Raw genomic sequence first — 55830 nt, forward strand, 5'->3', positions numbered from 1 at the left:
CGCTCAATGAGTATCCTGGCAGCCTGTGTATTTCCTAATAATACTTTTTTTATTAATTGTTCTTCCTGAACCAATGCCTCCCTCCTTTCCTAATGACGCATCGATTTATAGACGCTTTCCTTCCTTGCACCCCCTACAAACGGGCAAAAAAAAATGAAGCGAAATCACTCCATTTCAGTCAAAGGTCTTATACAGTCTTTACTTTCATTTTTTGCAGAGTTTACAAGCGTACTGACAGGATAAGACTCTAAATCTTCCATTGTCAGTTGTTCAAGAAACTGATGGACTTCTCCCGGATCACGCTTTACAGGTTTAATCCACTCTTCTTCCATAGATTTAGGAAGGATGACAGGCATCCGTTCATGAATCCTGCCCATGAACTCATTCGCTTCCTTCGTCAAAATTGTACAAGTAAAGCGTTCTTCTTCCTCCTGTTTCCACTTTTCCCATAAACCCGCAAAAGCGAACAATTTACGGTCCTGCGGGAAAATCCTAACTGGCTGCTTCTTTTCTTTCTCCTTTTTCCATTCATAAAAGCTGTCAGCTATAATTAAGCACCGCTTTTTGCTCATTGAATGTTTAAAAGAAGGCTTCTCATGTGCTGTTTCACTTCGGGCATTGATCATCTTGTAACCGATCTTAGGATCTTTAGCCCATGGCGGTATAAGACCCCATTGCAGCAGACCGGCCCTTTTACGCTCACCGTCATGAATAATCGACCAAATGTTCTGACCCGGTGCTATATTGAACCTGGGCATATAATCTACAGGAAGGTCATGTAAACCAAACTCAAAAAGAATTTCTTTTTCAGGGGCTGTCAGCGTAAATCTTCCGCACATTAAAATTCCCTCCTTTAAAACCCGAATTTTTTGCTGATTGTCCCGCCATATTGTCGATAGGCTGCTGAATTCTGCATTTTCCTTTTTTCCATCAGCATATTATAACGAATTTTCTTTTCTGTTAATGCTTTTCGTTTGGTGGGATCAGGATTCTCCTGCTGTTCCAGTAATTCCTCCAGCTGGACAATTTCTTTCTTTAACTGCATTTCTTCTGGCAGCATGTTGGCATTTTTTAGTATTCGATAGCTATTCCTCAATTCACTCGGCACATAGGACAGCTCGTCTTTCGGCAGCGGTTTTCCTTTTCCGGGAAGATTGTCAAAATCCCCCTGTTCAATGGACTTCTTAATCTTTTCTTCAATGAGATGGCCAAAATCCATTCCGCATAACCCCTTTCACTTTTATCTGAGTCGTTTTTTCAAAGATTGTTTATCTTTCTCAGGATAAGCTTCTACTTCCAATAACCGTTTAATTTTTAAAATGTTATGAGGATCATTAAATATCACATCATTCACATCGGCTACCGTCACACCTTGAGAATCAGGTTGTTTAAGCCTCATGTCATCTCCCGCTTGAACATATCCCTCTTTTAGAACTTTTAAATAAAACCCCGTACAGCCCGACTGCTGGACCTTTTTTGGAAAATCATCGATTCCGTGAGTACGGGCGATAATATAACAGGGCTTCCTAGGTTTAGTCACCTGTACTTCAGCTTCTCCAATTGTAAAGATATCTCCAATATTTGTATTGTGTTCATCAATACCTTCAACCGTAATATTCTCTCCAAAAGCTGGGAAAGCAAAGTTTCTATTATACTCTTTTTCAAAGTAGCGATAGTGCTGGGCAGGGTATAAACAAACAGCCTGATCAACGCCTCCATGATTCTTCTTATCTGCTTGTTCATCACCTGTAAAATTTAAAAATCCCAGAAAAACAGGTTCTTCTACCGGTTTTTTTCGATAGGCACTTTCCAGTTCTCCTTTACTTGTCACATATCGCTCTGGTCGTCCAACATTAAGAGAGATCAGTTTAAAGTTCATTCCATGTCTCCTTTCTCCATTTTTCAATCCATCCAGGAAGAAAATGATAGCTCCAGGCGTCGCTAGGATAGTCTACATTCAATTCCTCCCCGTTTTCATAAAGAGCCTGAAGAAGTTCATTTAAAGAACTGAAATAATAATTGTAAAGAAACTCATAACTAAACGGCTCTTTGGGCAGGTGGTTTTTAGCGCATACTTCAGGATCACTATAATTTAAATAAGTCCGGCATGGGATAGGACGAATCTCATAGGCCATGCACGCCTGCGTCTTCGGATCGAGCATCGGACAAGGTAAGTTGAGCTTTTTATACTCAAACTTTGTACCTTCATCTGTGTGATCTAAAGACATTGCGTGATTTAGCTTTTCTTCATACTCTTTATAGTAGCTTTCCCAATGAGCATAAATTTCTTTCCTGCGCTCTTCCGGAAACTTCTCAATGGAGCGGAACATAATCTTCGCTTCCATTTTACTTATTATAATTGGAAAATAGCAGCAGAAAGCACACCCCTTAAAACAGCTCGGTTTCATATCGGCGAAAGTTTCCATCCGCTCAATCTCACTATCAACTTCTGAAAGCAGACGCTGAAATCCCTGAAGAATGACCTCTTCTGTGTCTAATTCACTATGAAGCAAGGAATCTACCACATCATCAAATAATTCGTCATCTAGTTCATAATGCTCATTTATTGTTTTTGATTTATTGATAATCTCTTGATGTTTTAAATATTTTTGCATAAGAAAACCCCTTTATTTCCTGCTATACTCTATTATACACGGGCAGAGGCCTAAAATCCTAGACGCCAATACCCTATTTAATTCCACTTGAAAAGACCCCCATAAAATTCTACTATTAGAGAAGAATTATAAAATAATCTGTCATTTATTTGGAGGTACGCGTACATGTTTTCAACTGCTGAGATTGGAATAGATTTAGGTACTGCTAATATTTTAATATATTCTAAATCAAAAGGAATTCTTTTAAATGAGCCATCAGTCGTAGCTTATAATACGGAAACGAGAAATGTTGTAGCTGTAGGAAAAGAAGCTAAAGAAATGGTAGGAAAAACTCCCCGTAATATTATTCCTGTCCGCCCGCTGCGTGACGGAGTAATTGCCGATTATGATATGACGGCTCAAATGCTTAAGGAACTAATGAAAAAGGTAGCCCGCAAATCAGGAGTATCTATGCGTAAGCCAACAGTCGTCATTTGTACACCATCTGGCTCTACATCTGTTGAACGCCGCGCAATTCACAACGCTGTAAAAAGCTATGGAGCTAAACAAGTTCACCTGATTGAAGAACCAATTGCAGCAGCCATTGGAGCTGACCTTCCCGTTGATGAACCTGTCGCGAATGTTATCGTCGATATCGGCGGAGGAACAAGCGAGGTTGCAATTATCTCTTTTGGTGGTGTAGTTTCCTGCCGCTCTATCCGCATGGGTGGAGATGTTATGGATGAGGAGATCATCCAGTATGTTCGTAAAGCCTATAATATTCTAATTGGTGAACGTACAGCTGAAAATATCAAAATGGAAATCGGATATGCCCTTGTCGATCATCCTGAAGAGAAAATGGATGTACGAGGAAGAGACATGGTAACAGGCCTTCCAAAAACGATCGAATTATCTTCACATGAAATCCAATCTGCTCTAAAAGAATCCCTGGAACAGCTTTTGGAAACGATCCGAGCGACTTTAGAAGACTGCCCTCCAGAACTCAGCGGTGATATCGTTGATCACGGAATCATTCTCTCAGGCGGCGGCTCCTTGCTGAAAGGAATGCAGGAATGGCTTTCCAATGAAATCATCGTACCGGTTCATATGGCTCCAAGCCCGCTTGAATCCGTAGCGATTGGAACAGGCCGTTCCTTAAAAATGATTCAGAAACTGCAAAAAGCAGCTAAATAATCCCAACTGCAGCGAAAAGACCTCAAGAACTGGTGGTCTTTTCGTTTTTTTTGTAGAATAAAAGGGAAAGCATTTATTAACGCATATTCTCATTTAAGAACCTAATAATAAAAGGAGCTATTCCATGAATCGAACGACAATTTTAAAATGGATCACAGGAATCTGTGAAGGTCTTTTAGCCATTCCATTGGCTGGCGGAACATTTATCGTAAGCATGACATGGACACCTCTACTGTTTATGTTTGTCTTTCATACAGTTACCCTCATCCTTTCAATTAAGGATTCACGCTTCAGTTCAGGGAGCATCTTAGGAATGATCACAAGCTTCCTCGGGGCCATTCCTTTTGTCGGCTGGGTCATGCATACCATAACAGCAATTGTGTTATTAATTGATGCAGCTATTGAAACAAAAAAATAAAAGAAAGGATGATTTCCCTGTGTATACAATTATTTGCTTTTTTCGTGTCAAAGAAAAAAATATTGAGGAATTTTTAAAAACAGCAAAGAAGACAGGAAATATCCTCATGTCACATGGTGCCTTAGATCATAAAGTATACTCATCAAGTGAATTGACGGGCCAGCAGGGGTCAATGGGGCTGCTTAATCTGTTTGAACTGGATGATGATGAGGATCTCATTATGGGACAAAGCATTTTCAACAGTGAAGATCACTATTACGAAGTGATGAAAAATACAGGCAATGATGACATCATTCAGTACTTAAACAATCATTTGGAAAACCTTGTAGAAATGGAAAAAACAATAAGCTCAAAATTTCACTCGGCTTAAGGGAGGATATAGAGAATGAAAATTGTGATATTAGGAGCAGGAGCTCTCGGTGCATATTATGGAGCAAGATGGCAGGAGGCTGGTCACGACGTCATTAACCTTGTCAGAGAGGGACGAGCAGGTCAGCTTCGGGAAAACGGACTGAAGGTGCACAGTACTATGGGAGATTATGAAGTTTCAGAGCTGAATATAGCTGAAAGTCCTGATGAAATTGAAGAAGCAGATCTTGTCTTTTTATCTGTAAAAGGCTATCATCTCCACGGTACTATACAGTGGCTGAAGTCTCTCGTTCAAAAAGGTGCCAAAGTCCTGCCTGTCCTGAATGGAGTAGAACATCTGCCTATCCTGCAGAAAGAACTTGGGGAAGAAGCAATTATCGGCGGACTAGCTTATATTATTGCGACACTAGACCAAAAAGGCCATGTCGTTCATACAAGCCCATTTCATGACATCGTGTTCGGTCCTCTTCACTCTTCTCAGCAACAGATTTGCGAAGAACTAAACCTTGCCTGTAATCAAGCCAACATGAATGGCGGGCAAAGTCCTAACATCCTAGAAGACATTTGGAATAAATACATGTTTATCACCGCTTTTTCAGGGATTACTACTGCTACAAATCTTCCTATCGGTGAAATAAAAAGCATTCCAGAAACTTTTGTGATTGCAAGAAAACTTCTTGAAGAGATGAAAGAGCTCGCTAATGCCCATGGCATTCATTTAACAGAAGAGCATGTACATAAGGCTTTTGAAAACTTAAAGGGGCTGGATCATGAGATGACTTCATCTATGCACCAGGACCGGCGTAAAGGCCTGCCGCTTGAAGTAGAACATCTTCATGGAGGCGCATTACGACTTGCAGAAGATCACAATTTGGCCCTCCCTTATATTCAAACGATTTATGCGATGATCAAGCCGTATGAAGCGTATCAGGAATAAAAAAGGAAGATCCTTTCTTTAAGGATCTTCCTTTTTTAGAGAGAATTTAACTTATAGTTATGAACTCAATGAGGTAATCATTACTTTTTCGTTTACCTTTTGAGGCAAAAAGTGGCTGGGAAATCACTCGCTTTCCGCGGGGAGCCGGTGAGCTAGCTCGTTATACTCGCGGCTCTCACCATGGCTCTATCTCCCTTCTGGAGTCTCGCAATTTCCCATCCTCTTTGCCGTTGATGGTGAAAACGGAACATTATGCTTCGACTCTACCCTATTCCTCTTAAGTTAAGGTTCCGTTACTCTAAAATACTTAAAGGGCCGGGGGAAACGGCGAGACTCCTATGGGAGAAGAGAACAGGGTGAGATCCCGAAAGGCTTTAGCCTGAGGAAGCTCACCGTTCGCCCATGGAAAGCGAGTCTTTCCCCAGGCCCGGTTCTCGATATTAAAGCAAACGGAACAGGGGTCTCTTTTTTGAGGGGGAGAAAACAGGGGAAAATCCTGAAATGCTTTAGCCTTAGGAAGTTCACCGTTGGCCCATGGAAAGCGAGCTATTTCCCCAGGCCCGCTTCTCTATTAAAATAAACGGAACAGTCTTTGGGTAAGGAAGCTGACTAATGACTTTAAGGATTTACTCCCGGCCGCTTACCGTTTTGAAGCTGGCGGATGCTGAGACCAAAGTCCATTTGTAAATGAGGATAATCTTTAAATGAACTCCAATCTCCTCCCCACTCAAACCCTAAATCTTTCGCAATTTCCGCCGCCTCTACCCAGTCCGCTTCTCCGTTCCCATTATCATCTCGTTCCAAATCCCAGACGACATTCCCCTCATCTGTTCTTAACGCATAATCAATAGCAAGCCCATAATTATGATAGGATTCCCCGCCTCTGGCGTAGGAGACTATATCCCCTTCTCTTAAACGCCCTTGTTCATAGATACGTTCCTGCTCTTCTATTGTGCGAAAGCCATCCGTAATGACTACATCTATTCCTCTTTCAGCAGCAAGCTCAATCAGTTCATCTTTCTTCTTTTCAACCGTTGGATGAAGCTCTGAAGGGTAGCTGCCTTCTTCTACTTCATATATATTTGAACGACGATCCATCGTTTCAACTAGTGAATATAAAAATAAGCCTCCCGCAGAAGCAAGGAACACAAACCAGGACATCCGACTAAATGCTGCTCTCAAAGAAGTTCGTTCCTTTCCTCTTAAAACTTTTCTCCTATTCTATCATACTCTTTGTCTACTCTACATTTATCGACACTTGTCATGCGTGATATAATGGTCCTAACGAATTTGAGACCAGGAGGCCATCATGGGAAATGGAAGAGGAAAAGTGCAGACCACATATGAGATTTTTATGATTGGTCTTGCTGCTCTATCTGTTGCTACTATATGGCAGCAGTCTAATTTTGACAGCTACATTGTCTGGGGAACATGGGGGATCTTTTTTATAGATTTCATTTACAGGTTCTCTAAAAGTTCCAATAAATGGGATTTCCTTAAAGAAAACCCGTTCATAGTGATTGCGGCTATCCCGCTGGACGCTGTCTTTCAGTTTGCAAGATTTGCGCGGATCCTTCATCTTCTCCGTTTAAAATCTATTACTAAATATTACACCGCCCCTTTTATCCGCTTTCTAAGAAAACACCACTTTTCATATACAGCAGGACTTACAATGGTTGTAGTTTTTATTCTTATCATTCCCTTAAAGAGTATTGAACCCTCGTTAAACAGCTACTTTGAAGCCTTACTCAGCTCACTCAGGGGGCTGATCTTTTTCGGACGAACCGGGTATGAGCCTGAAACAGCTGGCGGGCAGGTCATTTTTGTCATAATTACTATCCTTGGAGTTATTCTTCATGGATTAATTATAAGTACGGCTATCGATTATGTATGGAACAACTCTTTCGTCAAATCCATTAGAACAAAATGGAAGATGAAAAATAAAGAATCTGAAAACCGCTGACCTGCAGCGGTTTTTTCAATTTTAATTTCCTCATTTTTGAAATTATTCGATGGATTCTGTTTAGACACCCTTTCAAAAAGGAACATTTACAGTGGAGGTGATCCTAATGAACAGTAAATCAAATAACGATAAAATTAAACCGTCACAAGAAGAGATTGAGAAGGAATTTGAAAAAGACCGCTTTACCGAAGACCCTATTCCAACAGAGGATGTAAAGCAGGAAGAAAAGGAAATCGATAAAGGTGATCATTCTAAGGACAACTCGTCAACTTCCGAGAAGTATGATGAGGATTTGAAAAATAAAAAAAATAACCGAACAGAGGGGGACGATTAAGTGTCAACCTTTGCAGCCTATCAGATCAGCCGGTTAGACAATGGCGAATTTAAGGCAGGGATTGAAGATTTTCAAAAAGACGATCTTTCTAAAGGCGATGTTCTTATAAAAGTCCACTACTCCAGCGTTAATTATAAAGATGGCATGGTATCCACACCGGATAATCCGCTCGTTAAAGATTATCCGATCATACCAGGCATTGATTTAGCTGGAGTAGTAGAAAAATCAAATGATCCGCAGTTTAAGGAAGGCGACGAAGTAATCGCGACAAGCTATGAAATAGGAGTTAACCATCACGGCGGCTATAGCGAATATGCCAATATTCCATCCGAGTGGATCGTTCCTCTTCCGGAAGGAATTTCCTTGGAACAAGCGATGATTTACGGAACGGCTGGCTTTACTGCTGCTCTTTCTATCCACCGTCTGGAAGCCGGCGGCCTCACCCCTGAAGATGGTCCAGTTCTTGTAACAGGTGCTTCAGGTGGTGTGGGAAGCATGGCTGTGGCTATGCTTGCCAAAAGAGGATACACCGTTGAAGCCAGTACAGGCAGCCAGGAGCATGAAGAATACTTAAAACGTCTTGGTGCTCAAAAAGTAATTTCACGCGAAGATGTATATGATGGAAAGTTAAAACCAGTTCAAAGCGAGAGGTGGGCCGCTGCCGTTGATCCTGTTGGCGGTGAACAGCTGGCTTCCCTTTTAGGACAGCTTAAATATCAGGGCGCCGCTGCCGTTAGTGGATTAACAGGTGGAACAAAAGTTCCTGCACAGGTTTACCCATTCATTTTAAGGGGTATCAGCCTGATAGGTATTGATTCAGTAAACTGTCCAATGCCGCTTCGAAAGAAAATCTGGAATCGACTGGCTGAAGATTTAAAAACAACAGATGCTTTTGAAGATATTAAATCTGTTATTCGATTGGAAGACTTAACAGATACACTGCAAAGTATCCTTCAAGGAAACACCCGCGGCCGAGTTATTGTAGAGCTCAAGTAATGGTAGTTAAACATGCAGAAAGATTCACAGTTTGACAATAGGCAAAATATATAGTATATTATTTCATTAGTACCTTCGCTGTAAAGAAGGTAACTTCGGAACAATGAAAGAGTGATGTGAATGAGACTGGCTTCTGCTACGTTTTATCACAACTTAATCACACTGGATCAGCTACGGAGCTGTAAGGATGCAATAGAGGTAGGGATTGCGTCGTTTAAGTTGATAAAAACTACCATGTAGAATTTATCCGCGGCAAGACAGGGATGGAACTAACCTGTTAGATAAACGAAACACAAAAAAATAAATTCATTATCCGAACAACAACGAGCGAGTCAGACTTCTGTCTGACTCGCTTTTCGAATTTAAAAAGGCTTATTTTTAAATAACAAAAAAGCGAAAGGACTCACCTTCCGCTTAATTATTAATATGTTTTACTCTTCCTACCTGACCATCTTCTAATCTCACCTTTATTCCGTGAGGGTGAAAAGATGAATTAGTCAGAATGTCTTTTACGATCCCTTTTGTTAAACGACCGCTTCTTTGATCTTTTTTTAATACAATTTCAACTTCCGCACCGGGAGTTATGTCTTTTCTGTTCTGTCCATTCAAAGCAACTGTCCCCTTCCTTACCTTCATTGTAGCATTATTTCAAAATAAAAAGCACCTCAATGGGTGCTATGTCCGGATTATTCGTTAAAAGATTTCTGTTTTTGTACACTGCCGTCTTTTTTATGGATAATCACCTTGGTTCCCTTGTTCTTAGCGATTTCCTCTGCACGTTCCACAGCATCCTGCTTGTTATCATAAACGTTAGACGGCCTTTTAGCATCCTCTGTCTGCACTGCCCATCCATCTTCATGACTGACAACATGTTCCCCTTTATCCATAAGTTCAGGGCGGCTTGAGTCTTCTTCTTCTTTATCTCTTTTCTTCAGCTGCTTATCTGACATATTCCTAACTTGATCAATCTCACTTTTGCTTGCGTTGTCATACCATTCCTTGGCCTGTTCGGTTGCAATTGGAATAGCTCTTCCTTCGTCATATCCTTCGTCAATCATGGCATTAGCAATATCTATCGCTTTCTTTCTGACTGTCGTATCGAGATTCTTTAAAGAGCTCGGATAATCGTTTGTATCCCAAGGCATATATAATACACTCCTTTTTCCAAAGTTTCTCATTCTATTCCTCTTTTAGCATTTTTTAAAACAAAAATCTGTAATCAAAAAGTAAAAGTATCACAATTTTAATTTTTTTTGATTTTTTGCATCTAAATGTTAGAAAAACATTACGTAATGTGTTACTATTTCTAACATAAGATATTTCGAGAGATAATCTCAATATATAAAAAGGTGAGGAGAAAAGTATGACTTACACGAAACAATCAATTTTAGACGCTGTAAAAGAAAAACAAGTGGAATTTATCCGCTTGGAATTCACAGACATGATGGGAGATACGAAAAACGTAGAACTTCCAATTGAGGAAATTGAAATGGTTCTCGACAACGAAGCAATGTTCGACAGTTCATCGATTTCCGGTTTTTCAGATATTCAGGAAAGTGATATGTATTTATACCCTGATTTAGATACTTTCCTGATCCTGCCTCAAGAGATGGATGAAGATCCCATCGCCCGTTTCATCTGTGATATCTATACTCCTGATGGAGAACCCTTCGAAGGAGATCCTCGTTACATTTTGAAAAGAGCTATGGAACAAGCCCATGAAATGGGATATACAGTAAATGTAGGACCTGAGCCTGAATTCTTTCTTTTTAAACTAAATGAGGAAGGCTATCCTATCCGTAAAATGAATGACCGTGCCGGTTACTTCGATGCTTCTCCAAAAGATAAAGGAGATAATGTTCGCCGGGATATCGTTCGCACACTTAAAAAGATTGGTTTTGAAATGGAGGCTTCCCACCACGAAGTGGCTAAAGGCCAACATGAAATTAACTTCCGTTTTGATAAGTTAATTAAAACGGCTGATAACATCCAGACATTTAAAAATGTAGTTAAAGACGTAGCTACTAATCATAATTACCACGCGACCTTTATGCCGAAACCAGTTTATGCAGAAAACGGCTCCGGTATGCACTGCCACCTTTCCCTGTTTAAGGATGGAGACAGCGCTTTTTATGACAACGGTTCAGATGATGAGATTTCACAGACTATGAAGTATTTCATGGGTGGTATCTTGAAACATGCGAACGGAATCGCTGCAATTACGAATCCAAATGTTAATTCATATAAGCGCCTAGTCCCTGGCTATGAAGCCCCTGTAAGTGTCGCATGGTCTCACTCTAACCGAAGCTGTATGATCCGGGTACCGACTACACGTGGACTTGGAACCCGTTTTGAAGTGCGAAATCCAGATCCGACAGCAAACCCTTATTTAGCATTAGCCGTTCTTATTCAGGCTGGTCTTGAAGGGATTCAGGAAAAAATTGATCCAGGTGAAGCTGAAGCACGTAACCTGTATGAAGTTGAGGATGAAAGCATTCCTACACTTCCCACAAACTTAAAAGAAGCACTTGAGTCTCTTAAGAAAGACAACCTGCTTCTTGAAGCCCTTGGCGATCATACCTCCAAAATATTTATTGAGGAAAAAGAATCCGAGTGGACAGAGTATTCCCTGCAGGTAAGCAGCTGGGAGCTTGAACATTATATGAGTAAGTAATCGAAAAAACCCTGCTGAACATTCAGCAGGGTTTTTAATTAATCTTTACCTTCTATGAAGTTCTGTTTCTTTATGTCTTTTTCCATTTCGTTAATCTCTTCTGTAATTTCATCTAGTTTCTCTTCAATGACGTTCATAAACAACAGCCGGGAATCCAGGTCTTCTTCTTCAAATTCCAACGACTGCCCGAGAATCTCCTTCACCTGCTTCTCCAGCTCTTCAACAAGCTCTAACGTCTGTTGATCCTCTCCTCCCAATTGATCAATTTCCTTATTCAGTTCTTTTATTCTGTTATTTAAGTTAGTGTTTTCTGCCTGAAGGTCTTTCTTGTCTTTCGATAGCTTCGTAATTTTTTGTTTTAATGATTTTTCGTTATCTTTCGCTTTCTGCACAGATTCTTTATACTCGTTTATCGTTTCATTCTTTTGTGCAGTTTCTGTAGAATAAGCCTCTTCTTTTTCTTTTAATTTCAACTGCAGCTCTTCTAAACTGCTTTCATATTCTTTCTCTTTTTCCTTCGCCTTTGAAACACTCAGTTTCAGCGCCTGAATTTCCCTCTTCTTTTCTTCATGGTCCTTTTGCAGATTTACGTAGCTCGCCTGCAGCAATGCCATATCATGCTGCTGCTGGGAAAGGCGCTGACGATTTGTCTTAAGATCACCTTCTAATGTTTTAACTTCATTAGCCAGCGACTGCTTTTGTTGGAGAAGACTCGAATTTTTACCTCGCAAGGCTGAAGCTTCTTCAGACAGTGTTTGATATTTGTTCTTAGAATCTGCCAGTTCACTTTCAGAAAGACGGAGTTTCTCGCCAAATTCTCCTTTAACGGTCTGGACTTGTGAATTTAAGTCCTGCCGTTCATCGAGCAGACGTTCATTATCTTTCTTTAGTTTCTCAAGCAAAGAATAATGGTAGTTATCCTGGTAGTCCTTCACTTTCTCTTTATATTTGTCTAACTCGGCTTTAAAATAAATTAATTTTTGCTGTAATTGAATAGGGTCACTTCTCAACTTCAATAACCTCCTATTAACCTTAAAGGTGTTTTTCACCATTTTATTTGCATTCTATTTTTTAAGAAGTGAAATTACTTCATCAAAATTCTTTTGATCCTCAGCTAGTAAATTGTCTAATTCCGTAAGCAGTGGTTCAGCATGAATGGTTTCCTTGTGTTCTTTTTCATCTGCCATGTATTTCTCCCAGTGCATAAGAAAATAAAGCATAAGCATGTTTAAAAGCTGATTATCAAGGAAGGCAAAGCTTTTTCCCTTCGACCTTTTTTCGTCTTGTACTTCATCCGTTAATAGGTCCCTCATAAATTGTCTAAGAAGCTGTTTCCCTAAGAGATCTTCCTCATGATTCCTCTTCATTTTTTTCCCCCTGTTCAGGCACAGTGCCGCTTAAACTGATTGTATTAAGCGCTGCCATTCCTTCATTAAATTCGTCGCAATAACCAAACCCATTTACCTGCCCTGAATAGGACTCCTTGGGCAGCCACTTTAGCTGAAAACTTGGGAAAGTAAGCTTTTGATTAGGCTCCACGGTCTGTTGTTTTAAAGGCTTTAACCATATTTCTTCTTTATTAGATGGCTCGTTTATCCTTTCCCAGTCGACAGAAAGGTTTTTTGAAACCGTCATGCCTTTATTCACGTACTTGCCAGAGAATTCAAATGGTGCTTCTTTGGACAGCTGAATACATATGCAGGGATTCGTAATAGGAGCAGTGCCACTGTTTAAAAGATGAAAAGAACCAATGCACAGATTTTCACTTTTAAGACCGTGAGCGAGGTTCAGGGAATATGTAAAATAACAGATAAATTGGCTGGATTTTTCCGTTTTTTCAGATGAAATGAGTTCTTTTAAAGTATTACAATAGGACTGATTCTGCTGTTTAATTTCCAATATTTTCGCCCGTAGTACCTGAATCTCACTGTTTGCCATAATCCCACCCCTTTGCAGAGCATTTCTACCTTCATCTTATGATTGACACTTTAGCAATATCACCCACTTCTTTATCCTCTCTTACTCTTAACTTATATTTTCACAAAACAAGCATATGGTGTTACTAACCAATAAATTTGCGACGTGACTTATTTAAGGAGGACATAATAATATGAACAAAAAGAAACCTAACAACGTTGATGAAATGGATCGTCTCAAACAGCGTATTGATGCTTATAAAGAATTGATAGATAAAACAAAAACGGAGCATATGGCAGCCTCCTCTATTAAAGAGGACATGCAGGCATTCAAATTAAAATTTGGAGAAATGGAACAAAATATGGCTCATGTCGAACATGCAGTTTCTCAATTGAGAGAGGATATCTACGAAGTAATGAAGAATATAACACAGCCTCAGCATCAGGAGGTTTTAGACAAGATCAATAAGTTAATGGAATTGCAGCAGGAAGTATCGATAAAGAACCTGAACCAAGCCTCCTTGCCTTCCCAGGAAAGCCCGCCGGAAGAGCAGCCGAAGAAAGCCGTGCCAAGTCAGACGAACTTTAGACAAATTCAAAATATGATGAAAACGTCTAATAACATCACCAGTCAGGATTTTTCAGGGGGGACCATGCCGTCTTCTCGTTCTTTTCCAAAAGCAGGTGATTCATCAAGAACCCATCACAGCCAATACCCAAACATGCCACAAAAAAACAGTGGAAGTATGCCTTTTAGAAATCAACTGAACTCTTCTATTCATAATCAATCACCTTATTCCAGCCATCATTCAAAACAACAAAATTTTGAACTTAACCAATTTAACAAGCAAAAATTCAATCAATCACCCATTCAAAAGAAACATCAGATCGACCGCCGGAAACCACAACCAAAGAAGGAAAACGAAACGAGAATGAATAACCCGGAGAGTGATGAAAATGAAACCGAGAGGCCGGCAAAGTCGGCAACATCTATGTTCCTGTCCTTTTTTCAGAAGAAAAATCGAAGAGTAAGAAGACGGACATGAATCAACTGGTCATGTCTCCTGACCTGTATAACAGACTTATTGAATATGGAAGCCAAGAGCTTCCCTATGAATCATGTGGGCTTTTGTGCGGGAATGGTAATAAAGTCAGCAGTATTTTCCATTTAGGCAATGAGATCAAATCTACACACCGTTTTTACATTAGTCCATCCACTCTTGAATCTTCACTTGCTCAAATCGGCAAACGCGATGAAACCGTCCTGGCCATTTATCACACTCATCCTACTTCATCTCCTACCCCTTCCCGTGAAGATGTAAAGAGCCATGTGGATCCTGAGATTAAAATGGTCATTATCTCTTTTAAGAAAGAACCACCTGAGGTCAGCTGCTTTCAGATTTATGAACACGGGTATATATCTTTTCCACTTGATATTAAAACACTTTAGCCCGCTCATTTTGCAAGAAAGGGACTATAATATACCAATAAGTGAAAGGAGTTGGTTGTCCTGAAAGCAAGAAGAGTTGCTCGAAAATCTGTTCATAATGTTCAAAAACAGCCTTCAGAACCACCTAGGGTTATTAATACATCCTCTTCAAAAAAAGCGAAGTTAACCGGTTATAAAATAGGCGGTTGCTGTGGGAAGAAAAAACCTCTTAAACCTTAAATAAAATATAAAAACCGCCTATTCGGCGGTTTTTTTATATGAAGTAATCTGTAACTCCCCTCAGGCAAAAAGCACGGATTTATTTAAAACATTTCGCACTCTAAGGCTTCAAAATTATTTTTCCTTTCGTCTTCCTGCCCTGGAGAAGCTCATGTACCAGTGCCGCATCTTCCAGTGGATATGTTCCACCAAGTGTTAATTTTAGTTTATTTTCCATAACTAGCTGGAGAATTTCCTTTAAACTTTGTTGAAAAAGCTCTTGCTTTTTCATAATTTGCGGAAGGAAAAAGCCGATGACAGACAAATTACGATTCATCAATCCAGACGGGTGCATTACAGCTTGCTCACCGCTTGCGGCTCCATATACGACTACTCTCCCGAATGACCGCATACATTTTACTGTCTCCGTAAATATGTCTCCACCTGCCATCTCTAAAGCCACATCAACACCTTTTCCGCCGGTTTCTTCCATTACTTCTTCCCGCCAGTTTGGTTTTGTATAATTTACGAGTACATCTGCTCCTAACTCCTGGGCCATCGAGAGTTTTTCTTCTGTACTCGCTGTTGCAATTACTTTGCCTGCATGAAAATGTTTAGCCAGTTGAACAGCTAATGAACCCACCCCGCCAGCAGCAGCGTGAACAAGTACGGTCTCTCCTTCAGAAAGCCTGCCCATAGTTTTTAAAATATGATAGGCCGTCAGTCCCTGTAGAGGAAGTGCTGCGGCATGTTCATCACTTACACCTTCAGGAATGGGAATGAGGCTCCTTGAATCCGCTGCTGCATATTCCGCATAGCCTCCTGAGGAGATTAGCGTAACGACACGGTCCCCTTTTGCAAATCCTTTTACTTTTTCTCCTATGTTTTCAATTACACCGGCCACCTCTGCGCCAGGTATAAAGGGAAGCGGGGTCGGAATGACATATGCTCCTTCTCTCCTTGCTGTATCTGCATAGTTCACCCCAATGGCCGTAACCCGCAGCAAAACTTCATGACCGTCAGGGGCCGGCTGCTCCATATCGGTGTATTCTAAAACTTCAGGGGCTCCAAATTTCTTAAATTGAACAGCTTTCATAAAGAACTACCTCCCAATAAATTCCGGTTTACGCTTATCTTTAAAAGCTTGAACTCCTTCTTTATGATCCTCTGTAGATACCATAATCGCCTGTGTGAGACGTTCCTGTTCGAGAATATCTTCCAGGGAAGATCGTTCCGAAAGATCAACGAGCTTTTTCATCATTCCTATGGCACGCCCCGGTCCATTTGCCAGCCTTAACGCATAATCCATAGCGTCAGACTCCAGGTTCTCAAGAGGAATCACGCGGTTCACAATTCCCCATTCCGCTGCGGTTTCAACTGGAATAGGTTCTGCTGTAAATAGCAGCTCTTTTGTACGATAAGGACCAATCAGCTTAGACAAGAAATAGTGTCCGCCGCCATCTGACACAAGCCCTACTTGAGCAAAGCTTAATACAAACTTACTCTCTTCAGCTGCAAGGATTTGATCACAGGCTAGCGCTAAATTAAAACCGGCTCCGGCTGCGTAACCATGAACAACAGCTATGACTGGCTTTTCTACTTGTTTGATCTTCAAAATCAGCTTGTTTAACTTTCCGACATGATCATATAAGTGGCTGGCATCTGCTTCTCCCATCGTTTTTACGTCGCCGCCAGCTGAGAATGAGCGCCCGGCACCGCTTAAAACTACCACTTTCACCTCAGGGTTTTTTTCAGCTTCTAATAGCGCTTCCATAAGTCCGCTGATCATATCATCAGAAAAAGCGTTCAACCGGTCCGGCTGATTTAAGACACATGAAAGAATCGGGCCTTCGTGACTTACAAGTAAATGACTGTTTCCTAGTTTCATACTGTTCATTCCTCCTTAAAGTTAAAAGCTTTGTCATACCCTGCGATGAGTATTCCCGCGTCTCCTCTGCTTATATTATGCAAGCATATTTCCCGGGGAATATATTGTCGAACATCGTCCAATGATATTTTCACTTGTGAACTATTTTCCTCTAGTAAAAGACAGTATCTAAGGAAATTCCTTAAAAGATTAAATCCCCCTTCTTAGGTTAGGAATACTTCATCGTTCAACCTCCCTTATCTGGCCAGTAGAAGAATCATACTTGCTGATAACATGAAACAATCCTTCCTGAGCCACAAATTTTATTTCCTGTTCATCCATCCCAAAACCGAGTAATATCTGCCCAATTTTAGTAGCTCGAAGGAGCTGAAACGGGGACTGAGGAATTCCACTATAAAACAAAAGGGCGGTCTGAGCCGAATCTGATAATTCAAACTCGCCCATTTCTACAAGATAAGAAATGAGACTCCCAGCACCATAGAAATCTTCCATCGTAAAATGCCCGCTCGTTCCTGAACAAACAAGAACAATAGTTTCCTCCGCATGATGTTCAATAAGATGCTTCGCCATCTCCCTGTTATTCAGCAAAGAAGATGTATATAAATGATCAGCCTGTGCAGATCTGTTCACAGCTACTGTCCCATTTGTTGTAGATAAAATAAGATGCCTTCCCTTTACAATGGGATTGAGAAATGTCCTTAGAGGATGATGGAACCCTTCAATAGTACGCCCCTGTTCTTCTCCAGCAAGGACATAAGCTTCTTCAAAGGTTTTAGCTTTTTCCCGGGCTTGGGCCTTATCATAAACAGGGATAACAGATGTGGCCCCATCTGCTAATGCAGCTGTAATGGTTGAGGTTGCAAATAGCACATCAAAGACGACTGCGATTTTTCCCTTCATTTGATCTGGCTGAATATCTTCCTTTTTAAAAATTAGTTGGATATTTCCCATTTTACAATCTTGCCGTTTCTTCAGCATGTTGAATTAAGTTATTCACGAATACGTTCATATTAGAAAATCTTGAATCATTGGTCTGGCCTTTTTTATACCTGTAATAAATCTGCTGAATAATGCCGGCCAGTTTAAAATAAGCAAACGTTAAGTAAACATGAATGTTCTCGACATTGCGGCCGCTCTTTAAAGCATAGTTTTCTATAAATTCATTCCTTGTATAAAACCCATCCCGTGCTGTTAAAGGGGTTTTACCGAGGCCGCGCTGCAGAACTTCAGGGTCATCCTTCTCAATCCAATAACTCATAGCCGCACCTAAGTCCGCTAACGGGTCACCGACCGTAGTCATCTCCCAGTCAAACAAGCCGACCATGTCTCCTTTTTCGTTAAAAAGCGCGTTATTAAGCTTATAATCATAATGAATAATGGATGCTTCTGAATTCACAGGAATGTGATCAGCCAGCCAGTTTTTAATTCGTTCGCCGGACACGACATCGTCTGTTCGGGCTTTTTCAAAACGGTTAATCCATCCGTGAATCTGGCGCTCCATAAATCCATCTGGTTTCACCATATCCTGAAGCGCTGTTTTTTTATAATCAATATTATGAAGCTCTGCTAAGCGGTCGACCATTGTTTCAGAGATTTTACGCCCCATTTCAGGGCTTTCCTCTATTTCTTTAGGATAATCCGTGTCTAAGACAAGTCCATGTCTTCTTTCCATCAGGAAGAATGGTGCGCCAAGCACGCTCCCGTTATCAAAGGCAAATGGTTTAGGTGCTAATGGGAAAACCGGATGCAGTGCTTTTAGCACGGTATATTCTCTCTCCATATCGTGGGCTTTAGGCGCTACCGGCCCCATTGGCGGTCGGCGCAGCACTGCTTCCCACTCTCCTACTTTTAGTTCATAAGTAAGATTCGAATGGCCTGTTCCAAATTGGTTTATTATTAAAGAGTCTTGTGGCAGCTCAGGAAATGTATGGCTCAGGAATGACTTCAACTGCTCTTGAGGCAGCTCCTCTCCTTTACGAACTTTTTGAGTAACGTTCATGAACACCCTCCTTACTTAGCAGCAAACTGTTGTGTCTCTAGCTTTCTCTTCATCTCTTCTGTTAACGGCCGGCTCTTCTGCTCATTAAAATCAAATTGAACAACAACTGTACTCCCTTTTGCCACTAACTCTCCGGAGTCTTTCACATACATTTCCTGCTCCATGTGAAAACTGGAATTTCCAATTCTGCCGATTCCTGTTTTAATGATCACCTGCTGGCCGAAATAAACCTGCTTAATAAAGTCGCATTTAATGGAAGCCACGATAAAATTCCAATCTTCATCTACTAGATTTAAGTCATGAAAAAACTTAATCCGCGAATCTTCCATATAGACGAAGTAGTTATTGTTATTCACGTGTCCTAGTAAATCTGTTTCACAAAATCTAATGTTGATTTCTGTTTCATGCATCTTTTCCACTCCTAGACTTTTGAATGATACTCATAAAATCCTTTGCCGGTTTTTCTGCCCAGTTCCCCTGCTTCTACTTTATCTGTCATAGTTTTTGAAGGTTTATCTTTGGGATCTCCGGTCTCTGCGTATTGCTGCATCATGACATAATAACCGACATCAATTCCAGATAAGTCCATCAGTTCAAAAGGACCGATCGGGTGACTCAAGGCCTTACGCGTAATTTTATCGATATCTTTATAATCCGCATATCCACCCTCGTATAAAGCCATCGCCTCATTTTGGATAGCAAATAGAATACGATTGGCAATAAAACCTGAGATTTCTTTTTGAAGCAGAACAGCGGTTCTATTCATTTTTTCACAAACTTCCATAGCGATGCCCGCTGTTTCTTCTGAGGTATGCTCCCCCTTTACAACCTCTACACAGTCCATTACCAGTGGAGGAAAGAAAAAGTGCATATTACATACTTTATCAGGTCTCTCTGTTGCATCCGCGATCAATGAACTAACTATAGTCGAAGAATTGGTGGCAAGTACAGCATGGGCAGGTGCTGCCTTATCGAGTTTCTGAAAGACTTCCCGCTTGATGTCAAGTTTCTCGATGACTGCCTCTATAACTATGTCAGCATGCCGAACTGCTTCGTTAAGATTTGTTGTGAAATACAACCTCTTAAAGGCAAGATCTCTCTCTTCAATGGAGATCTTGTCTTTTGCCACCCATTTGTCCATAATTTTGTTCAGTTTCAATCTGGCCTGCTTTAAGGCCTCTTCGTTTACATCCTGAATATTTGTGTCAAACCCTGCTAAAGCGCTCAGCATCGCAATCTGATGTCCCATTGACCCGGCACCAATTACTGACACATTTTGAATATTCATGCTTTCCCTCCTTTTAACATGAGGCGTGCATACCGCCATCGACGACAAGCACATCTCCCGTAACGTAATCAGAAGCTGCTGATGCGAGGAATAAAGCCGCTCCTTTTAAATCTTTCTCACTGCCGAACCTTCTTAGCGGTGTACGACCAAGAATTATATCTCCTCCTTGTTCAAGCAGCACCTTCGACATTTTCGTTGGAAAGAACCCAGGCGCCAGTGCATTCACTTGAATATTGGATCCACCTAACTTTACCGCTAAGTCTTTTGTAAAAGTTACGACAGCCCCTTTGCTGGCATTGTAGCCGATCGTATCCATAAAGCCCGGGTCAGTTCCGCCAAGACCGGCAACAGAAGCAATGTTAATGATTTTTCCAGACTGTTGTTTAACCATCACCTCTCCCACTTTTTGAGACATTAAAAAGGTCCCGGTTACGTTCACATTCATCACTTTTTGAAAAGCTTCCAGCGGCATTTCCAAGGCAGGAGCCCCCCATGAAGCTCCGCTGTTATTTATGAGAATATCGATATTGCCAAACTCCTGTACCGTTTGGTCAACGACCTGTTGAACCTGCTCATCGTTTGTTACATCACAGGAAAGGGCCAGTGTTTTTACTCCATGCTCTTCCCGCAGTCTTTGAGCCACTTCTTCACATGCCTCTACCTTCCTCGAGCATAAAACAATATCAGCCCCGGCTTCAGCTAATCCTTCAGCTATTTGTTCACCCAGACCCCTGCCGCCGCCTGTCACAATAGCTGTTTTTCCCTTCAATTCAAAAAGCTCCATTACATGCATGATAGATCTCTCCTTATGCTTTTGCCTTATACCAATTAAAAAATGCCCCTTCCAGTCACTTAGAGAAGCATACTCACCATTGAATAACCAGCTCCATATGTACTTGTTTGTTCTTCCTTCTCCTCCTTTATCATCGGTAGAATTTTCGTTAACAAAAAAGCTGGTTACAATATATTTTTTAAACATACCAGTTGGTATCTTCCATTTTATACCGACAATTCTGATAATTCAAGCAGAAAATGAATGGTTATTCACTTATGGACAGGCATATTTAGGGACAATTACTCAATTGCGGTGATAAACTACTTCTTGATAAAGGAGGTCGAACTTAATGAAACTATTTGAAAAATATACATTGCCTTCAGGTACTGAACTTAAAAATCGTATCCTAATGGCTCCGATGACCAATTTTTTATCTAATGATGATGGAACAGTTTCTCTAAAAGAGCTTGATTATTATGCTCGTCGTTCCGGAGGAGCCGGGGCTGTAATCACTGCCTGTGCGAATGTGAATGTTTACGGTAAAGGATTTGAAGGTCAAATTGGGGTATATAGTGATGACCAAATTCCTGGTCTTAGAAAGCTTGCTGCCGCCATTCACGAACAAGGGTCTAAAGCAATTTTACAAATCCATCACGGAGGGCGAATGTGTCCGCCTCATTTAGTGCCTGATGAAGATATTGTGAGCGCAAGTGCTGTAGCGGCTGTGCGTGAAAATGCAAAAACTCCACGGGAAATGACAGAGGAAGAAATTTATAAGACGATTGAGGATTTTGAAAAAGCAACACAGAGAGCCATTGAAGCTGGGTTTGACGGAGTAGAAATTCATGGAGCCAATACTTATTTGCTGCAGCAATTCTTTTCGCCGCACTCTAATCGTCGGACTGACCAATGGGGCGGCAGTGTTAAAAACAGAATGAACTTCTCACTCGCTGTAGTGGAATCAGTTACTGCAGCTGTTAAGACATATTCAGAGCAGCCTTTTATTGTCGGCTACCGCTTATCTCCGGAAGAACGGGAGAATCCCGGGATCACATTAAAAGATACTCTTCAGTTTGCTGATGTTTTATCTGAGAAGAAGCTTGACTATCTTCATATTTCTTTAGGAGATTTCAACCAGACCTCCATTCGAGATGAGTCAATCACTCAGCCCGTTATTGAAGCTATTCAGAGCCGGGTCGGAGAAAAAGTTCCGGTTATGGGTGTAGGTTCTCTCTATACACCTGAAGAAGTAGAGCAAGCGTTGAATACCGTACCTCTTATATCTTTAGGCCGAGCATTTTTAATTGAACCGGACTGGATACAAAAAGTAGAAACAGGTGAAGAAGTCCGGACAAAAATGGACAGCGAAAATCAGGAAGAAGTGATCATCCCTGAACCCATGTGGACGAGAATAATGAGCGTACCTAATTGGATTCCAGTTAAATAAATAACTAAGCCCACCTTTTTGAAAAGGTGGGCTTTTTATGTATACTCGTTCAAGATTGCTCTTAAGAATGAAAGGGTGTAAACGGTTTGATCTTTTAATTGCTGATGTATCCAGGCAGATTCCCGGACTAATAAGCAAGCAATCTTCTTAACTGCTTTTGTATGGGAGGCTGGTGTTATATAGTTTTGAATGGTCAAAATTTCTGCAATACGTTCACGAGGAAGAGAACGATCCACTGTCTTTAATCCGAGCTGGGCTCGTTCCGTAGAATAGCGATGCAATAGAATCTTTGCAATACTTTCCCCACTATTTTGCAGCATTTTTACACTCCACAAATCATTCCCCCGGCCTGACGCCTTTTTATATTGCAGCAAAAAGAAAGCTGCGTCATCTACTGAATCTATAAATTCCTGGAGTGAGAGCTTTAAGATTTGGGCAGAAATAAATTTTTCCATTCTTTTTTCGGGATCGTACAGCACTTTAAAATAATCTTTTTCTAATAGAGTTTTCTCTGTAACCGTAAATAAATCGAGATGCAGCCAATTGTCATAGACGGCCAGAATCTGCGGTGCGATAATAAAAATATCATCATAAAAGAGTAACTTTCGATAGGATTTGACATGTTCCTTTCTATTAGGAAGAAAAACTTCCTCATCATCTACCAGCACATACAAATCCACATCTGAAAACTTATCCTCTTCCTTCCGGCCCATCGACCCTTTTAGGAAAACTGCTTTTACAAGGTGATCATTTTTTAAACTATTTGTGATCACTTCTACGCTTCATGCTGTATCAATTTAATCTCCCTCCCTTTTGTATTCCCTTATCTTACCTTAACTTTTAGGAGGAAACCAATATGCCCCACTTGCAAGTAAGTACTCTCTTTAGACGTTTACCACGCGAACATCCTCTTTTCAGCGAGATCGAAAGCGAATTTCTTAAACAGTCAGCTGGTCATTACGGCGAAAATACGGTATATCACTTTCTTCACTATTTACCCTCAGACTACCTGATCTTAAAGGACCTTCACCTATTCGACGGCCATAACCATTTTCAAATTGATTTCCTCGTAATATCAAAAAACTTTTTATTGATTATTGAAGTGAAGAACTTTAAAGGAGAGCTGATCTTTGACTTTGACAATTCTCAGCTTTTACGAAGATTAGCAGAAACGTTAGAAGTCTTTCCAGATCCCTTTTTACAAGTAGAACACCAGAAGATCCAGCTCGCTCAGTGGTTAGCCCTGTATGACTTCGGTAATATTCCAATCTACTCTTTTATAGCTATCGCAAATCCCAATACTAAAATTGAAACGTTAGGAAACCAGCCTTGTAAAAAAGAAAGGCTTGTTCGAGCCAAAGGACTTGTCTCTGCTGTTTACAACCTAAGCGCACGCTTTTCAAAAAAATTTTATTCAACGAATGAAATGACACAGTTGAGCGAGCGGCTTATGGCTGAAAATACGCCTTATCATGTTTCCTTATTAAAAAAGTACAATCTTTCCATAAAGGATCTTACGCCAGGTGTTTTATGTAAGGGATGCTCCTGTTTTACCATGGAGCGGCGGCGTGATCACTGGTGTTGTAAGGCTTGTGGAGTGAAATCAAAAAAGGCTCACCTAGAGGCGCTGCGTGATTATCAAATTTTGTTTGGAAGCGTAGTTACGAGTGCAGAAATCAAAAGTTTTACTGGAATACATTCAGACTATCATGCAAAAACGATCCTCATTGAGAACAGCGCAAAAATTATCGGGAAAACTAAAGACAGAAAATATGTCCTGAAACCTTTATTTTAGAAAAATGGTGACTTATTTAAGAATCCCGCATCGTTATTTTAGAATCCAGCACCGTTATTTTAGAATCCCACTCCATTATTTGAGAACCCCCCCCCCCGTTATTTTAGAATCCACCCGATCGCTCAACCTCAGCGACCAAGCAAAAAAAGAGAAGCGGCCTATTCCGCTTCTCTCGTAAAATCATTATCTAATTTGACCGTCGCCTTTCATCAGGTACTTAATTGTTGTTAAAGCAGGCAAGCCCATTGGTCCCCGGGCGTGAAGTTTCTGAGTTGATATGCCGATTTCTGCACCGAAGCCAAGCGCACCGCCGTCTGTGAATCTAGTAGATGCATTATGGTAAAGAGCGGCTGCATCAACAAGGTTTAAAAAATGTTGAGCGGTTTCGCTGTTTTCCGTAATGATCGCTTCTGAATGCTTCGTTCCGTAAGTTTCGATATGGGCAACGGCTTCTGCCAGATCGCTTACTGTTTTAACAGCTATATCTGTACTCAAGTATTCATTTGCCCAGTCTTCCTCTCCAGCTGGTACTGTGCCTGGAATATGAGCCATTGCTTTCTCATCTCCATGCGGGTTAATGCCGTGCTTCTTGAAGGCTTCTATGAGAGCAGCACTGTTTTTCTCCAGCCATTCTTCATGAACGATAAGCGTTTCAGCGGCATTACAAACGGCTGGACGGTCTGTTTTAGCGTTCACTAAAATGTTAATTGCTTTTTCTACATCAGCTTCTTTGTCGATATAAATATGACAGTTTCCAACTCCCGTTTCAAGGACCGGCACTGTCGCGTTTTCTACAACTGCCTGAATAAGCTTGCCGCCACCTCGTGGAATCAGTACATCAATATGCTCTTTCATCGTAAACAGCTGATTTGTCGCTTCACGATCTGTGCTTGCGATAAACTGAACCGCTTCTTTTGGGATTTTAGTCTGTTCAAGTCCTTTATGCATAACTTCTACAATCGCCTGGTTAGAGTGAATGGCAGAAGATCCGCCTTTTAAGACAATAGCATTTCCTGATTTAAGGGCCAGACCAGTTGCGTCTACGGTTACATTCGGACGAGCTTCATATATCATGCCGATTACACCTAATGGTACCGTTACTTTTTCTACTCGAAGGCCATTGTCTAACGTCCAGTCAGAAAGAATGTTTCCAGTTGGGTCTTCAAGCTTCGCCACATCACGTAATCCGTCAGCAAAATCAAAAACGCGCTCTTTTGATAAAGACAGACGATCCATGAAGGCATTAGAGAAACCTTTTTCTTTGCCGTTCTCCAGGTCTTTTTTATTTGCTTCAAGAATCGTTTCATAATTTTCTTCTAACACGTCAGCTAAGTGAGTTAATGCTTCATTCTTTTCAGCTTCTGAAAGCAGCAGAAGTTTTTTTGAAGCTTTTTGTGCTTCCTTTGCTTGTTCCTCAACGTTCACATTACTTTTCATTAGTGTCATCCAAGACCTCCTTGAAAAATTTAGGGCCCCGCCTCTTGCGGGAGATACTGAAAAAAGGATTTCCCGCCCTGTATCAACAGGGCGCTCCTTCTTATCTATTATACACCTACCGGCAGTTTAACTTCTAAGTGGCAGACAAGATCTTTACTTTCAATGGCTGCCATTTCATATTCATTAAGCTCATTGTCGCTCAGGCTGATCATTTTCTTCATTTGGTCAGAGGAATAGTTTACTACGCCCAAACCAATTTCTTCTCCATCTAAATCATGAATTCTAACGACAGCTCCTTTGGAAAAACGTCCGGAGACATGATGAACGTTAGCCGGCAGCAAATTATCTCGTTGGTCTACGATAATCTCACGTGCCTGATGGTCCACCGTCACTTTTCCTTCAGGACCGGAGTTAAAAGCAATCCACTGCTTTTTCTGGTTGAGGTTTTCCTGATCTGCTTCAGGCTCGAAATACGTGCCTTTTGCTTTACGGTAAACGGCATCGTACACAATATTGTCTTCACTGGCTTTTCCTAAGAAAGAAGTAATACCGGAAGCCATAGAAATCTTAAAGGCATCAATTTTCGATTTCATGCCGCCTGTGCCTACATCACTTCCTGGATCTCCTGCTGCATCTTCAATTTCCGGTGTAATTTCATGAACCGTATCAAGCAGCTTCGCATCTTTATTTTTTCGTGGGTCGGCGTCATATAAGCCGTCGATATCAGAAAGGATGATAAGTTCATCCGCGTCTACAAGTCCTGCTACTTTAGCAGATAGTGTATCATTATCGCCAAATTTAAGGCGGTCAATTGTAATCGTATCATTTTCATTCACTACAGGTATTATTCCCCGTTCTAACAATACATTAAGTGTGTTTCTCGCATTGTTGTAGCGATTTTCATCAGAAAAATCACTGCGGGTTATTAAAATCTGTGAACCGATATAGCCATGAGATAGGAATAATTCAGAATATGATTCCATAAGCAATCCTTGGCCAACGGACGCTGCCGCTTGTTTCTCTGGTAATGAATCAGGACGGGTCAAGCAGCCTAATTTACGATAGCCTGCTGCTACTGCTCCAGAGGAAACGAGTAACACCTCATGTCCATCATCTTTGAGTCTTACAATTTCATCTACTAGCTTTTCAAGTTTTCTGCGGCTGATTTCACCGTGAAGACTTGTTAATGAACTACTGCCAATTTTAATAACTACACGTTTCTTGTTCGTGCCGTTAACCAATTTATCACTCCTATTTCATTTCTCTCTTTATTTAGATCCAACTAGCATACTTTCTAGTTCTCTGCTCATTTCTTTAGAACGGCTGGCTGCCCCTTTAATAGCTTCTGCTATGGCTTCGCCGCCGCCTGCTTCGTCCAAAGCATGGAGACCGGCTGCTGTTGTGCCGTTTGGTGATGTTACATTTTCTCTTAGCTCTGATGGAGATTCTTCACGTTCCAGCATCATCTTTGCTGCTCCGAGTAGAGTTTGTGCTCCAATTTCTCTCAATGTCTCACGATCGATGCCTTCTGCATTTCCTGTTTCTTCGATGTGTTCCATTAAATAATAGAAATAAGCCGGACCGCTTCCTGCGATTCCTGTGAAAACATCCATTTTATCTTCTTCAATGATGAATACTTGGCCGATGGCTTTCATTAATTCTTTCGTAAACACGACCTGATCAAATGCTGCATGCTTTCCTGGAGTTACGGCTGTTGCGGACTCTCTCAACATGCTGGAAGTATTCGGCATCACGCGGATAACCTGCTGGCCATCATTTAATCGTTCTTCCATATATGATGTGGAAATCCCGGCAAGTACAGAGACAAGTACTTGATTGGGTGTAATTTTATCTTTTAAATCTTCCAGTACGGCGTCAATATCTTTTGGCTTCATCGCCAGAATAAACTGATCAACTTCTGCAAAATCCAGTTCATCTTTTAAAACGGTTCGGACACCATACGTTTCTGTAATTTCATTTAAACGCTGTTGATTACTTCTATTTGTAACAATGATTTGCTCGGCAGGAATTTTTCCTGACTCCACCATTCCAGAAATCATAGCTTCAGCCATTGATCCTGCACCTAGAAAAGCAATCGTTTGATTCATCATGTGGGTTTCATCTCTCCCTGTTCTTTTTGTTCGCTCTCAATTAACACGTTTTTCATAATAACATTTGGGGAACTAACTTCAAGGGGTATTTTGCAAGTCATGCTTATATTGTCCAATTAGTGAGCGTAAACGGTTTCATAGCGAGATATTTCCACACGATGGCTTCTCATCGGAAATAATTCCGTCTCAGGAGTATATATGGAGATTGATACACTGTTTATTATTGGAAAATCGCTCAATGGCGGGGTTAAATAAAAAAAAGATGTCCCTGATTAAAAATCGAGGACATCATTTATAAAAGAAAACGATGATATTTGGCAAGCTGATGATAAAGGTCACCCATTGGAACAAATCGAGCCATTCTCATAAGCTCTTTTCCTTCGTTAAATAAAATAACAACTGGAACGGTGAATATGCTGTATTCTCCGGCTATTTCTTTTATTTTTTCTGCATCTGCATGAATAGCATTTACTCCAGAAAATTCTTTTAGCAAATCTTCTACTTGAGGAAGCAGGGAATGACACACAGTACAGGCCGGCTGCGATATATAAAGCAGTGTAAGCTTATAGTTTCTAACATTTTCTCGTACTTCTTCTATATCGTTGACTCTCTTCATATACGAATCCTTCCTTTTTCTATCTTCTCTTCTTCCTCTATAATAAAACAAGAGGTGAAAAAATGAACGTAATCAGTTTTTCTTTTATTTTCTTTCTACTTTTTCTAGTAGCTGTGCTGCTATTGGACTCTATGAAGAACGGAATTACTCCGACTCCTTCCACTCATGTAGAGAGGGATGCAGCTTTGAAATTGGCAGACCCTCTTATGCCTAAAAGAATTGCAGACTTAGGAGCTGGCTTTGGCACCATGGCTTTTTCATTTGCCCGCCGTTTTCCTGATTCCAATGTCACAGCTTATGAGACAGCTTATATTCCGTGGTGTTTCTTGCAATTGAGAAGACTATTACAACCAAGACCTAACTTAAATATTAAACGACAGAATTTCATGAATGAAAATCTTAGTCAATATGATCTAGTGTTCACTTATCTATATCCTAAAGCAATGGACCGGCTTGAGGAAAAGCTGGACCCTAACACTACTCATGTTTTATCCAATTGCTTCGCTCTCTCAAACTGGAAGCCTTCTTTAATTTGGCCGGTGGCATCCAAAGTATCTTACAGCTCTATTTATTTGTATAGGAAGAAGGAATAAATTCAAACGAAGATTTTTCACCCGCAGAACCCTGTGATTAAACTTTAAACTACGTGACATGTAGAAAAAGGAATCATTCCTCTTATTTCTTCTGCAATTATCATACGCCCAGGCTTTAAATTACAAAAAAGGCTTGTTCTCTATTGCTTTCTTCCATACACTTCGCTATAATTACTTTTAATATTCAAATTCATTGAGAAAGAGAGTAGCTTATTCATTTCCTTCAAGCGAATCAGGGACGGTGAAAGCCTGATAGGATAAATAAGTGAACCGGACTTTCGAGAAGCCTTTTTGAACGGATCGAGTAGAAAAGGCCGGGGACCTCCCCGTTATTCAAGGTTTGAGCGGCTATTTTACATATAGCTATAAGAGTGGCACCGCGGACTAATCCCCCGTCTCTTCCTAATAAGAGACGGGGGATTTTTTTATGGATTATTAATAAGGAGGAAACAGAAATGGAAAAACATATATTTGCCATGCAAATCTCCCATCTGTTAGGAGAGGAATTTTCAAGAGACTGGGTTTATTCACAAATTGAAACACCGAAACAGGAAAAACTCGGCGATCTTGCTTTTCCGTGCTTTAAACTGGCTGCAAGTTTTCGTAAATCTCCACATAAAATTGCTGAAGAGCTGGCTCCACAGCTGAAACACGATCTCTTTACTTCCGTTGCAGCTACAAAAGGTTATCTGAATATTTTCCTGAACCAGAATTTTATTGCTGAACATACCCTCAAACAGATTCTTTCTGGAGACTATGGAAAACATGAATTCGGTAAAAATCAAACGATTGTGATAGATTTATCTGCTCCTAATATTGCAAAGCCCTTCTCGATGGGCCATCTGCGTTCAACAATTATAGGGAACTCATTAGCTAAAATTGGAGAATCCTGCGGCTATCAAACAGTGAAAATCAATTATATCGGGGACTATGGCACCCAATTCGGCAAATTGCTGGCTGCTTATCAAAAATGGGGCAATGAAAAAACGGTCCGTGAGAGTCCGATAGCCGAACTGAATAAATTATACGTAAAATTCCATGAAGAAGCGAAATCCACTCCGTCTCTTAATGATGAAGGTCGAAAGTGGTTTAAGCGTCTTGAACAAAATGATCCAAAAGCGCTTGAGCTTTGGAAGTGGTTTAAAGATGCGTCTCTTTATGAATTTAACAAAGTATATGATCTGCTCGGCGTACAATTCGACCTCCTCCGCGGCGAAGCTTATTATAATGATAAAATGGAAACAGTAGTCACACTTTTAAAGGAAAAAGAGCTGTTACAAGAATCTGATGGAGCCCAGGTTGTCCGCCTGGATGATCAAGCTCTTCCCCCCTGTCTTATTAAAAAGAGCGATGATACAACCACTTATGCAACACGTGATCTGACAGCCGCGATTGACCGTTACGAAAGCTTTTCTTTTACAGAGTCTTTGTACGTTGTCGGTCATGAACAGTCTCTTCATTTTAATCAGATCACTCATGTACTTAAAAAACTTCATTTTCCATGGGCCAGCCATATGAAACATATAGCCTTTGGCATGATGCTTCAGGATGGCAAGAAAATGTCTACACGACGTGGTAAGACGGTCCTTCTGGAAAAAGTCCTGCATGAAGCTATTCAGCTGGCAAAGGAAAATATTGAAGAAAAAAACCCGGCATTACCTAATAAGGACAAAGTGGCTCAGCAGGTCGGTGTAGGTGCTGTTATCTTTCACGACCTTAAACATGACCGTCAAAACGATGTGGAGTTTTCCCTGCAAGACATGCTGACCTTTGAAGGCCATACAGCTCCATACCTGCAGTATTCCTATTGTCGTGCCAAATCTTTATTATTAAAAGGTGGATTTGACCTAAAAGAAGCTTCTCCTTCTCTGATCGTTGATGGAGAATGGCCGCTTATTAAACAGCTTCGCGCCTTCCCGGAAGTTGTAAAGTCAGCATGGCAAGACTACGATCCGAGCAAAATAGCAAGATATTTATTAGATCTTGCTAAATCTTTTAATCAGTATTATACAACGACTAAAATCCTGCAGGGAGAACAGATGAAAAACCGTTTAACTCTTGTCTACAGTTTCTCCTATGTAATAGAAGAGGGTCTTTCACTGCTTGGTATTCAGTCTCCGGAAGCCATGTAAAAGGAGAGAATTTGATGATAGAACTGCCTATGTTTAACAAGAAGCTTGTTACAATAGGAATTGACGGCTGCGGAGGTGCAGGAAAAAGCACCCTTGCAGAAAAAATTGCCCGCATGTACCCCACTTCTACGATTGTTCATATGGACGACTTTTATCTTCCATTATGTGAAAGGAAAGTCATTCATGAAGTTGGTGGAAACTTTGATTATCAACGTGTGATTCATCAGGTGATTAAACCGCTTATAGACGGAAAAGAAAGCAGTTATCAGCGCTATGACTGGGATCTTGACGAGATGGCGGAGTGGCACACGGTTGAGCCCAATGGTTGTGTCATTATCGAAGGATGCTACAGCACGAGAAATGAAATGCGAGACTATTATGATTACACGATTTGGGTGGAAACCCCTGAAGCTGTAAGGTTAAAACGCGGTTTGGAAAGAGACGGAAATTCAGCGCTGCCGTTCTGGCAGGAATGGATGGCGGAAGAAAACCAATATATTAAAGAACAGCAGCCGCGTGAGAAAGTGGATCATATAGTGAGCGGTATTTAAAATATTTCCAAGCAAAAAGACCCTAAGATCACGATCTTTCCTATATAATGGCTCTTGGGAATACTTATAAAAGGAGAGACCTTATGGAGGGAACTGAGAATCACGAGAAATATGAATTTTTAGCAGATGATCCTAACTTTAAAGTTAAACCAGTCATGGCTTCTTTAATCATTGGTGCCTTCTTCGCTATTTTAAATGAAACATTATTAAATATTGCTCTTACCACCTTAATGGGAGAGTTTAATATTCAAGCTCCCACTGTGCAGTGGATGGTCACAGGATTTATGCTGATTATGGGAATTCTCATCCCTGTTTCGGCTTTTCTGCTTCAAACGTTTACTACACGAAAAATGTTTATGGGCACGATGGCGATCTTCACGGCCGGAACCGTAATTTGTGCCATTGCCCCTAGTTTCGCAATTCTGCTTACCGGCCGGCTCATTCAGGCAATTGGTACAGGGCTGCTTATGCCGATTATCTTTAATACCTTCTTATTGATTTTCCCACCGAGGAGGCGCGGTGCCGTCATGGGAATGGTTGGGTTGGTCATTATGTTTGCACCCGCTATCGGACCGACTCTTTCTGGAATTATTGTAGAGCATTTAGGCTGGCGGTACTTATTTATTACCGTAATTCCTTTTGCCCTGTTCTCCATCGCTTTTGGATATAAATATCTTTTAAACGTCGGGGAAGTAACAAAACCTAAAATTGATATCTTATCTTTAATATTATCTACTTTTGGATTTGGTGGTATTGTATTAGGTTTCAGCCTGGCTGGAAAAGGAGGATCAGGGTTCCTTGCACAGGAAGTCATTCTCTTAATTGTAATAGGCACAGTCTCATTAGTTATTTTTACAATTAGACAGCTGAGGATCGATGAACCGCTTCTAGATGTCAGAGTATTTAAATACCCGATGTACTCCGCTGCACTCATTATGTTTATTATTGTTATGATGTCGATGTTTTCTTCAGAAATAATTTTGCCGATGTTTATGCAGGGGCCCCTTCAGTTAACACCAGCAACTGCCGGACTTATTCTCTTGCCCGGCGCTCTTTTAAACGGTCTGCTATCACCTGTAATGGGTAAGCTTTTCGATAAGTTCGGTCCCCGGACATTGATTATACCCGCATCATTTGTTCTAACCGCCACGATGTTTTCTTTAAGCCGGGTAAGCGAAAATACGTCAGTGTATGTGATTGTAATCAGTTATATATTATTAATGATCTCTGTATCGGCTATTATGATGCCTGCCCAGACAAACGGTCTAAACCAGCTGCCTAAGCGCCTTTATCCTCATGGAACTGCGATTATGAACACGCTTCAGCCTGTATCCGGAGCCATCGGGGTTTCCGTGTTTATCAGTATTCTGACAACCCGGCAGCAAAGTGTCCTTCAGGAGATGGAAAACCCCTCTGCCGCTGCAGCTGTAAACCAGGCGACCACTGCCGGAGTCGAGCTCGTTTATTTTGTAGCTTTTGGGATTGCCTTGCTTGGATTTATTTTATCGCTTTTTATTAAGAGAGCGAAACCGATCGACATGCAGGAAACCTAGGATTTTATGAGAGGAGAATTTAAAGATGTATCCTATCTATTATGCCGTAGCTATCATTGTCTGCATTATTGCTTTTGTGGGGACGATTAAAGTAGCAAAAGAATTAACAGCTAAAGAGAAGGAACAAGATACGGAAGAAGCTGAGTTAAACAGCTTAAAAGAAGAAAAAACCGGTACAGACTCCAGCATTCGAAGACTTACGATTATGTATGCCGTTACATTCGTCATCACCATCCTGTTAGTTTGGATTTTCATATTCTAAATTACGGTCATTTGAGGCTGTCGGGAAATCTCGACAGCCTTTTTTCTATGGACTATGATAATCTAAAAATCCGCTCTAAAAATTTTTTTAGAGCCTGCTATCTTTTTTTATTATGAAACACGCACATACTAAAACGTGAATACGATAATAAAAAAGTGGAGAGAGGCGTAAATATGGATTCCATATCCTTTCAAAATATTACTGAGTCCCACATGACGTTTGAGGATGTATTCACCCATATTATAAATTTTATGAAAGAAGACCCCATAGCCAATTACCGATTAATGCTCGGTACAGATTCCCAGGTGCATTTTGATCATACATTATTTATTACCGGAATCGTCATTCACAGAGTAGGAAAAGGAGCATGGGCATGCATTAGAAAAGTGAAAATCCCCCGGTGTATGGACACTTTGCACGAAAGAATTTCATATGAAACAACACTGACAGAGGAAGTAGCCTGCTTATTTACGAAGGAAAGAATCGACCAGATGATTGATATTATCCTCCCTCATATATATAAGGACGCCACGTTTACAATGGAAGGACATATAGATATTGGTGCGGGCGATAGAAATCGTACTCGAGTCTATGTCAATGAGATGATCGCCAGAATCGAATCTCTCGGGTTTGAACCAAAAATCAAACCGGATTCCATCGCGGCCAGCTGCTATGCGAATAAATATACAAAATAAAACCTATTCATTCTCAGGAGGAGTTGTGAAAAAGGCAATCAATACAGCCAGAAGCCCCGCTGTCAGTTTGCCTGCCATCACAGCGGCCATAACGTCTTTTTCCACTCCCGCAACAAAGCCGATATGACTTCCAAAGACAAACGCACCGCTCACAGCAAAAGCTGAATTTATCACTTTTCCTTTTGGATTCATGTCCTTCATGACGGCGAACATAGGAAGGTGGTGAGCTAAGGACGCAATTATACCTGTTAAAGCCGTTGAATTAATATGTAACTTTTTCCCCGCCCGAACCCAAAGGTTTTTTCCTGCCCGATTAATAAACGTAACAAGTGGATAAGCCCCCGCCAGGGTTATAGTTATACTCCCTACAATTTGAATCCCATCATTTAAAGGAGCAAGACCCGCAATCACCGTAAATCCGGTTAGTGTTTGAACAATAATTGCAGCTAACCCAAGAATAATCACCCATTCTACGCCCCTCCCAAATAACGCAAACAAGCGGGTAGTGATCTTGGTGAATTTCCATAGCCCAATTCCAATAAGAACGGCTAATCCTACTGTTGGAACTAAATTTTTCACCATCCAAAAAAACTCATATCCTGCGATTGCCCCGCCTGCTAAACAGCCTAAAGGTACCGTAACGATCCCGATCAATATTCCCCGGGAAAAATAAGGATGATCACTTTTTTCAATAATCGTCAGGGCTACAGGGATTGTAAACACAATCGTAGGTCCCATCATTGTTCCGAGAAATGCCCAAGAAAAAACCGCCGCCTGCTCAGATTCTGCGAGAGACTCTGCAAGCGGATAAGCTCCCATATCGATGGCAAGAATCATCGACACAAACATGGCAGGATCGGCCCCAATCCAATTGTACAAAGGGACGATTAACGGGGCCAGACGGCTTGAAAGTACCGGAGCGAGAGAAATAATCCCTACCATTGCCAGTGCCAGAGGTCCCATCATCATAAATGCTTCGTGGAACCTGTCGCCAAGCCCCAAACGATTATGTAGAAAGGCATAGTCCACCGCTCCAGCCGCCATAAAAATAGTAATAATAATTAATATTGCATCATTCAGCCACACACCGTTCCCCACCTTTTTCTTCTCTGCTGCTTCATTTTATTGTAAATTAAGAGTAACAAAAAAGGAGGGAAAATCGTTGGTTCAATTAGAAAAATTCACAGAAAAAGATGAACAGCAGCTGATCAGCTGGATAACAAGTTCAAGTCTCCTTGTACAGTGGGCGGGATCTTCCTTTATCTTCCCCCTCACAGCCAAACAGCTGAAGTCATATAGAGAGATGGATAATATCCACATATACAAAGCAGTAGATGAAGGAAAAACCGTTGGCCATGCCGCCTTAAAAAACATTGATCTTATCAACCGCTCCGCCCGCATTGGTCATGTTTTTATCCAGGAAGCATCACGCGGAAAAGGCATCGGTATAAAAATGATTGATAAGCTGCTTGATATTGCATTTAATGAGCTGAAATTACATAAAGTAAGTCTTGGTGTATTTGATTTTAATGAACCAGCCATTCATATTTATAAAAAGGCCGGTTTTCAAGTCGATGGCTGTCTCCGTGACCATAGACGGGTAAATAACAACTATTGGAGCTTGTGGGAAATGAGCATTTTGGAACATGAATGGAATGCAAACAATTTGTGAATTTCTTCTTATCTGTATAATGTTGGTTATTTTTTTGCTACGATTATATTTCATAGGTTAAATGAAGGGAAAGGTGAATATGAAGAAAAAGAGAATCTTGGCCATAGGAATTGCCGCCGGATTATTAATCATCGGCATTCTGACTCAAAGTTTAGGATTTTTAATGTCCGATACTTTTAATAACTCAAGAAATATGTTCAACGAAGATGATGCCCCTTCTGAGAAAGTAGTTGAGAGAGGATCTGACTCCAATCGAATTGCCCGGCTTACTGTAGACGGAACGATTGTTTCAGGTCAGGGATCAAATCCCTTTTCAGGAGAAGGATATAATCATGAGCTGTTCATGAAACAGCTTGAGACCATTAAAGAAGATAATACAGTAAAAGGCGTCCTTTTATATGTTAACTCTCCAGGTGGAGGAGTTTTCGAAAGTGCCGAAATTCATGATAAACTGCTTGAATTAAAAGAAGAAGGCAAGAATCTTTATGTGTCAATGGGCGGCATGGCCGCATCTGGAGGATATTACATATCTGCTCCGGCTGATCAGATTTTCGCTTCCAATGAAACCTTTACCGGATCACTTGGTGTTATCATGCAAAGCATCAATTATGAGGAGCTCGCCAATGAGTATGGAGTTAAATTCAATACCATTAAGAGCGGTGAATTCAAAGACATTATGAGCCCGACGAAAGAAATGACAGAAGGTGACCGGGAAATCCTCCAGACCCTCGTGGATGAGTCTTATCAAGGCTTCGTTAATGTCATTAGCGAAGGCCGCGACATGCCTGAAGATGAAGTCAGAGAATTGGCAGACGGCCGGATTTATTCAGGGCAGCAGGCCGTTGAGAATGGCTTAGTGGACCAGATCGGGTTTGAAGAAGATGCCTTAAACGCCTTAAAAGAAGAACTTGGCGGAAACCCGCAAGTCTTCGAATATTCTAAAACTGAAAACTTCTTCGGTGTTCCAATCAGTGTAGAAAGCTTTTTACCAAATAATGAAATTAAATGGATCAACGAAATGATTGATAAACGCCAGGGACCACGCATGATGTACATGTATACCGAGTAAAGGAGGAGACGAAATGGAAACCGTAGAACCAAATCACCACTCACTAAACCAGACGATTACGGAAAACCTAAAAGAATTTCAAAACGTGATCTACGCCGGATTCGCTCCTCGCTTCTTTGCTTATATTATTGATCTGATCGTCATTTGGAGCCTGAATTCCATTATTACAAGACCGCTTCTAAGATTGACCAATCTCACAGAAGCCAAACTATGGATTGAATTATTCAGTGCATCAAACCTCGCACAATCACTGGTATTCTTTTTATACTTTGCATTAATGACATGGTTTTTCCGTGCCACACTAGGAAAGATGATCTTCGGCCTTTCCGTCGAACCGCTTAAAGGTGTAACCCTTACTAAAGGCCAGATCATTTTCAGGGAAGTCATCGGCCGATACATCAGCATGGCTGCATTTGGGCTTCCTTACCTTGTTGTCATTTTCACAAAAAAACATCAAGGTCTCCATGATATGTTCGCAGATACTGCTGTTATTAAAGATAAAATGAAGAAATTGAAACACGATTTGAAGTCTTCATTAAGTTAGATTTGATGGGTCCCTCTTTAGAGAAAGAGGGACTTTTTCAATGCTTTTTTATGGCTGAGCTCTTCGACGTTGTCTTGCTCTTTTTCAGCAATTCTATTTACTCTTTCGGCGCTTCCCCGCTCCTTTTCAGCGCTTCTCCCCTCTTTCGGCCCTTCCCCGTTCCCTTTCAGCTCTTCTCATCCCCTCTTTCGGCGCATCTCTCCTCTCTTTCAGCTCTTCCAGGAGGAGATGCATTACACTCCCATCAAAAAAAGCACCTTTTCCATTAAGAAAAGGTGCTTCTGTAAAATTAACTGATCCCACAAGCAAAGGAACCATTTTTCTGAGAGTATTTCTGGTGATACTCTTCTGCTTCATAAAATGTAGTGACCGGAACCACTTCGGTAACGATAGGACGCTTAAAGACGCCTTTGTTCGTCCACTGCTGGATTTTTTCTTCAGCTACCGCTCTTTCGGCATCGTTGTGATAAAAGATAGAGGAACGGTATTGGTGGCCAATGTCTCCGCCTTGGCGGTCTTTTGTCGTAGGGTCGTGTGACTCGAAAAAGATATTAATAAGCCCGCCGTATGTGATAACATTTGGATCATATTCAATACGGATAGCCTCGGCATGACCTGTTGTTCCTGTTTTAACTAATTCATACGTGGGATGGGACACATGGCCGCCTGTGTAACCCACTCGTGTATTTGTAATTCCTTCAAATCGTTCAAAAAATGCTTCTACTCCCCAAAAACATCCGGCTGAAAAAATAGCTGTTGCCATGATTATCTTTCCTTTCCCTAAACGCAACTTCTACCTAAGAGAGTTTGACGGTTTTATCATCAAAAAACCCCTTTTCTTATCCAAAATTAAGAAAAGGGGTCGTCATATTTCCGTACGATCCTCTCATCTTCTAGAATGGCAAGTCCATTCTACAGGAATTGGCACCGTTCTCGTCAATCACATGATTGATTCGATGGTTGCCGGGCATCAAAGGGCCAGTCCCTCCGCCTCTCTGGATAAGAAGTTTCCGTTATATTTTTTTTAGTTGTTTTATATATTACTATCTTTTTTGTGTGAAGTAAAGGCGTATGCCTAATTTTTTCAAAATTAACTGTTTCCTGATGTGTAGACCTCTTCAAATGGCTGTACAATGACAAATCCTTCTCCTTCAAACTCCATTTGAATAGACTCACCGCTTCCACGCCCGACTAAAGTTTTAAGACTTATATCTGTGCGAAACTCCGGTTTTAAATGTCCAGACCAGGCTACTGTTGCATTAGGATCAGTAATTACAGGTGCTCCGGGCTTAACAAGGAGCGTTAAAGGTTCGTAATGAGAGGTCACCGCCACCCTTCCTCTGCCTTCTAAGGTTACATTAAAGAGTCCGCCTGCCATCATGCCAGCCACTTTTTTCATTAATTTAATATCCCATTGGATTCCTGGTTCAAACGCTAATAAATCATTTCCATTTACCGTAATCGATTCATTGTTAAGGTTAAAAATTGTAATCTTTTTCCCCTGATCGGCTAAGTACAGCCGCCCTTGTCCTGTGGCTTTCATGAGGGAACTTCCTTCACCTGAGAGGGCTTTTTTAAACATCCGGCCGACTCCGTGCTCAAAGATTCCTTCCCTTTCATACTTTATGTTTCCGGAATAGGAAATCATGGAACCCGATTTGGCCCAGACTTGATCAGTAAGATTTACTTCTAATATACGCGGTGTTTCTAATTCAAAGAACTCATTTTCACTTTCATCCTGCTTAGTTTTTCGGATAAATTCGTCAATTGAGTAATCTGCCATTATTCCAGCTCCCTTCATCGTTCATATCTTTATACGTGAGAAGAGCACTGAAGTTTCAAATCAGCCGAGAAAAACAGCACCATATAGCAGCGATCCTGCAATAACAAAGGCGGGATGGACTTTTACTTTTTCCATTAAAACAAAACTTAAGACAATTAGGAGAATAGTGTGCAGCATGCCCGCTGATATATAAGAAGTATGAAAAAATTGATACGCCATTACTCCAAGCAGAACAGCAATGGCCGGCCTGATCAGTGATGTCATCAGCTTTACCCGGGGTGAACCTTTGTATTTATTGAGCAGGCTTAAAAGAGCAATCATTAAAATTAACGAGGGAGCTACTGTAGCGAAAACGCCGACGGCTGCTCCGAGAATTCCTGCCTGCTCATAACCGATATAACCAGCCATTTTGGTCGCAATAGGGCCCGGCAGCGCATTAGCCATTGCGAGCATTTCACTGAATTCATTCACCGTCAACCAGTTAAACCGCCCGACTACCTCATTTTCCACGAGTGGTATCGAAGCTGGTCCGCCCCCATAGCCGACAATGCCAGGGATAAAAAATGCAATAAAAATATTCCAATAAATCATGGAGCTGTCTCCTTACTTTGCTGCTTATTGTCTTGATTTTCACCTTTCTTCATCGGCTTTACTAAAGCAAACACCAGTAAAGCTCCGATAATAATACCGGGGTGTATCCCTAGTCCTTCTATTAACAGCAGAGAGCCTCCCCCTAGAGCAATAGCAGCCAGGTATCCGAGACTTCCCTGTGCCTTTTTAAAAAAGTCGTAGGTCAATACAGCAAGCATTACACCTACTACCGGTACGACAGCCTGAGTCATTCCATTCACCCAGGCTAAATCTCGGAAATTATTTAAAAATGTCAGCAGAATGATTAATAGCACGATCGTTGGAAGAATAGTTGCTAATACAGCGTTTATCATTCCAAGTATTCCAGATACTCTATAACCGATATAGCCCGCCATTTTGGTAGCAATTGGACCCGGGAGTGAGTTGCCCAGAGCCAGGATATCTGCAAAGTCATCATCTGACATCCATTTATATTTTTTTACGACTTCATTATGAACGAGAGGTATAGAGGAGGGCCCTCCTCCGTATCCAAAAATCCCTACTCGGAAAAAAGCAAGGAATAGATGCCACTGTTTCATTGTTTCTCAGCCCCTCTCTACTCAAATTAATAGGCCGAAATCGTGCCATCCGTTCTCGATTCCGTGCCTCCATATAATGTGCCCTTATCATCACGCCAAATAATCTGGCCTCTTCCAAAAGCCCCCGTTTCCAGCTGAACATGGACATCATGCCCTTTACGGCGCAGTTCTTCTGCAATATGTGAAGGGAAACCCGGCTCCACCCATACCGTTTTATCCTTCATCCACTGCCACCTCGGAGAATCTAATGCAGCCTGAGGATTCAATTGGAAGTCAATTGTATTCATAATAACCTGCATATGACCTTGCGGCTGCATAAACCCGCCCATTACACCAAATGGCCCGACCGCTTCCGTATCTTTTGTTAAAAATCCAGGGATAATCGTATGGTATGAACGTTTATTTCCTTGCAGGGAGTTGGCATGGCCTTCTTCCATAGAAAAATTGTGTCCCCTGTTCTGCAAAGAGACGCCCGTTCCCGGAACAACAAGACCGGAGCCAAATCCCATATAATTACTCTGAATAAATGAAACCATATTTCCTTCATTATCCGCTGCAGCTAGATAAACTGTTCCTCCTTTAGGGGGAGTCCCAGGCTCTGGAGTTAAAGCTTTTTCAGAAATTAATTTTCTTCTCGTTTCAGCGTAGCTCTCACTTAGAAGCTGTTCTACCGTAACCTTCATATAATCAGGATCTGCTACATAATGCTGTCCGTCCGCATATGCCAGCTTCATCGCTTCAATCTGCTTATGATAGGTATCTGTTTCCTCTTTACTGTTTACCTTAAAGCCTTTCATAATATTTAAAGCAGACAGCGCCACAATTCCATGACCATTTGGAGGGATTTCCCATACATCATACCCCCGGTAATTAATAGAAATGGGATCAACCCATTGCGGCTCGTAGTTTTCCAGATCCTCTTTGCGAATGAACCCATTATATCTTCTGGAAAATTCATCGATCTTATCCGCAATTTCCCCATTGTAAAATGCTTTTGCATTCGTTTCCGCTATTTTTATAAGAGTATCTGCATGACCGGGTGATTTCCACACCTCTCCTATTTCAGGAGCTCTGCCTGCCGGAGCAAAGATATCAAACCAAGCTTGAAATTCATCGCCATGAAGACTCGCTTTGAACTTCTCATATCCTGCCTTCCAGAACTTCCCGAGAACAGGTGAGATTGGGAAGCCTTCTTCCGCATACTGAATAGCCGGAGCCAGCACCTCTTTCAATGGAAGTTTCCCAAAGCGGCGGGACAGCTCAGCCCAGGCCCCCGGAGCTCCCGGAACAGTTACAGGAATAAATCCGTAAGTCGGAATTTCTTCATGCCCTCTTTGTTTAACAGCATCAATTGATATGGAAGCAGGTGAAGATCCACTGGCATTTAAGCCGTACAGCTTATCTTTTATCCAGACGAGAGCAAAGGCATCACTTCCAATTCCGTTAGAAGTCGGCTCCACTACCGTCAGCGTAGCAGCTGTGGCAATGGCAGCATCCACTGCATTTCCACCCTTTTTTAAAATATCCAAACCTGCCTGTGAGGCAAGCGGCTGAGATGTAGCTACCATTCCTTTGTTTGCTACGGCTGATATCCTTTTTGCATGATAAGGCTGATTTAAATAATCGATTGGGTTCATATGTAAGGACTCCCTTTTATAATTTTTAAATTAAATACCTTCACCCCAACCTCATTCTAACAAAACAGGCAGGGTGAAGGTTAAGATAGTCATACCTCGTGGCAAGCAACAAAGTGTCCCGGTTCTACTTCTCTCCATTGGGGCTTATCTACCTTGCAGTGTTCTTGGGCTATAGGACATCTTGTATGAAAAGGGCAACCTGATGGGTAATTCGCTGGGCTAGGAAGGTCTCCTTTTAATTTCACTCTGTTTCTTTTCCTTCCAGGTACCAGTCTTGGGATAGCTGACAATAGAGCTTTTGTGTAAGGGTGTAAAGGATTTTTGTAAAGCTCCTCCGAAGAAGCAAGTTCCGCCGAAGCTCCTAAATACATGACAGCGACCCGATCACACACATGTCGCACAACACCTAGATCATGTGAGATAAATAAATAGGTTAACTGGTAAGATTCTTGAAGACTTTTTAATAAATTGATAATTTGAGCTTGAACAGAGACGTCTAAGGCCGATACCGCTTCATCACATATTAATAATGAAGGGTTTAAAGATATTGCTCTGGCTATACCGATTCTCTGTCTTTGGCCACCACTGAATTCATGGGGATATCGTTCTGCATGGTCTTCCTTCAATCCTACCTCTACTAATAGTGACCGAACTCTTTTTTCTCTTTCTTCTTTGTTAAGTTTTGTGTGTATAATAAAGGCTTCTTCTAATGCTTCACCTATTCTCTGCCTTGGATTTAAAGAAGCGTAGGGATCTTGAAATATCATCTGCATGTCTTTTTTAAACCTCTTTAACTTTCGCTCTGGGAGCCCTCCTATTTCTTCTCCACGGAATTTAACAGATCCATCTGTTAAATCTTCCAGTCCCAGAATAGTTCTGCCCAGAGTCGATTTACCACATCCTGACTCTCCTACCACACCTAATGTTTCTCCTTCCATCACTTCAAGAGAAACATCCTCAACGGCTTTCACATAAGATTTTGTTCTCTTCAAAAGCCCGCCTTTTACAGGATAATACTTTTTCACACGATTTGCTTCAATGAGAGGTTTTGTCTGTGTTTGCATTGACTGTCACCTCCTTATTTTGTTCCAGCCAGCATTTCGATTGATGATTGGAAGTTATTTTAAAGTTTGGCGGTTCATCTTGTATACATTTTTCTGTAGCAAACTCACACCGAGGATGAAACCGGCATCCCGGAATCACTTCATTCAATCCCGGTAATGAACCAGGTATGGCTTTAAGTTTTTGACTTGTATCATCTATATCTGGGACAGAAGCTAGCAAGCCTCTTGTATAAGGGTGGCTTGGATTATTAAATATTTCTTCTACAGTTCCTGTTTCTACTACCTTACCGGCATACATGACCATAATTCTATCAGCAACTTCTGCCACCACTCCCATATCATGTGTGACCATAACCATTCCCATCCCATATTCGTTCTTTAAATCGTCCAGCAGCTCGAGTATTTGTGCTTGAATGGTGACATCAAGAGCAGTCGTCGGCTCATCAGCGATTAATAAAGATGGACTGCAGGCAAGAGCCATAGCAATCATGACTCTCTGCCTCATCCCTCCGCTCAATTCATGCGGATATTGACTAATTTTTTTGCCTGGATCAGGAATTCCTACTTGATCAAGCAGGTGAACTGCTTTTTCCTTTGCTTGAGCACTCGAAAGATTTGTATGAATTTTCAAAGGTTCCATTAATTGAAATCCGATAGTAAATACGGGATTTAGAGCAGTCATTGGCTCCTGAAAAATCATAGAAATTTCGTTACCCCGGATGCGTCTCAATTGCTCTTCACTTTTTATAGTGAGCTCTTGTTCATTAAATTGAATGGATCCCGAAGTAATTTCACCATTATTAGGGAGAAGGCCCATAACCGATAAACTGGTAATACTCTTTCCACACCCAGATTCTCCAACAATACAAAGAGTTTCCCCTCGGCTTACAGAAAAAGAAATATCTCTAACTGCTTGAACCTTCCCTGAAGAAGTACGAAACGAAGTGACTAAGTTTTGAACGTTTAGTAATTGTGTCATTTAATCTTACTCCCTGTGGACGTTATATAGTGACCATTGACCAGTAGGATCTATCTGTATTCCTTTAACAGATTCATCAAAAGCGGCAGTCACTACGCCATGATGCATTGGTATCCATGCCGCATCTTCAACTGCGATTCGATTAGCTTCCATCAGATCCTTCTCACGTGCTTCTTGCTCAACCTGCGATCTCGAAGAATCTACCAAGTCATCAAATTCACTGTTATTATATCTGACCCAGTTAGAAGAATCGATATTATCAGAATGCAGATTAGGATAGAGAAGTTCACTACCATCCGCTGTACTGTTTGACCAACTGGTAAACGTCATATCAAAGTCTCCTTTAGGAGTCGTATCAAGAAAAGTTCCCCATTCCATAGACTCGATGGATACATTTAAACCAACTTCGGAAAGTTGAGATTGGACGACTTCTGCCATTCGAGTATATGCTTCTCTATTGGCTGTTAACAGGGTAATCTCTTCATTTCCATATCCGTTTTCTTCAATTATCTGTTTGGCTGCTTCCGGATCATAACTGTACCCTGCCTCTTCAGCAGATTGGTCATAACCAAAAACTTCGGGTCCAATGATACTTTCATTTTTTATACCTAATCCTTTAAGTTGGCCCACATATGCTTCGCGATCGATAGCATGAGAGACAGCTTGTCTAAATTCCAGTTCGTTGTAGGGCGCTTTATCAAAATTAAATCCTACTGAATATACGGGAGTCCCTGCTTTTTCTAATACCTCAATACCATCAATAGCTTCAACTCGAGAGAGGTGCTGGGTAGGAATAGCATCTATAAACTGAACTTCTCCTGTTTCCAGCATAGAAACGGCTGTAGAATATTCTGGCACCACTTTCATAGTAATTTTTTCTAACTGTGCGGGATCTCTCCAATATTCTTCATTTTTTGTTAGTACAACTTCTTTTCCTTGCGACCAGCTATCAAACTTAAAAGGACCTGTACCAACTGGTTCCTGATTAATATCCTGGTTTTTATCAGCTTCTGGACTAACTATAGAAGCATTTGTATGAGATAAGGCAGCTAATAGGGCACCATACGGCTCATTAGTTTTAATTTCAACTGTATATTCGTCTGTAGCTTCAATAGATTCAATTGGTTCTAGTAAAGAGGCGCGAGGAGCCGCTCTCTCTTCATTAACAAATTCTTCAAACGTATACTTTACAGCTTCGGCATTAAAAGGAGTACCATCGTGAAAAGTAATATCTTCCTTTAATTTAATTTCCCAAGTATTTTCGTCTGGGTTTTCATAGGACTCAGCGAGCAAAGGTTTAATTTCCATGGTCTCAGGGTCTCTAGTAAATAAAGTTTCATAAACTTGCTCAATCATAGCCGCAGATATTGAGTCATTGGTATCAATCGGTGAAAGTCCCACCACATCTGATGTCGCTGCATATGTGATTTCTTGGTGGGGATCCTCTCCACCTCCATTACTTGATGAACTGTTACTGCATCCTGAAACCAAAAACCCCATCAACAATATAAATAGTAACCCTCTAATTTTGTTCATAATTCTCCTCCTTTTTTATGTATCTAAGTTCAAATTTGGATCCAACGCGTCTCTTAAACCATCTCCTACTACGTTAAAAGAAAAAACGACAAGCATAATAGCTATTCCAGGGATTATCGTTAAATGGGGCGCTGAGTACATGTAATCCTGTCCTGCAGCAATCATTGCTCCCCATTCTGGAGAAGGAGGCTGAGCTCCAAGACCTAAGAAACTTAATGCTGCTGTAGACAAAATAGCAGTAGCCATTCTCATCGTAGCAAATACTATAATTGGTGCGGTGCAATTAGGAAGAATGTGTTTAAACAAAATTCTGCTATGACTAGCACCAAGAGAGCGCATGGCCATAATATACTCCTGTTTTTTTACAGAGAGCACACTTCCTCGTACAATCCTCGCACATGTGGGGATGGACCAAATACTAATAGCGATCACTACATTTACTAGACTTGTACCCAACATGGCAATGATGAGCATAGCTAGAAGAATCCCTGGAAATGCAAAAAGCAAGTCAACAAATCTCATGATAGGGCTGTCTAACTTTTTAAAATAACCAGAAATCAACCCCAGTATTATGCCTCCAATTAACCCTAACGAAACGGAAGCAATCCCTACTAGTATAGAAATCCTTGCTCCAAATACCAGCCTTGACCATACATCTCTTCCATAGTTGTCTGTGCCTAGCCAGTGGCCAGATGACCCTACACCCAATTCACTATTAGCTAGATCTTGTGCAACAGGGCTATGGCTTGTCATCCAAGGAGCAAACACAGCCATGATGATCTGAATAAAAATAATTACTAAACCAAATACAGCCAATTTGTTTTTAAGTAATCTTTTTGTTGTTTTTATAAAAGGCTTTTCCTTTTTTCCCTGTCTATCTTTATTGTCCTTTGCTTTACTTATTAAAGCTTCTGAATTAGCCAACATTGCACCTCCTTTCTATTCATAACTTATTCTTGGATCAATAAATGCATAAACAATATCTACTATTAGATTCACTAACACAAACAGGGTAGCTACAAGTAATACAGTACCTTGAACGACAGGGAAGTCTCTCGCTGCGATCGCATCTATCATTAACCTGCCGACTCCATTTATTGCAAATACCTGTTCAGTTATAATAGTTCCTCCTAATAGGAATCCAAAATTCATACCTATTACCGTAATTACAGGGATCATGGCATTTCTAAGAGCATGAACCCAAACCACCACTCTATTTTTTACTCCCTTAGCTTTTGCAGTGCGAATATAATCGGCCCGAATAACCTCCAGCATCGCTGAACGACTCATCCGTGCAATCATAGCTGCCGAAGCTGTCCCTAAAGTAATAGCTGGTAGGATTAATTGTCTCATCCCTTCTAAAGTCCAAAAAGGAGCACTTAAACCGCCAACTGGAAGCCACTGTAATTCAACTGAAAATAAAAGAATTAACATTGTACCTAGCCAGAAGTTCGGGATAGAAACACCGAGTAACGCTACAGTTGTACTTGAAACATCAAACCATGAGTTTTGTCTAATAGCGGAAATGATTCCAGCAGGAACACCAATTATTACAGCAACAAACATACTTGCAATTGCTAAATTAAGAGTTTGGGGAAATCGTTCTATAATAGCCCCTGAAACCTCTTGGTTGTTTTGAAAGGAATAGCCCAGGTCTCCTTGTACAACACCTAATATGTAATCAAAATATTGTACTAGAACTGGTTTATTTAAACCCAGTTCCTCTCGAATTGCTGCAAGATCAGATTCTGTAGCGGTTGGTCCTCCAATAATTGTTGCTGGATTTCCAGGAGCCATATGCATACTCATAAATACAAGAAATGAAATACCAATTAACAGTAAGACCAATTGAAACAACCTATTAATAATTAAACTGAACAATTAGTTCTCCCTCCTTATTGAAATATTAGAAAGTACCGTTTAACGTTAAATATGTAAAACCCTCATAAAACTCACGAAAGTTAACCAATATCTATTTTTTGATTAACAAACGGTTATATTGGTGAAGATTATAATGTAATTTTCAAAAAATTAAAACCCTTTTTATGAATAAATTTGGATTTTTTTAGTTTTTCTTGTATATTTATGCTTTTTGACTTTAGATTTGACACTATCTCTTAAAAACATTAAAACTTAAGGGGAGACATAAATGAACCAAATTCAGGGTGGGTGCTTATGGAGGAAAAAAAGAACTTAAAGATTGATGATACAGATAAAAAAATCCTCGAGCTTTTAATCGAGGATGGAAGACTGTCATATGCGGATATTGGCAAGAAACTGGAATTATCACGTGTGGCCGTGCGCTCCCGAGTTAATCAGCTTACTGAGCTAGGAGTCATTGAAAAATTTACTGCAGTGATTAACAGCGAGAAGGTAGGGAAGGAAGTCTCTGCTTTCTTTGAAGTAGATTGTGAGCCCCGTTCTCTCGTGGAAGTGGCAGAAAATCTGGCGAACAATCCTTATGTAGCAAGCTGCTACCAAATGACCGGTCCGAGCACTCTGCATATGCACGTGCTGGTCAGTGATTTTACAGAACTTGAGTCGTTTGTAAACAAAGAGCTTTATGCTCTTGAAGGGATAACGAGAGTAGAGAGTCATATTTTATTAAGGAGGTTTAAGAGCCGAAGTGGGTTAAAATTATAAGAGGACAAATTCTCCTAGTTTAGGAGAACTTGTCCTCTTATAATTCCTCTCGTTTTCTATCTGTTAGAAAACTTTGCAACGTATTCTTTTATTATTTTTCTATGACTGGCGACCATTTTCTCAGGCAGTATATGTGGTGATGTAAAGGCACAGCTGAACGCTTCCTCCTGGTTTGGTCGCAGCTCCCCCTGGTAATCAGCCGTGTAATAGGCAGCTGTTACTGAATAATATTGATCTCCGTTTGGAGCGACTGTATAATAATCTTCTCCAGAGAACACATCGATCAGTTTTAATTTTTCTATTTTTAAATGGGTTTCCTCGTAAACTTCTCTTTCAGCCGTCTCTTCCATTGATTCTCCGAGCTCCATAAGACCTCCAGGCAGCCCCCATACTCTCTTTGGAGAGGTGCGCTCCTGCAGAAGAATTTCTCCCTTTTCATTTACGATAATTGCGACTGCTCCCGGTAATATGAGCGGCCGTTTTCCGACTAATGCTCTAAGCTCTTCAACGTAACCCAAAGAATCTACCTTTCTGTAAAAACCTTTTAAAGAGATTTCTTTAGTGTATAAAAATTGGTACCCGGTGTAAAGTCTTCTATCTTGCCAACAACTTTATAACCATTCGTTTTATAAAAATTCATGGTCTCCTGTTCGAATGTAGTCAGCATTGAATAGTCGGCTCCTCTTTTTCTTGCCATTCTTTCCACTTTTTTTACTAATTCTCTTTCAATTCCCTGGTCTTTAAACTCTTCATAGACCCAGCAATGATTGATTTCCAGCCAGTTCCAATAAAGTTCACTGGAAATTCCGCCGAGCCATTGCTGTTTTTCATTGGTGACGAACATGTTGATCGGCTGTGCAGCATCTTTGTTTTTCACTTGAAAATATGTACGCTCCTTGTACTCTGAGACTCTCTCCTTCAAGAAGCTTCTCATTTCTTCACTATTTTCCATGTCCACAGAAACCTTGTAATCCACTTTTATTTGTCACCTCAATTTTTTAAAATTCGCCGAGAATTAGGGCATGTTGACAAAATAAATCACAAAAAACATCTTAGCATAAAGACAATAGAAAATGAACAACTATTCATCGACATTTTTTTCACAAGTATACCCACTATTCTTGATTTCACAGGGGGTGTAACCTCCAGGATAAGACATGCTTCCTACATAGATTTTGCAAAAAAAGATCGAAACTCCTATTTATACTTTTAAAGGATCCTAATTATGAACACAATCAGAATAATAAAAGGCAGAATAAAAGTGATAGCATTAATCATTTGAAGAATACTTAGGCCGCGGCTGACTTGGCATCTTCTTCTCTGCTGGGCACGGATGTATAGAAATGATAGAAAGGACAAAAATGGAACGATAAATCCGAGTCCTCCCTGATTAACTTGTTTAATTCCACTAATTTCAATGAGAAGTAGAGATAATAGAAAAATATTTACTGCAAAAATTAGAAGCGGAAATGCATAGCAACGGAATTTCATAGTCTCTCTCCTTATCTGTGGTGCACACTCATAAATGCCCTAGATTTTTTACTGTACCACAGGTTAAGAGAAAAATACGATTACGATTTTTTTACAAAAAATAAGACCAGCTTCCCAGCTGGTCTTATCGGTTCTCCTGATATCTCGAAAGCCTTCGTTCATTCAGCCACCATGTTAGTGAACCAAAAATAAATCCGCCCACCACTCCAATAATTAACTTTTCCAAAAGAATCGGACCGGTAACTCCTTCTCCGAAAAATACGTCCATTAAAGAAGAGAAGAGGATAAATACAGACCCATACCCGAGAACTCCATAATACAAAATATACTTAAACTGCCCCATCGACCGCGTTTTCTTCCATCTTTCATTTACTAGTTTTTGTCTTTCATTCATGATTTATTACCTCCGACTTTTCATCTATTTATTGGATGACAACATAAATAAAATTTAAGTTATTTATTTTCATATTTTTCTATAAATTATCTATTTCTTTGTTCTGAAAATAAAGTATAATCTGAAATTAACTCTATTAAAATTAAGGAGGTTTTTCAAATGAAAACCTTAGATGCCATCAGCGGCTTCGTAGGACGAACTTTTGCTTTCTGGGTCGTTTTTTTTGCCGCATTATCACTAATCACTCCGGGGACATTCACCTGGATTGAACCTTACATTACACCATTGTTAGGGATCATTATGTTTGGAATGGGTCTGACGCTTTCTAAGAAAGACTTCCAGGAAGTGTTTCGAAGACCTAAAGATGTGGCTGTTGGGGTAATGGCCCAATTCATTTTAATGCCGGTTGTAGCCTTTCTTCTCGTAACCATCCTGCCCGTATCAACAGAGGTAGCCGTAGGTGTCATTCTTGTAGGCTGCTGCCCAGGCGGAACTGCTTCCAATGTGATTACATACCTATCAAAAGGTGATACAGCCCTATCGGTTGCCATAACCTCTGTATCTACTTTGCTGGCTCCTATATTGACACCTGCACTGATGTACTTATTTGCCAGCCAGTGGCTCCCTGTATCTGCTGGAGATATGTTTATTTCTATAGTTAATGTTGTTCTTTTCCCAATTATCCTAGGGTTAGTTGTTCGTACCCTGCTTGGAAATAAAGTTAAAGCAGGTGTTAAGTCTGTACCCCTGATCTCAGTCATTGCCATCGTCGCGATTGTAGCTGCCGTAATCGGTATAAATCAGGAACAAATTTTACAGACAGGCCCATTAATCTTTGCTATTGTCGCTCTTCATAATATCTTTGGTTATATTGCCGGTTATAGTCTGGCTAAATTGTTTAAGATGCCTGCTGCTAAGAAGAGAGCAGTTGCAATTGAGGTGGGCATGCAGAATTCCGGACTTGGTGCTTCTTTGGCCTCTGTTCACTTCAGTCCGCTCTCCGCCGTGCCGAGTGCCATCTTCAGCGTGTGGCATAACATCTCTGGACCAATTTTAGCAACGATATTTCGAAAACAGCAGGAGAAAGAAAAGGTAACTCAAGATGTTCAGAACGCTTCATAAATAAAAACCCGCTTGTAGCAAGCGGGTTTTTTATATTTTACACAGATTGTTCTTTTAATTCTTCGCTTTCACGATATTTTTCTTCAGACCTGTCAATTGCTAAAGCACAGGCTGCATCTCCCGTGATGTTAACAGCGGTTCGAAGCATATCGAGCACCCTGTCAATACCAAGAATCAGAGCAATTCCTTCAACTGGAAGAGATACTTGGTTTAGGACCATGGCGAGCATGATTAGTCCTACACCTGGTACTCCGGCTGTTCCAATACTAGCAAGGACTGCTGTTAATACTACCATGACGAGCTGGCCAAAGGATAGATCTGTAGCATAGACTTGAGCAATGAAAAGGGTTGCGACACCCTGCATGATGGCTGTACCATCCATGTTAATCGTTGCACCCAGCGGCTGAACAAAGCTGCTTACAGGTTTGGATACCTTAAGTTCCTCTTGTGCTGTTTTCATAGAAATAGGCAGTACAGCACTACTGCTTGATGTACTGAATGCTAATGTCATAGCAGGAGAGAATTTCTTAAAGAAGTGAAGCGGATTCATCTTACCTAAGAAATAAATGACGGATCCATAGAATAAGGAACCGTGGATCGCTAAACCGGCAATAACTATAATCATATAAGCACCCATGGCTTTGACGCCATCTAACCCCATTTCACCTACAGCAGAAGCCAGTAGACCAAATGCCCCGTAAGGAGCAAAGCGCATAATTAAGTTAACAAGCCACATCAGAACTTCGTTAACCTGCTCCAACAGTTTAAATAAACCTTCTGTCTTCTTGCCAAGCATGGCTAAAGCGAGGCCAATGAAAATTGCAAAGGCAATGATTTGCAGCATATTTTCTTCTGCCATCGCCTGAAGAGGATTTGCTGGAATAATGTTTGTAAAGGTCTCTACTACCCCAGGAGATGACTCTTCCTGCTGATAATCGGCTCCTGAAGGATCAATATTCGTATTTCCCGGTTCAAATATACCGGCAAGTAATAAAGCAATTGTAATCGCTACCGTTGTAGAGATAAGGAAAAATCCAATTGTTTTACCGCCAAGTCTACCAAGTTTTTTAGGATCGCCTAGTGAAGCAGTTCCTAAACTGATAGAAACAAATACAATGGGTACCACGAGCATTTTAATAAGGTTTAAGAAAATCGTTCCCAGTGGACCAAATAAGTAACTGTCAAGTGGAGTAAATAAATCAGGGGCTGTTAAGTTTAAGATGAGTCCTACAACTAAACCTAAGACCAGACCAATAAGTATCTTTATCGTTAAGTTCATTCAGTTGCCTCCTTAAGTCTTTTTAGTTCTTCGTTAACCCTATATATGTTACTATACAGAGGGATATGTGTCTGAATATTCAGCCGAATTAATTTCTTCTAGCGCTATAAAATTTTAAGGGTGCTTTATAAAATTATCAAACTAAAGAATAAAAGAACATAGGATATTAAACCTATATTATATCCATTTTATTACTAATTGACCTTTTCATATTATAAAATGAGACAATTGTATTTTAATAATGGAATATATTTCGTTTATGTTAAATCTTCCTGTTACTAAAGAAAGGGTGCAAACAAATGTATGGAATTGAAGAAAAACGCGGGGAGCTTCTATCCTTTATTGACGGTCTTACAAATGAAAAAGCTGTTCAGAAGCCTGCCCCTGATAAATGGTCGATATTCGAAGTACTAGAACATCTTTATTTAATTGAGAAATCAGTGACTTCTCAAATTAACCGTACGATTGAAAAAACAGAACCACATACAGTTAAAGAGAAACCTATCGAACGAACGGTCAACAGAGAATACAAAGTTGAGGCTCCCGAAGCTCTACAGCCGAAAGGTCAATTCAGCGACTTAAGCGAAGCTAGGGCCTCTCTTAAGGAAAGCCGTGAAGCACTCCAAACACTTATAACGAATAAAGATAGAGAGACGTTAGAAAAATATTCGTTTCCTCATCCTGCTTTCAGTAATTTGAATACAGCTCAATGGATTGAGTTTATAGGATGGCATGAACTAAGACACTTAGAGCAAATAAAAGAAATTTCAAGATCGGTATAACTTACTTAAGAGGCAGCCTTTCCAAATAAAGACTGCCTCTATATTTTGTATTCCAATATTTGTTTTCCAAAAGATGATAGTTCTCCTAAGTCCTTTTCAATCATTCGTTTTAGCTCATTTAAGTTAATACGCTTTGCATCTTCTGCTGCCATAAATCTGAACTTTTCCAGATTTTTAACATTATCTTTCATAGACTGGTCAATAACACCCTTCCGATACAATAAATCAAATGATTCCTCGTAAGTCTGAGGAAGACCAAAGTGATACTCGGCAATTGTGTGAATCGCCAGGTCAGCAGCAGCTTTGCAGGCCCGTTGAATATTTAAAACGATGGAATCCTGTTTAGTCACATCAAGCAGATGATTAGGCTCTTGCTCATAAACTTCATAAACTCTATGAATGCTTCGTTCCATAGAATTTATCGTACAAATAATTAAGTCATCAATCATAAAAACTCCTTCTTTCCTTAAACCTAACCATATCGCTTATAGAACCCTCTTCACTATTTTTATGAGCATATTTGCTGCATACGTTCATTTGTAAGCTTCTTCGCAAATTCTCATTCTTTGAGAAAATAACGGTTCCGTTGAAAAAAATGTGGGTCTGAAGAACAAGAGATGCATTTTTCAAATCAATTAAGTTTACCTCTATATTAAATAATTTAGATAATTGTTGAGTCATTAAAAATAGATAGTTAGATGATTGCTCTTGCTCACTCCAGAAGGCTAAATCGATATCACACTCCCCCTGTTCTGACCCATGAGAATAAGAACCAAACAAAATAATAAACGATGGATTTACTTTCTGCTGCAGATACTCACTTAAAAATCCAGGTATTGTATTCCCAAGCCTTTCAACTCCCCTTTCTCATGGCGAAAAACGGATTTCCCTAAAGAAAAGAGCTGACATCCCGTCAGCTCTTTCCCACTACCAGCATCTTACTCATGTATTCTTCATACCAAACGATTGAGTTTGCTTATATTTTCTTTGTTCCTCAATTTACATAACTGTAAACTCATTTTCCATAAAAAAGAAAATTAAACCTGCAAAATAATGAGTCGGTAATCTATCTGCCGCTGTACCCGGCTTTTACGGCGACTCTATCTCTGGAATACATTCCAATCGTTCTGTTCTAGAGCACCAAATTTCTTTTATTACTAATTTTATTTTCTTGCACTCCAATAAGCTCCTTCCTCCATATGCACAAAAGGAATATCCGTATCTACTATTCCAGTTATTTTTGAAAGCGAAAGGTCCTTTCCACCAAGCCATTGGCTAAAATCAAATTCTTCTGGCTCCTGATCTCCGCCAAGAGCAAACCATGTCTTCATTTCCTGTGGTAAATACCCTGATGTGTGAATCGTGCCTGCCCAGTTTCTGTATTGTTTAGAAAAAACTCCTTTATCTGTATCATTCATATGTCTAAACGCTTCATAGGGCCCCCGGATATGGCCGCGAGCATTGTTAATAGATTCCATTCGCTTCAATGAATCTGTGAGATGGTTACGGTTCTCTTTTTTTTGAAGCTCAAAGTGATTGGTACACACATTGGATTCCCTGACCTCTACACCGCGTGGTGAGGCTTCAACGATATACGTCCGGTTACTGGGATCAAATACAATATAGCTGAAGGAATGACGATGGGGAATTTCTTTTAGCATCGCTACAGCTTCATCCACATTAGCGCATGATTCAAGAACTAAACGTCCGATCATACAGCAGATAAACCCTTTACCCGGTTTCTTGCGGTGCATAAAGTTATACCCCATTACAAGTCCATGTTCATTCATACCATCCATGCGGCCAGTGATTCTTTGAGTTGGTCCGGCAATAGCATAGCCTCCGTCCGACGGCTGGAAAAAGGAATAACGACCTTCGTAAGTTTTAGGCATGTAATCATAATTTCTAATTAAGTAGCCATCTCCTGTCATAATGGAGCAGCCTGATTTTTTATAATCGACCCGATAACCGCCAAATTCCATTAGAACTCTTTCCATCGGCCATTCCAGTGCATCTCTCAGCCCTTCGAGTTCCTCCCAGACTTGAGGTGCAAAAGTAGTAATGGCAGCCTTTGCTTCCGCTTCTTCTACAATAAAGCGAGGCTTGCGCACTTTCCATTGTCGCACTCTGTTTTCTATGGTTAATGACCCTTTCAGCAGTTCTCCTTGCTTATATCCGAAATCATAATGTGAGCCCCTGAACTGCAGAATCTCACTATATATCTGTTTCATTTCGCTTACCCTCTTTTGCTGTAGTTTTGCTTTTTAGATTACGGGAATTTCCAGGAGAATAAAAGGATTTAGCTTGTTTGACATGCTGAATGGTAACACCGCTTCATTTTTAGAAAGCCTAATATGCTGAACAATGAATCCATGGTTAGGATCTCTGAGAGTTTCCAAAGCCAATACTTAATACAGTTTTCCTTGTTTAAATAAAATAGTCGACAGCTTCATTACAGAATGGATGTAACAGTTTTGTCTC

The 55830-nt window shown here is 40.6% G+C and carries 67 protein-coding genes, 1 riboswitch and 1 other annotated feature (2 of these 69 cut by a window edge); of the genes, 24 read left to right on the forward strand and 43 right to left on the reverse strand.

Annotated features, from left to right (window positions below; genetic code table 11):
• The 5 genes from B7E06_RS16710 to B7E06_RS16730 all read right to left on the reverse strand — a co-directional run.
• A protein-coding gene (locus tag B7E06_RS16710; RefSeq protein WP_082235071.1) for an RNA polymerase sigma factor crosses the window boundary here: on the reverse strand, positions 1-74 show its 5' portion. The gene continues 466 nt to the left of window position 1, outside the view; the window shows 74 of its 540 coding nt (coding positions 1-74); it begins with the start codon at positions 72-74; its stop codon lies beyond the left edge, outside the window.
• 90 nt (positions 75-164) lie between these two features.
• The gene (locus B7E06_RS16715) at positions 165-839 is read right to left on the reverse strand and encodes an SOS response-associated peptidase (RefSeq protein WP_082235072.1); all 675 of its coding nucleotides are present in this window, start codon (positions 837-839) and stop codon (positions 165-167) included.
• 14 nt (positions 840-853) lie between these two features.
• Positions 854-1219, reverse strand: a complete 366-nt coding sequence (locus B7E06_RS16720) for a DnaJ family domain-containing protein (RefSeq protein WP_082235073.1) — start codon at positions 1217-1219, stop codon at positions 854-856.
• A gap of 21 nt (positions 1220-1240) precedes the next feature.
• Positions 1241-1879, reverse strand: a complete 639-nt coding sequence (locus B7E06_RS16725) for an MOSC domain-containing protein (RefSeq protein ID WP_082235074.1) — start codon at positions 1877-1879, stop codon at positions 1241-1243.
• Positions 1869-2615, reverse strand: a complete 747-nt coding sequence (locus B7E06_RS16730) for a YkgJ family cysteine cluster protein (protein WP_082235075.1) — start codon at positions 2613-2615, stop codon at positions 1869-1871. The genes B7E06_RS16725 and B7E06_RS16730 overlap by 11 nt, the downstream gene beginning before the upstream one ends.
• A gap of 165 nt (positions 2616-2780) precedes the next feature.
• Between B7E06_RS16730 and mreBH the strand changes: the two genes are divergently transcribed.
• The 4 genes from mreBH (at position 2781) to B7E06_RS16750 (ending at position 5512) form a co-directional block, all read left to right on the forward strand.
• A complete protein-coding gene (gene mreBH, locus B7E06_RS16735) occupies positions 2781-3788 on the forward strand; it encodes a rod-share determining protein MreBH (RefSeq protein WP_082235076.1) in 1008 nt (335 codons plus the stop codon).
• 124 nt (positions 3789-3912) lie between these two features.
• A complete protein-coding gene (locus B7E06_RS16740) occupies positions 3913-4206 on the forward strand; it encodes a hypothetical protein (RefSeq protein WP_082235077.1) in 294 nt (97 codons plus the stop codon).
• 19 nt (positions 4207-4225) lie between these two features.
• Complete coding sequence (locus tag B7E06_RS16745; protein ID WP_082235078.1) at positions 4226-4576, forward strand: DUF1428 family protein; 351 nt, start codon at positions 4226-4228, stop codon at positions 4574-4576.
• A 15-nt stretch (positions 4577-4591) separates the two neighbouring features.
• Positions 4592-5512 carry a ketopantoate reductase family protein gene (locus B7E06_RS16750; RefSeq protein ID WP_082235079.1) on the forward strand — a complete coding sequence of 307 codons (921 nt, stop codon included), beginning with the start codon at positions 4592-4594 and terminating at the stop codon, positions 5510-5512.
• A 618-nt stretch (positions 5513-6130) separates the two neighbouring features.
• Here the strand turns inward: B7E06_RS16750 and B7E06_RS16755 are convergent.
• Positions 6131-6673, reverse strand: a complete 543-nt coding sequence (locus B7E06_RS16755) for a M15 family metallopeptidase (RefSeq protein WP_082235080.1) — start codon at positions 6671-6673, stop codon at positions 6131-6133.
• 148 nt (positions 6674-6821) lie between these two features.
• Here B7E06_RS16755 and B7E06_RS16760 point away from each other — a divergent pair, with 148 nt between their 5' ends.
• The 3 genes from B7E06_RS16760 to B7E06_RS16770 all read left to right on the forward strand — a co-directional run bounded on the left by B7E06_RS16760 (position 6822) and on the right by B7E06_RS16770 (position 8805).
• Entirely contained in the window at positions 6822-7475 is a 654-nt protein-coding gene (locus B7E06_RS16760) for a hypothetical protein (RefSeq protein WP_082235081.1), read from the forward strand.
• A gap of 106 nt (positions 7476-7581) precedes the next feature.
• Entirely contained in the window at positions 7582-7809 is a 228-nt protein-coding gene (locus B7E06_RS16765) for a hypothetical protein (RefSeq protein WP_082235082.1), read from the forward strand.
• On the forward strand, positions 7810-8805 hold the full coding sequence (locus B7E06_RS16770) for an acrylyl-CoA reductase family protein (protein WP_082235083.1): 996 nt from the start codon (positions 7810-7812) through the stop codon (positions 8803-8805). It begins immediately after the preceding gene.
• Between the two features lie 414 nt (positions 8806-9219).
• Here the strand turns inward: B7E06_RS16770 and B7E06_RS16775 are convergent, their stop codons facing one another.
• A complete protein-coding gene (locus B7E06_RS16775; protein WP_082235084.1) occupies positions 9220-9414 on the reverse strand; it encodes a YwbE family protein in 195 nt (64 codons plus the stop codon).
• A gap of 77 nt (positions 9415-9491) precedes the next feature.
• A complete protein-coding gene (locus tag B7E06_RS16780; RefSeq protein WP_082236043.1) occupies positions 9492-9950 on the reverse strand; it encodes a DUF2188 domain-containing protein in 459 nt (152 codons plus the stop codon).
• Between the two features lie 218 nt (positions 9951-10168).
• Between B7E06_RS16780 and B7E06_RS16785 the strand changes: the two genes are divergently transcribed.
• The gene (locus B7E06_RS16785; protein WP_082235085.1) at positions 10169-11479 is read left to right on the forward strand and encodes a glutamine synthetase family protein; all 1311 of its coding nucleotides are present in this window, start codon (positions 10169-10171) and stop codon (positions 11477-11479) included.
• A gap of 38 nt (positions 11480-11517) precedes the next feature.
• Here B7E06_RS16785 and B7E06_RS16790 read toward each other — a convergent pair whose 3' ends face one another.
• The 3 genes from B7E06_RS16790 to B7E06_RS16800 are packed head-to-tail and all read right to left on the reverse strand — an operon-like array spanning position 11518 to position 13417.
• Positions 11518-12489 (reverse strand): coiled-coil domain-containing protein, encoded by a 972-nt coding sequence (locus B7E06_RS16790; RefSeq protein WP_082235086.1) that lies wholly within the window; start codon positions 12487-12489, stop codon positions 11518-11520.
• A 54-nt stretch (positions 12490-12543) separates the two neighbouring features.
• A complete protein-coding gene (locus B7E06_RS16795; RefSeq protein WP_082235087.1) occupies positions 12544-12846 on the reverse strand; it encodes a hypothetical protein in 303 nt (100 codons plus the stop codon).
• Positions 12830-13417: a hypothetical protein gene (locus B7E06_RS16800; RefSeq protein WP_082235088.1), complete on the reverse strand. Its 588-nt coding sequence runs from the start codon at positions 13415-13417 to the stop codon at positions 12830-12832. The genes B7E06_RS16795 and B7E06_RS16800 overlap by 17 nt, the downstream gene beginning before the upstream one ends.
• Before the next feature lie 172 nt (positions 13418-13589).
• On the opposite strand from B7E06_RS16800, the gene B7E06_RS16805 reads away from it, so the two are divergent.
• Both B7E06_RS16805 and B7E06_RS16810 read left to right on the forward strand, forming a co-directional pair.
• On the forward strand, positions 13590-14441 hold the full coding sequence (locus tag B7E06_RS16805; protein WP_082235089.1) for a hypothetical protein: 852 nt from the start codon (positions 13590-13592) through the stop codon (positions 14439-14441).
• Positions 14438-14845 carry a M67 family metallopeptidase gene (locus tag B7E06_RS16810; RefSeq protein ID WP_082235090.1) on the forward strand — a complete coding sequence of 136 codons (408 nt, stop codon included), beginning with the start codon at positions 14438-14440 and terminating at the stop codon, positions 14843-14845. The genes B7E06_RS16805 and B7E06_RS16810 overlap by 4 nt, the downstream gene beginning before the upstream one ends.
• A gap of 319 nt (positions 14846-15164) precedes the next feature.
• Here B7E06_RS16810 and B7E06_RS16815 read toward each other — a convergent pair whose 3' ends face one another.
• From B7E06_RS16815 to B7E06_RS16845, 7 genes are all read right to left on the reverse strand, one after another.
• Positions 15165-16139: a quinone oxidoreductase family protein gene (locus tag B7E06_RS16815; RefSeq protein ID WP_082235091.1), complete on the reverse strand. Its 975-nt coding sequence runs from the start codon at positions 16137-16139 to the stop codon at positions 15165-15167.
• 6 nt (positions 16140-16145) lie between these two features.
• Complete coding sequence (locus B7E06_RS16820; protein ID WP_082235092.1) at positions 16146-16931, reverse strand: enoyl-CoA hydratase/isomerase family protein; 786 nt, start codon at positions 16929-16931, stop codon at positions 16146-16148.
• 219 nt (positions 16932-17150) lie between these two features.
• Positions 17151-17882 carry a 2-phosphosulfolactate phosphatase gene (locus tag B7E06_RS16825; RefSeq protein WP_082235093.1) on the reverse strand — a complete coding sequence of 244 codons (732 nt, stop codon included), beginning with the start codon at positions 17880-17882 and terminating at the stop codon, positions 17151-17153.
• Between the two features lies 1 nt (position 17883).
• Positions 17884-18930 (reverse strand): phosphotransferase family protein, encoded by a 1047-nt coding sequence (locus B7E06_RS16830; protein WP_082235094.1) that lies wholly within the window; start codon positions 18928-18930, stop codon positions 17884-17886.
• Between the two features lie 11 nt (positions 18931-18941).
• Positions 18942-19340 carry an acyl-CoA thioesterase gene (locus B7E06_RS16835; protein WP_082235095.1) on the reverse strand — a complete coding sequence of 133 codons (399 nt, stop codon included), beginning with the start codon at positions 19338-19340 and terminating at the stop codon, positions 18942-18944.
• Between the two features lie 11 nt (positions 19341-19351).
• Entirely contained in the window at positions 19352-20218 is an 867-nt protein-coding gene (locus tag B7E06_RS16840) for a 3-hydroxyacyl-CoA dehydrogenase family protein (protein ID WP_082235096.1), read from the reverse strand.
• A gap of 13 nt (positions 20219-20231) precedes the next feature.
• Positions 20232-21011 (reverse strand): SDR family oxidoreductase, encoded by a 780-nt coding sequence (locus B7E06_RS16845; protein WP_082236044.1) that lies wholly within the window; start codon positions 21009-21011, stop codon positions 20232-20234.
• 331 nt (positions 21012-21342) lie between these two features.
• Between B7E06_RS16845 and B7E06_RS16850 the strand changes: the two genes are divergently transcribed.
• The gene (locus B7E06_RS16850; protein ID WP_082235097.1) at positions 21343-22440 is read left to right on the forward strand and encodes an NADH-dependent flavin oxidoreductase; all 1098 of its coding nucleotides are present in this window, start codon (positions 21343-21345) and stop codon (positions 22438-22440) included.
• Positions 22441-22475: 35 nt separating this feature from the next.
• On the opposite strand, the gene B7E06_RS16855 is transcribed toward B7E06_RS16850, so the two are convergent.
• On the reverse strand, positions 22476-23213 hold the full coding sequence (locus B7E06_RS16855; RefSeq protein ID WP_082235098.1) for a nucleotidyltransferase domain-containing protein: 738 nt from the start codon (positions 23211-23213) through the stop codon (positions 22476-22478).
• Positions 23214-23296: 83 nt separating this feature from the next.
• Here B7E06_RS16855 and B7E06_RS16860 point away from each other — a divergent pair, with 83 nt between their 5' ends.
• Positions 23297-24235 (forward strand): nuclease-related domain-containing protein, encoded by a 939-nt coding sequence (locus B7E06_RS16860; protein ID WP_082235099.1) that lies wholly within the window; start codon positions 23297-23299, stop codon positions 24233-24235.
• Between the two features lie 183 nt (positions 24236-24418).
• Here the strand turns inward: B7E06_RS16860 and B7E06_RS16865 are convergent, their stop codons facing one another.
• The 4 genes from B7E06_RS16865 to B7E06_RS16880 all read right to left on the reverse strand — a co-directional run bounded on the left by B7E06_RS16865 (position 24419) and on the right by B7E06_RS16880 (position 28399).
• Positions 24419-25681: a glutamate-5-semialdehyde dehydrogenase gene (locus B7E06_RS16865; protein ID WP_082235100.1), complete on the reverse strand. Its 1263-nt coding sequence runs from the start codon at positions 25679-25681 to the stop codon at positions 24419-24421.
• 98 nt (positions 25682-25779) lie between these two features.
• A complete protein-coding gene (gene proB / locus B7E06_RS16870) occupies positions 25780-26913 on the reverse strand; it encodes a glutamate 5-kinase (RefSeq protein ID WP_082235101.1) in 1134 nt (377 codons plus the stop codon).
• A 27-nt stretch (positions 26914-26940) separates the two neighbouring features.
• The gene (proC, locus tag B7E06_RS16875; RefSeq protein ID WP_082235102.1) at positions 26941-27783 is read right to left on the reverse strand and encodes a pyrroline-5-carboxylate reductase; all 843 of its coding nucleotides are present in this window, start codon (positions 27781-27783) and stop codon (positions 26941-26943) included.
• Between the two features lie 292 nt (positions 27784-28075).
• Positions 28076-28399 (reverse strand): thioredoxin family protein, encoded by a 324-nt coding sequence (locus B7E06_RS16880; RefSeq protein WP_082235103.1) that lies wholly within the window; start codon positions 28397-28399, stop codon positions 28076-28078.
• Positions 28400-28461: 62 nt separating this feature from the next.
• Between B7E06_RS16880 and B7E06_RS16885 the strand changes: the two genes are divergently transcribed.
• The 6 genes from B7E06_RS16885 (at position 28462) to B7E06_RS16910 (ending at position 34185) form a co-directional block, all read left to right on the forward strand.
• The gene (locus tag B7E06_RS16885; protein WP_082235104.1) at positions 28462-28992 is read left to right on the forward strand and encodes a class I SAM-dependent methyltransferase; all 531 of its coding nucleotides are present in this window, start codon (positions 28462-28464) and stop codon (positions 28990-28992) included.
• A gap of 184 nt (positions 28993-29176) precedes the next feature.
• Positions 29177-29395 (forward strand) — a binding site (T-box leader).
• 52 nt (positions 29396-29447) lie between these two features.
• On the forward strand, positions 29448-31124 hold the full coding sequence (gene argS / locus B7E06_RS16890; protein WP_082235105.1) for an arginine--tRNA ligase: 1677 nt from the start codon (positions 29448-29450) through the stop codon (positions 31122-31124).
• 14 nt (positions 31125-31138) lie between these two features.
• A complete protein-coding gene (locus B7E06_RS16895; RefSeq protein WP_082235106.1) occupies positions 31139-31675 on the forward strand; it encodes a uridine kinase family protein in 537 nt (178 codons plus the stop codon).
• A gap of 83 nt (positions 31676-31758) precedes the next feature.
• Positions 31759-33228, forward strand: coding sequence for an MDR family MFS transporter (locus B7E06_RS16900; RefSeq protein WP_082235107.1), 1470 nt, complete (start codon positions 31759-31761; stop codon positions 33226-33228).
• Positions 33229-33253: 25 nt separating this feature from the next.
• On the forward strand, positions 33254-33490 hold the full coding sequence (locus B7E06_RS16905) for a hypothetical protein (protein ID WP_082235108.1): 237 nt from the start codon (positions 33254-33256) through the stop codon (positions 33488-33490).
• Positions 33491-33663: 173 nt separating this feature from the next.
• Entirely contained in the window at positions 33664-34185 is a 522-nt protein-coding gene (locus B7E06_RS16910; protein ID WP_082235109.1) for a ribonuclease H-like YkuK family protein, read from the forward strand.
• Positions 34186-34188: 3 nt separating this feature from the next.
• Here B7E06_RS16910 and eutH read toward each other — a convergent pair whose 3' ends face one another.
• Positions 34189-35271 carry an ethanolamine utilization protein EutH gene (eutH, locus tag B7E06_RS16915; RefSeq protein ID WP_082235110.1) on the reverse strand — a complete coding sequence of 361 codons (1083 nt, stop codon included), beginning with the start codon at positions 35269-35271 and terminating at the stop codon, positions 34189-34191.
• A gap of 76 nt (positions 35272-35347) precedes the next feature.
• On the opposite strand from eutH, the gene B7E06_RS16920 reads away from it, so the two are divergent.
• The 3 genes from B7E06_RS16920 to B7E06_RS16930 all read left to right on the forward strand — a co-directional run bounded on the left by B7E06_RS16920 (position 35348) and on the right by B7E06_RS16930 (position 37470).
• Positions 35348-35857 (forward strand): GNAT family N-acetyltransferase, encoded by a 510-nt coding sequence (locus tag B7E06_RS16920; RefSeq protein WP_082235111.1) that lies wholly within the window; start codon positions 35348-35350, stop codon positions 35855-35857.
• A 79-nt stretch (positions 35858-35936) separates the two neighbouring features.
• Entirely contained in the window at positions 35937-36926 is a 990-nt protein-coding gene (gene sppA / locus B7E06_RS16925) for a signal peptide peptidase SppA (RefSeq protein WP_082235112.1), read from the forward strand.
• Positions 36927-36939: 13 nt separating this feature from the next.
• Positions 36940-37470 (forward strand): RDD family protein, encoded by a 531-nt coding sequence (locus tag B7E06_RS16930; RefSeq protein ID WP_082235113.1) that lies wholly within the window; start codon positions 36940-36942, stop codon positions 37468-37470.
• A 289-nt stretch (positions 37471-37759) separates the two neighbouring features.
• On the opposite strand, the gene msrA is transcribed toward B7E06_RS16930, so the two are convergent.
• The 10 genes from msrA to nikB all read right to left on the reverse strand — a co-directional run bounded on the left by msrA (position 37760) and on the right by nikB (position 47519).
• Positions 37760-38233: a peptide-methionine (S)-S-oxide reductase MsrA gene (gene msrA, locus B7E06_RS16940; RefSeq protein ID WP_082235115.1), complete on the reverse strand. Its 474-nt coding sequence runs from the start codon at positions 38231-38233 to the stop codon at positions 37760-37762.
• A 120-nt stretch (positions 38234-38353) separates the two neighbouring features.
• Positions 38354-38476: riboswitch (SAM riboswitch) on the reverse strand.
• Between the two features lie 84 nt (positions 38477-38560).
• Positions 38561-39253, reverse strand: a complete 693-nt coding sequence (locus B7E06_RS16945; RefSeq protein WP_082235116.1) for an AIM24 family protein — start codon at positions 39251-39253, stop codon at positions 38561-38563.
• Positions 39254-39313: 60 nt separating this feature from the next.
• Positions 39314-39844 carry a chromate transporter gene (locus B7E06_RS16950; RefSeq protein ID WP_082235117.1) on the reverse strand — a complete coding sequence of 177 codons (531 nt, stop codon included), beginning with the start codon at positions 39842-39844 and terminating at the stop codon, positions 39314-39316.
• Positions 39841-40422, reverse strand: a complete 582-nt coding sequence (locus B7E06_RS16955) for a chromate transporter (protein ID WP_082235118.1) — start codon at positions 40420-40422, stop codon at positions 39841-39843. The genes B7E06_RS16950 and B7E06_RS16955 overlap by 4 nt, the downstream gene beginning before the upstream one ends.
• 26 nt (positions 40423-40448) lie before the next feature.
• Complete coding sequence (locus B7E06_RS16960; protein WP_082236045.1) at positions 40449-42050, reverse strand: gamma-glutamyltransferase family protein; 1602 nt, start codon at positions 42048-42050, stop codon at positions 40449-40451.
• Positions 42051-42148: 98 nt separating this feature from the next.
• Complete coding sequence (locus tag B7E06_RS16965) at positions 42149-43123, reverse strand: ABC transporter ATP-binding protein (protein ID WP_082235119.1); 975 nt, start codon at positions 43121-43123, stop codon at positions 42149-42151.
• Positions 43095-44102, reverse strand: coding sequence for an ABC transporter ATP-binding protein (locus B7E06_RS16970; RefSeq protein ID WP_082235120.1), 1008 nt, complete (start codon positions 44100-44102; stop codon positions 43095-43097). The genes B7E06_RS16965 and B7E06_RS16970 overlap by 29 nt, the downstream gene beginning before the upstream one ends.
• A 6-nt stretch (positions 44103-44108) precedes the next feature.
• Positions 44109-45638: an ABC transporter substrate-binding protein gene (locus B7E06_RS16975; protein ID WP_082235121.1), complete on the reverse strand. Its 1530-nt coding sequence runs from the start codon at positions 45636-45638 to the stop codon at positions 44109-44111.
• Between the two features lie 15 nt (positions 45639-45653).
• A complete protein-coding gene (locus B7E06_RS16980) occupies positions 45654-46565 on the reverse strand; it encodes an ABC transporter permease (protein ID WP_082235122.1) in 912 nt (303 codons plus the stop codon).
• Positions 46566-46577: 12 nt separating this feature from the next.
• Entirely contained in the window at positions 46578-47519 is a 942-nt protein-coding gene (gene nikB, locus B7E06_RS16985) for a nickel ABC transporter permease (protein WP_082235123.1), read from the reverse strand.
• A 294-nt stretch (positions 47520-47813) separates the two neighbouring features.
• Here nikB and B7E06_RS16990 point away from each other — a divergent pair, with 294 nt between their 5' ends.
• Positions 47814-48281: an Lrp/AsnC family transcriptional regulator gene (locus B7E06_RS16990; protein WP_082235124.1), complete on the forward strand. Its 468-nt coding sequence runs from the start codon at positions 47814-47816 to the stop codon at positions 48279-48281.
• Positions 48282-48337: 56 nt separating this feature from the next.
• Here the strand turns inward: B7E06_RS16990 and B7E06_RS16995 are convergent, their stop codons facing one another.
• The 4 genes from B7E06_RS16995 to B7E06_RS17010 all read right to left on the reverse strand — a co-directional run bounded on the left by B7E06_RS16995 (position 48338) and on the right by B7E06_RS17010 (position 50166).
• On the reverse strand, positions 48338-48799 hold the full coding sequence (locus B7E06_RS16995; protein WP_082235125.1) for an NUDIX hydrolase: 462 nt from the start codon (positions 48797-48799) through the stop codon (positions 48338-48340).
• 26 nt (positions 48800-48825) lie between these two features.
• Positions 48826-49257 carry a GNAT family N-acetyltransferase gene (locus B7E06_RS17000; protein WP_082235126.1) on the reverse strand — a complete coding sequence of 144 codons (432 nt, stop codon included), beginning with the start codon at positions 49255-49257 and terminating at the stop codon, positions 48826-48828.
• Between the two features lie 233 nt (positions 49258-49490).
• Positions 49491-49772 carry a hypothetical protein gene (locus tag B7E06_RS17005; protein ID WP_082235127.1) on the reverse strand — a complete coding sequence of 94 codons (282 nt, stop codon included), beginning with the start codon at positions 49770-49772 and terminating at the stop codon, positions 49491-49493.
• A 124-nt stretch (positions 49773-49896) separates the two neighbouring features.
• On the reverse strand, positions 49897-50166 hold the full coding sequence (locus B7E06_RS17010; protein ID WP_082235128.1) for a hypothetical protein: 270 nt from the start codon (positions 50164-50166) through the stop codon (positions 49897-49899).
• A 159-nt stretch (positions 50167-50325) separates the two neighbouring features.
• On the opposite strand from B7E06_RS17010, the gene B7E06_RS17015 reads away from it, so the two are divergent.
• Entirely contained in the window at positions 50326-51288 is a 963-nt protein-coding gene (locus tag B7E06_RS17015; RefSeq protein ID WP_082235129.1) for a bile acid:sodium symporter family protein, read from the forward strand.
• Positions 51289-51325: 37 nt separating this feature from the next.
• Here B7E06_RS17015 and B7E06_RS17020 read toward each other — a convergent pair whose 3' ends face one another.
• The gene (locus tag B7E06_RS17020) at positions 51326-52567 is read right to left on the reverse strand and encodes a dicarboxylate/amino acid:cation symporter (protein ID WP_082235130.1); all 1242 of its coding nucleotides are present in this window, start codon (positions 52565-52567) and stop codon (positions 51326-51328) included.
• Between the two features lie 299 nt (positions 52568-52866).
• Between B7E06_RS17020 and B7E06_RS17025 the strand changes: the two genes are divergently transcribed.
• Positions 52867-53349 (forward strand): DinB family protein, encoded by a 483-nt coding sequence (locus tag B7E06_RS17025; RefSeq protein WP_082235131.1) that lies wholly within the window; start codon positions 52867-52869, stop codon positions 53347-53349.
• 38 nt (positions 53350-53387) lie between these two features.
• On the opposite strand, the gene hepT is transcribed toward B7E06_RS17025, so the two are convergent.
• From hepT to B7E06_RS17045, 4 genes are all read right to left on the reverse strand, one after another.
• The gene (hepT, locus tag B7E06_RS17030) at positions 53388-53798 is read right to left on the reverse strand and encodes a type VII toxin-antitoxin system HepT family RNase toxin (protein WP_082235132.1); all 411 of its coding nucleotides are present in this window, start codon (positions 53796-53798) and stop codon (positions 53388-53390) included.
• The gene (mntA, locus tag B7E06_RS22435) at positions 53791-54186 is read right to left on the reverse strand and encodes a type VII toxin-antitoxin system MntA family adenylyltransferase antitoxin (protein ID WP_143414580.1); all 396 of its coding nucleotides are present in this window, start codon (positions 54184-54186) and stop codon (positions 53791-53793) included. The genes hepT and mntA overlap by 8 nt, the downstream gene beginning before the upstream one ends.
• A 326-nt stretch (positions 54187-54512) precedes the next feature.
• Positions 54513-55580, reverse strand: coding sequence for a C45 family autoproteolytic acyltransferase/hydrolase (locus B7E06_RS17040; protein ID WP_082235134.1), 1068 nt, complete (start codon positions 55578-55580; stop codon positions 54513-54515).
• Positions 55581-55757: 177 nt separating this feature from the next.
• Positions 55758-55830, reverse strand: the 3' end of a protein-coding gene (locus tag B7E06_RS17045; protein WP_082235135.1) for a Glu/Leu/Phe/Val family dehydrogenase. 1304 nt of this gene lie beyond the right edge of the window; only the last 73 of its 1377 coding nucleotides appear in the window; its start codon lies beyond the right edge, outside the window — the gene reads right to left on this strand; it ends in the stop codon at positions 55758-55760.

This window comes from Halobacillus massiliensis, from assembly GCF_900166625.1.
GTDB classification, from domain to species: Bacteria; Bacillota; Bacilli; order Bacillales; family Halobacillaceae; genus Halobacillus_A; species Halobacillus_A massiliensis.

Coding starts and splice junctions, on each gene's coding strand:
- B7E06_RS16835 (WP_082235095.1), bottom strand. CDS start 19,340: ATGCATGAAACAGAAATCAACATTAGATTTTGTGAAACAGATTTACTA.
- sppA (WP_082235112.1), top strand. CDS start 35,937: ATGAAGAAAAAGAGAATCTTGGCCATAGGAATTGCCGCCGGATTATTA.
- B7E06_RS16800 (WP_082235088.1), bottom strand. CDS start 13,417: ATGGCAAACAGTGAGATTCAGGTACTACGGGCGAAAATATTGGAAATT.
- B7E06_RS17025 (WP_082235131.1), top strand. CDS start 52,867: ATGTATGGAATTGAAGAAAAACGCGGGGAGCTTCTATCCTTTATTGAC.
- B7E06_RS16810 (WP_082235090.1), top strand. CDS start 14,438: ATGAATCAACTGGTCATGTCTCCTGACCTGTATAACAGACTTATTGAA.
- B7E06_RS16885 (WP_082235104.1), top strand. CDS start 28,462: ATGAACGTAATCAGTTTTTCTTTTATTTTCTTTCTACTTTTTCTAGTA.
- B7E06_RS16725 (WP_082235074.1), bottom strand. CDS start 1,879: ATGAACTTTAAACTGATCTCTCTTAATGTTGGACGACCAGAGCGATAT.
- B7E06_RS16910 (WP_082235109.1), top strand. CDS start 33,664: ATGGATTCCATATCCTTTCAAAATATTACTGAGTCCCACATGACGTTT.
- B7E06_RS16955 (WP_082235118.1), bottom strand. CDS start 40,422: ATGAAACAGTGGCATCTATTCCTTGCTTTTTTCCGAGTAGGGATTTTT.
- proC (WP_082235102.1), bottom strand. CDS start 27,783: ATGATGAATCAAACGATTGCTTTTCTAGGTGCAGGATCAATGGCTGAA.
- B7E06_RS16840 (WP_082235096.1), bottom strand. CDS start 20,218: ATGAATATTCAAAATGTGTCAGTAATTGGTGCCGGGTCAATGGGACAT.
- B7E06_RS16730 (WP_082235075.1), bottom strand. CDS start 2,615: ATGCAAAAATATTTAAAACATCAAGAGATTATCAATAAATCAAAAACA.
- B7E06_RS17040 (WP_082235134.1), bottom strand. CDS start 55,580: ATGAAACAGATATATAGTGAGATTCTGCAGTTCAGGGGCTCACATTAT.
- B7E06_RS17015 (WP_082235129.1), top strand. CDS start 50,326: ATGAAAACCTTAGATGCCATCAGCGGCTTCGTAGGACGAACTTTTGCT.
- msrA (WP_082235115.1), bottom strand. CDS start 38,233: ATGGCAACAGCTATTTTTTCAGCCGGATGTTTTTGGGGAGTAGAAGCA.
- mreBH (WP_082235076.1), top strand. CDS start 2,781: ATGTTTTCAACTGCTGAGATTGGAATAGATTTAGGTACTGCTAATATT.
- B7E06_RS16765 (WP_082235082.1), top strand. CDS start 7,582: ATGAACAGTAAATCAAATAACGATAAAATTAAACCGTCACAAGAAGAG.
- B7E06_RS16785 (WP_082235085.1), top strand. CDS start 10,169: ATGACTTACACGAAACAATCAATTTTAGACGCTGTAAAAGAAAAACAA.
- B7E06_RS16720 (WP_082235073.1), bottom strand. CDS start 1,219: ATGGATTTTGGCCATCTCATTGAAGAAAAGATTAAGAAGTCCATTGAA.
- B7E06_RS16990 (WP_082235124.1), top strand. CDS start 47,814: ATGGAGGAAAAAAAGAACTTAAAGATTGATGATACAGATAAAAAAATC.
- B7E06_RS16895 (WP_082235106.1), top strand. CDS start 31,139: ATGATAGAACTGCCTATGTTTAACAAGAAGCTTGTTACAATAGGAATT.
- B7E06_RS16950 (WP_082235117.1), bottom strand. CDS start 39,844: ATGATTTATTGGAATATTTTTATTGCATTTTTTATCCCTGGCATTGTC.
- B7E06_RS16755 (WP_082235080.1), bottom strand. CDS start 6,673: ATGTCCTGGTTTGTGTTCCTTGCTTCTGCGGGAGGCTTATTTTTATAT.
- B7E06_RS16740 (WP_082235077.1), top strand. CDS start 3,913: ATGAATCGAACGACAATTTTAAAATGGATCACAGGAATCTGTGAAGGT.
- B7E06_RS16830 (WP_082235094.1), bottom strand. CDS start 18,930: ATGAACGTTACTCAAAAAGTTCGTAAAGGAGAGGAGCTGCCTCAAGAG.
- B7E06_RS16715 (WP_082235072.1), bottom strand. CDS start 839: ATGTGCGGAAGATTTACGCTGACAGCCCCTGAAAAAGAAATTCTTTTT.
- B7E06_RS16905 (WP_082235108.1), top strand. CDS start 33,254: ATGTATCCTATCTATTATGCCGTAGCTATCATTGTCTGCATTATTGCT.
- argS (WP_082235105.1), top strand. CDS start 29,448: ATGGAAAAACATATATTTGCCATGCAAATCTCCCATCTGTTAGGAGAG.
- B7E06_RS16930 (WP_082235113.1), top strand. CDS start 36,940: ATGGAAACCGTAGAACCAAATCACCACTCACTAAACCAGACGATTACG.
- B7E06_RS16860 (WP_082235099.1), top strand. CDS start 23,297: ATGCCCCACTTGCAAGTAAGTACTCTCTTTAGACGTTTACCACGCGAA.
- B7E06_RS16975 (WP_082235121.1), bottom strand. CDS start 45,638: ATGAACAAAATTAGAGGGTTACTATTTATATTGTTGATGGGGTTTTTG.
- B7E06_RS16980 (WP_082235122.1), bottom strand. CDS start 46,565: ATGTTGGCTAATTCAGAAGCTTTAATAAGTAAAGCAAAGGACAATAAA.
- B7E06_RS16850 (WP_082235097.1), top strand. CDS start 21,343: ATGAAACTATTTGAAAAATATACATTGCCTTCAGGTACTGAACTTAAA.
- B7E06_RS17005 (WP_082235127.1), bottom strand. CDS start 49,772: ATGAAATTCCGTTGCTATGCATTTCCGCTTCTAATTTTTGCAGTAAAT.
- B7E06_RS16760 (WP_082235081.1), top strand. CDS start 6,822: ATGGGAAATGGAAGAGGAAAAGTGCAGACCACATATGAGATTTTTATG.
- B7E06_RS16845 (WP_082236044.1), bottom strand. CDS start 21,011: ATGCATGTAATGGAGCTTTTTGAATTGAAGGGAAAAACAGCTATTGTG.
- B7E06_RS16880 (WP_082235103.1), bottom strand. CDS start 28,399: ATGAAGAGAGTCAACGATATAGAAGAAGTACGAGAAAATGTTAGAAAC.
- B7E06_RS16825 (WP_082235093.1), bottom strand. CDS start 17,882: ATGGGAAATATCCAACTAATTTTTAAAAAGGAAGATATTCAGCCAGAT.
- B7E06_RS16820 (WP_082235092.1), bottom strand. CDS start 16,931: ATGAAACTAGGAAACAGTCATTTACTTGTAAGTCACGAAGGCCCGATT.
- B7E06_RS16865 (WP_082235100.1), bottom strand. CDS start 25,681: ATGACACTAATGAAAAGTAATGTGAACGTTGAGGAACAAGCAAAGGAA.
- B7E06_RS17020 (WP_082235130.1), bottom strand. CDS start 52,567: ATGAACTTAACGATAAAGATACTTATTGGTCTGGTCTTAGGTTTAGTT.
- B7E06_RS16945 (WP_082235116.1), bottom strand. CDS start 39,253: ATGGCAGATTACTCAATTGACGAATTTATCCGAAAAACTAAGCAGGAT.
- B7E06_RS16795 (WP_082235087.1), bottom strand. CDS start 12,846: ATGAAGAGGAATCATGAGGAAGATCTCTTAGGGAAACAGCTTCTTAGA.
- B7E06_RS17010 (WP_082235128.1), bottom strand. CDS start 50,166: ATGAATGAAAGACAAAAACTAGTAAATGAAAGATGGAAGAAAACGCGG.
- B7E06_RS16965 (WP_082235119.1), bottom strand. CDS start 43,123: ATGCAAACACAGACAAAACCTCTCATTGAAGCAAATCGTGTGAAAAAG.
- B7E06_RS16970 (WP_082235120.1), bottom strand. CDS start 44,102: ATGACACAATTACTAAACGTTCAAAACTTAGTCACTTCGTTTCGTACT.
- hepT (WP_082235132.1), bottom strand. CDS start 53,798: ATGATTGATGACTTAATTATTTGTACGATAAATTCTATGGAACGAAGC.
- B7E06_RS16750 (WP_082235079.1), top strand. CDS start 4,592: ATGAAAATTGTGATATTAGGAGCAGGAGCTCTCGGTGCATATTATGGA.
- B7E06_RS16815 (WP_082235091.1), bottom strand. CDS start 16,139: ATGAAAGCTGTTCAATTTAAGAAATTTGGAGCCCCTGAAGTTTTAGAA.
- B7E06_RS16900 (WP_082235107.1), top strand. CDS start 31,759: ATGGAGGGAACTGAGAATCACGAGAAATATGAATTTTTAGCAGATGAT.
- B7E06_RS16780 (WP_082236043.1), bottom strand. CDS start 9,950: ATGCCTTGGGATACAAACGATTATCCGAGCTCTTTAAAGAATCTCGAT.
- B7E06_RS16805 (WP_082235089.1), top strand. CDS start 13,590: ATGAACAAAAAGAAACCTAACAACGTTGATGAAATGGATCGTCTCAAA.